This is a genomic window from Pseudomonas sp. BF-R-24 (genome assembly GCF_019947335.1).
In the GTDB taxonomy this organism is placed as follows: Bacteria; Pseudomonadota; Gammaproteobacteria; order Pseudomonadales; family Pseudomonadaceae; genus Aquipseudomonas; species Aquipseudomonas jessenii.
In genome coordinates, this window is the sequence record NZ_JAGYGG010000016.1 from 57672 (window position 1) to 113704 (window position 56033).

At 58.3% G+C, this 56033-nt stretch carries 52 protein-coding genes and 8 pseudogenes (2 of these 60 cut by a window edge); 36 read left to right on the forward strand and 24 right to left on the reverse strand.

Going from position 1 to position 56033, the window contains the following annotated elements; translation table 11 throughout:
• Positions 1–76 carry the beginning of a site-specific integrase gene (locus KGA98_RS14725; RefSeq protein WP_223502669.1) on the reverse strand. Its footprint begins 863 nt before the window's first position, so the window shows 76 of its 939 coding nt (coding positions 1–76); its start codon is at positions 74–76; the stop codon falls past the left edge of the window.
• 566 nt (positions 77–642) lie between these two features.
• On the opposite strand from KGA98_RS14725, the gene KGA98_RS14730 reads away from it, so the two are divergent.
• The gene (locus tag KGA98_RS14730; protein WP_057714663.1) at positions 643–1653 is read left to right on the forward strand and encodes a DNA-binding protein; all 1011 of its coding nucleotides are present in this window, start codon (positions 643–645) and stop codon (positions 1651–1653) included.
• Here KGA98_RS14730 and gorA read toward each other — a convergent pair.
• Positions 1650–3008 (reverse strand): glutathione-disulfide reductase, encoded by a 1359-nt coding sequence (gene gorA, locus KGA98_RS14735; protein ID WP_223502670.1) that lies wholly within the window; start codon positions 3006–3008, stop codon positions 1650–1652. The two genes, KGA98_RS14730 and gorA, sit on opposite strands and share 4 nt — an antisense overlap.
• A 130-nt stretch (positions 3009–3138) precedes the next feature.
• Positions 3139–3978, reverse strand: coding sequence for a UTP--glucose-1-phosphate uridylyltransferase GalU (galU, locus tag KGA98_RS14740; protein ID WP_007975949.1), 840 nt, complete (start codon positions 3976–3978; stop codon positions 3139–3141).
• A 288-nt stretch (positions 3979–4266) separates the two neighbouring features.
• Here galU and KGA98_RS14745 point away from each other — a divergent pair, with 288 nt between their 5' ends.
• Together KGA98_RS14745 and KGA98_RS14750 are read left to right on the forward strand one after the other, a co-directional pair.
• A complete protein-coding gene (locus KGA98_RS14745) occupies positions 4267–4455 on the forward strand; it encodes a hypothetical protein (protein WP_223502671.1) in 189 nt (62 codons plus the stop codon).
• 137 nt (positions 4456–4592) lie between these two features.
• A complete protein-coding gene (locus KGA98_RS14750) occupies positions 4593–4874 on the forward strand; it encodes a hypothetical protein (RefSeq protein ID WP_057714661.1) in 282 nt (93 codons plus the stop codon).
• 11 nt (positions 4875–4885) lie between these two features.
• Here KGA98_RS14750 and KGA98_RS14755 read toward each other — a convergent pair whose 3' ends face one another.
• Positions 4886–5116 (reverse strand): hypothetical protein, encoded by a 231-nt coding sequence (locus KGA98_RS14755; RefSeq protein WP_008053025.1) that lies wholly within the window; start codon positions 5114–5116, stop codon positions 4886–4888.
• Between the two features lie 72 nt (positions 5117–5188).
• Complete coding sequence (locus KGA98_RS14760) at positions 5189–5545, reverse strand: hypothetical protein (protein WP_057714660.1); 357 nt, start codon at positions 5543–5545, stop codon at positions 5189–5191.
• Between the two features lie 201 nt (positions 5546–5746).
• Here KGA98_RS14760 and KGA98_RS14765 point away from each other — a divergent pair, with 201 nt between their 5' ends.
• The 5 genes from KGA98_RS14765 (at position 5747) to ada (ending at position 8898) form a co-directional block, all read left to right on the forward strand.
• Positions 5747–6049, forward strand: coding sequence for a DUF1883 domain-containing protein (locus tag KGA98_RS14765; protein WP_007912251.1), 303 nt, complete (start codon positions 5747–5749; stop codon positions 6047–6049).
• A 37-nt stretch (positions 6050–6086) separates the two neighbouring features.
• On the forward strand, positions 6087–6254 hold the full coding sequence (locus tag KGA98_RS14770) for a hypothetical protein (protein ID WP_090455470.1): 168 nt from the start codon (positions 6087–6089) through the stop codon (positions 6252–6254).
• Between the two features lie 117 nt (positions 6255–6371).
• The gene (locus KGA98_RS14775; protein ID WP_102670439.1) at positions 6372–7076 is read left to right on the forward strand and encodes a 2OG-Fe(II) oxygenase; all 705 of its coding nucleotides are present in this window, start codon (positions 6372–6374) and stop codon (positions 7074–7076) included.
• Positions 7066–7746 (forward strand): DNA oxidative demethylase AlkB, encoded by a 681-nt coding sequence (gene alkB / locus KGA98_RS14780; RefSeq protein ID WP_223502672.1) that lies wholly within the window; start codon positions 7066–7068, stop codon positions 7744–7746. Before KGA98_RS14775 ends, alkB begins: the two co-directional genes overlap by 11 nt.
• Before the next feature lie 87 nt (positions 7747–7833).
• A complete protein-coding gene (gene ada / locus KGA98_RS14785) occupies positions 7834–8898 on the forward strand; it encodes a bifunctional DNA-binding transcriptional regulator/O6-methylguanine-DNA methyltransferase Ada (RefSeq protein WP_223502673.1) in 1065 nt (354 codons plus the stop codon).
• On the opposite strand, the gene KGA98_RS14790 is transcribed toward ada, so the two are convergent.
• Positions 8899–9882, reverse strand: coding sequence for an MDR family oxidoreductase (locus tag KGA98_RS14790; RefSeq protein WP_223502674.1), 984 nt, complete (start codon positions 9880–9882; stop codon positions 8899–8901). It lies immediately after the preceding gene.
• Positions 9883–10036: 154 nt separating this feature from the next.
• On the opposite strand from KGA98_RS14790, the gene KGA98_RS14795 reads away from it, so the two are divergent.
• From KGA98_RS14795 to KGA98_RS14825, 7 genes are all read left to right on the forward strand, one after another.
• Positions 10037–11104 carry an NAD(P)H-dependent flavin oxidoreductase gene (locus tag KGA98_RS14795; RefSeq protein WP_223502675.1) on the forward strand — a complete coding sequence of 356 codons (1068 nt, stop codon included), beginning with the start codon at positions 10037–10039 and terminating at the stop codon, positions 11102–11104.
• A gap of 122 nt (positions 11105–11226) precedes the next feature.
• Positions 11227–11994: a molybdate ABC transporter substrate-binding protein gene (gene modA / locus KGA98_RS14800; protein ID WP_150814103.1), complete on the forward strand. Its 768-nt coding sequence runs from the start codon at positions 11227–11229 to the stop codon at positions 11992–11994.
• On the forward strand, positions 11995–12675 hold the full coding sequence (modB, locus tag KGA98_RS14805) for a molybdate ABC transporter permease subunit (protein ID WP_057714653.1): 681 nt from the start codon (positions 11995–11997) through the stop codon (positions 12673–12675).
• A 3-nt stretch (positions 12676–12678) separates the two neighbouring features.
• Entirely contained in the window at positions 12679–13758 is a 1080-nt protein-coding gene (gene modC, locus KGA98_RS14810; RefSeq protein WP_223502676.1) for a molybdenum ABC transporter ATP-binding protein, read from the forward strand.
• 126 nt (positions 13759–13884) lie between these two features.
• The gene (locus tag KGA98_RS14815) at positions 13885–14106 is read left to right on the forward strand and encodes a hypothetical protein (RefSeq protein WP_223502677.1); all 222 of its coding nucleotides are present in this window, start codon (positions 13885–13887) and stop codon (positions 14104–14106) included.
• 131 nt (positions 14107–14237) lie between these two features.
• Complete coding sequence (locus KGA98_RS14820; RefSeq protein WP_057714650.1) at positions 14238–14468, forward strand: hypothetical protein; 231 nt, start codon at positions 14238–14240, stop codon at positions 14466–14468.
• Positions 14469–14674: 206 nt separating this feature from the next.
• On the forward strand, positions 14675–14959 hold the full coding sequence (locus tag KGA98_RS14825) for a hypothetical protein (RefSeq protein WP_223502678.1): 285 nt from the start codon (positions 14675–14677) through the stop codon (positions 14957–14959).
• A 25-nt stretch (positions 14960–14984) separates the two neighbouring features.
• On the opposite strand, the gene KGA98_RS14830 is transcribed toward KGA98_RS14825, so the two are convergent.
• On the reverse strand, positions 14985–15650 hold the full coding sequence (locus tag KGA98_RS14830; RefSeq protein WP_223502679.1) for a TetR/AcrR family transcriptional regulator: 666 nt from the start codon (positions 15648–15650) through the stop codon (positions 14985–14987).
• A gap of 177 nt (positions 15651–15827) precedes the next feature.
• Here KGA98_RS14830 and KGA98_RS14835 point away from each other — a divergent pair, with 177 nt between their 5' ends.
• The 3 genes from KGA98_RS14835 (at position 15828) to KGA98_RS14845 (ending at position 17566) form a co-directional block, all read left to right on the forward strand.
• Positions 15828–16670: an NAD(P)H-binding protein gene (locus KGA98_RS14835; protein ID WP_223502680.1), complete on the forward strand. Its 843-nt coding sequence runs from the start codon at positions 15828–15830 to the stop codon at positions 16668–16670.
• Between the two features lie 93 nt (positions 16671–16763).
• Positions 16764–16958 (forward strand): hypothetical protein, encoded by a 195-nt coding sequence (locus KGA98_RS14840; RefSeq protein WP_090455493.1) that lies wholly within the window; start codon positions 16764–16766, stop codon positions 16956–16958.
• Between the two features lie 425 nt (positions 16959–17383).
• Positions 17384–17566 (forward strand): hypothetical protein, encoded by a 183-nt coding sequence (locus KGA98_RS14845; protein ID WP_057714641.1) that lies wholly within the window; start codon positions 17384–17386, stop codon positions 17564–17566.
• Between the two features lie 270 nt (positions 17567–17836).
• On the opposite strand, the gene KGA98_RS14850 is transcribed toward KGA98_RS14845, so the two are convergent.
• The 3 genes from KGA98_RS14850 to KGA98_RS14860 all read right to left on the reverse strand — a co-directional run bounded on the left by KGA98_RS14850 (position 17837) and on the right by KGA98_RS14860 (position 23527).
• Positions 17837–18442 (reverse strand): hypothetical protein, encoded by a 606-nt coding sequence (locus tag KGA98_RS14850; protein ID WP_218498170.1) that lies wholly within the window; start codon positions 18440–18442, stop codon positions 17837–17839.
• A gap of 235 nt (positions 18443–18677) precedes the next feature.
• The gene (locus KGA98_RS14855; protein ID WP_223502707.1) at positions 18678–20225 is read right to left on the reverse strand and encodes a phospholipase D family protein; all 1548 of its coding nucleotides are present in this window, start codon (positions 20223–20225) and stop codon (positions 18678–18680) included.
• A 464-nt stretch (positions 20226–20689) separates the two neighbouring features.
• Positions 20690–23527 carry an AMP-binding protein gene (locus tag KGA98_RS14860; RefSeq protein WP_223502681.1) on the reverse strand — a complete coding sequence of 946 codons (2838 nt, stop codon included), beginning with the start codon at positions 23525–23527 and terminating at the stop codon, positions 20690–20692.
• 165 nt (positions 23528–23692) lie between these two features.
• On the opposite strand from KGA98_RS14860, the gene KGA98_RS14865 reads away from it, so the two are divergent.
• Positions 23693–24997, forward strand: a complete 1305-nt coding sequence (locus tag KGA98_RS14865) for an MFS transporter (protein WP_223502682.1) — start codon at positions 23693–23695, stop codon at positions 24995–24997.
• Positions 24998–25208: 211 nt separating this feature from the next.
• On the forward strand, positions 25209–26024 hold the full coding sequence (gene dapF, locus KGA98_RS14870) for a diaminopimelate epimerase (RefSeq protein ID WP_223502683.1): 816 nt from the start codon (positions 25209–25211) through the stop codon (positions 26022–26024).
• A gap of 157 nt (positions 26025–26181) precedes the next feature.
• Here dapF and KGA98_RS14875 read toward each other — a convergent pair whose 3' ends face one another.
• A complete protein-coding gene (locus KGA98_RS14875) occupies positions 26182–27156 on the reverse strand; it encodes a TerC family protein (protein WP_317848881.1) in 975 nt (324 codons plus the stop codon).
• 280 nt (positions 27157–27436) lie between these two features.
• On the opposite strand from KGA98_RS14875, the pseudogene KGA98_RS14880 reads away from it, so the two are divergent.
• The 3 genes and pseudogenes from KGA98_RS14880 to KGA98_RS14890 all read left to right on the forward strand — a co-directional run.
• Positions 27437–27643, forward strand: a pseudogene (locus KGA98_RS14880) (VOC family protein); the annotation flags it as partial.
• An 81-nt stretch (positions 27644–27724) separates the two neighbouring features.
• Entirely contained in the window at positions 27725–27886 is a 162-nt protein-coding gene (locus tag KGA98_RS14885; protein WP_223502684.1) for a hypothetical protein, read from the forward strand.
• A 93-nt stretch (positions 27887–27979) separates the two neighbouring features.
• A complete protein-coding gene (locus tag KGA98_RS14890) occupies positions 27980–28846 on the forward strand; it encodes a patatin-like phospholipase family protein (RefSeq protein WP_223502685.1) in 867 nt (288 codons plus the stop codon).
• 175 nt (positions 28847–29021) lie between these two features.
• Here KGA98_RS14890 and KGA98_RS14895 read toward each other — a convergent pair whose 3' ends face one another.
• Positions 29022–29978 (reverse strand): GlxA family transcriptional regulator, encoded by a 957-nt coding sequence (locus tag KGA98_RS14895; RefSeq protein WP_154859811.1) that lies wholly within the window; start codon positions 29976–29978, stop codon positions 29022–29024.
• Between the two features lie 115 nt (positions 29979–30093).
• Here KGA98_RS14895 and KGA98_RS14900 point away from each other — a divergent pair, with 115 nt between their 5' ends.
• Together KGA98_RS14900 and KGA98_RS14905 are read left to right on the forward strand one after the other, a co-directional pair.
• Positions 30094–31095, forward strand: coding sequence for an SLAC1 anion channel family protein (locus tag KGA98_RS14900; protein ID WP_223502686.1), 1002 nt, complete (start codon positions 30094–30096; stop codon positions 31093–31095).
• Between the two features lie 65 nt (positions 31096–31160).
• Entirely contained in the window at positions 31161–31487 is a 327-nt protein-coding gene (locus KGA98_RS14905; protein WP_154859809.1) for a DMT family transporter, read from the forward strand.
• A 197-nt stretch (positions 31488–31684) separates the two neighbouring features.
• Here the strand turns inward: KGA98_RS14905 and KGA98_RS14910 are convergent, their stop codons facing one another.
• Positions 31685–32515 (reverse strand): alpha/beta fold hydrolase, encoded by an 831-nt coding sequence (locus KGA98_RS14910; protein WP_090455529.1) that lies wholly within the window; start codon positions 32513–32515, stop codon positions 31685–31687.
• Positions 32516–32767: 252 nt separating this feature from the next.
• Between KGA98_RS14910 and KGA98_RS14915 the strand changes: the two genes are divergently transcribed.
• A complete protein-coding gene (locus tag KGA98_RS14915) occupies positions 32768–33217 on the forward strand; it encodes a MerR family transcriptional regulator (RefSeq protein WP_218498210.1) in 450 nt (149 codons plus the stop codon).
• 53 nt (positions 33218–33270) lie between these two features.
• Here the strand turns inward: KGA98_RS14915 and KGA98_RS14920 are convergent.
• Positions 33271–33393 (reverse strand): annotated as a pseudogene (locus KGA98_RS14920) (acetoacetate decarboxylase (ADC)); the annotation flags it as partial.
• 260 nt (positions 33394–33653) lie between these two features.
• On the opposite strand from KGA98_RS14920, the gene KGA98_RS14925 reads away from it, so the two are divergent.
• From KGA98_RS14925 to KGA98_RS14935, 3 genes are all read left to right on the forward strand, one after another.
• On the forward strand, positions 33654–37886 hold the full coding sequence (locus KGA98_RS14925; protein WP_223502687.1) for a DUF5801 repeats-in-toxin domain-containing protein: 4233 nt from the start codon (positions 33654–33656) through the stop codon (positions 37884–37886).
• Positions 37887–38690: 804 nt separating this feature from the next.
• Positions 38691–39068 (forward strand): hypothetical protein, encoded by a 378-nt coding sequence (locus KGA98_RS14930; protein ID WP_090455531.1) that lies wholly within the window; start codon positions 38691–38693, stop codon positions 39066–39068.
• Positions 39058–39339 (forward strand): hypothetical protein, encoded by a 282-nt coding sequence (locus KGA98_RS14935; RefSeq protein WP_223502688.1) that lies wholly within the window; start codon positions 39058–39060, stop codon positions 39337–39339. Before KGA98_RS14930 ends, KGA98_RS14935 begins: the two co-directional genes overlap by 11 nt.
• On the opposite strand, the gene KGA98_RS14940 is transcribed toward KGA98_RS14935, so the two are convergent.
• Complete coding sequence (locus tag KGA98_RS14940; protein WP_057714624.1) at positions 39332–39535, reverse strand: hypothetical protein; 204 nt, start codon at positions 39533–39535, stop codon at positions 39332–39334. The genes KGA98_RS14935 and KGA98_RS14940 overlap by 8 nt on opposite strands.
• Positions 39536–39997: 462 nt before the next feature.
• On the opposite strand from KGA98_RS14940, the pseudogene KGA98_RS14945 reads away from it, so the two are divergent.
• Positions 39998–40331, forward strand: a pseudogene (locus KGA98_RS14945) (tyrosine-type recombinase/integrase); the annotation flags it as partial.
• 1385 nt (positions 40332–41716) lie between these two features.
• Here the strand turns inward: KGA98_RS14945 and KGA98_RS14950 are convergent.
• Positions 41717–41906 (reverse strand): annotated as a pseudogene (locus tag KGA98_RS14950) (slipin family protein); the annotation flags it as partial.
• Between the two features lie 2 nt (positions 41907–41908).
• The gene (locus tag KGA98_RS14955; protein WP_223502689.1) at positions 41909–43285 is read right to left on the reverse strand and encodes an NfeD family protein; all 1377 of its coding nucleotides are present in this window, start codon (positions 43283–43285) and stop codon (positions 41909–41911) included.
• A gap of 51 nt (positions 43286–43336) precedes the next feature.
• Here KGA98_RS14955 and KGA98_RS14960 point away from each other — a divergent pair.
• A pseudogene (locus KGA98_RS14960) lies at positions 43337–43579 on the forward strand (SDR family oxidoreductase); the annotation flags it as partial.
• Positions 43580–43777: 198 nt separating this feature from the next.
• Here KGA98_RS14960 and KGA98_RS14965 read toward each other — a convergent pair.
• Positions 43778–44437, reverse strand: a complete 660-nt coding sequence (locus KGA98_RS14965) for a hypothetical protein (RefSeq protein WP_090456259.1) — start codon at positions 44435–44437, stop codon at positions 43778–43780.
• 364 nt (positions 44438–44801) lie between these two features.
• Here KGA98_RS14965 and KGA98_RS14970 point away from each other — a divergent pair.
• Positions 44802–44981, forward strand: a pseudogene (locus KGA98_RS14970) (nucleotidyltransferase family protein); the annotation flags it as partial.
• A 620-nt stretch (positions 44982–45601) separates the two neighbouring features.
• Here KGA98_RS14970 and KGA98_RS14975 read toward each other — a convergent pair.
• From KGA98_RS14975 to KGA98_RS14985, 3 genes and pseudogenes are all read right to left on the reverse strand, one after another.
• Positions 45602–46828, reverse strand: a complete 1227-nt coding sequence (locus KGA98_RS14975) for an MFS transporter (protein ID WP_411736666.1) — start codon at positions 46826–46828, stop codon at positions 45602–45604.
• 151 nt (positions 46829–46979) lie between these two features.
• On the reverse strand, positions 46980–47561 hold the full coding sequence (locus tag KGA98_RS14980) for a TetR/AcrR family transcriptional regulator (protein WP_223502690.1): 582 nt from the start codon (positions 47559–47561) through the stop codon (positions 46980–46982).
• A gap of 523 nt (positions 47562–48084) precedes the next feature.
• A pseudogene (locus KGA98_RS14985) lies at positions 48085–48522 on the reverse strand (NUDIX hydrolase).
• A gap of 415 nt (positions 48523–48937) precedes the next feature.
• Between KGA98_RS14985 and KGA98_RS14990 the strand changes: the two are divergent.
• Complete coding sequence (locus tag KGA98_RS14990) at positions 48938–49192, forward strand: hypothetical protein (protein WP_223502691.1); 255 nt, start codon at positions 48938–48940, stop codon at positions 49190–49192.
• Between the two features lie 90 nt (positions 49193–49282).
• Here the strand turns inward: KGA98_RS14990 and KGA98_RS14995 are convergent, their stop codons facing one another.
• On the reverse strand, positions 49283–49708 hold the full coding sequence (locus tag KGA98_RS14995; protein WP_223502692.1) for a YciI family protein: 426 nt from the start codon (positions 49706–49708) through the stop codon (positions 49283–49285).
• 146 nt (positions 49709–49854) lie between these two features.
• The gene (locus tag KGA98_RS15000; RefSeq protein ID WP_223502693.1) at positions 49855–50562 is read right to left on the reverse strand and encodes a TetR/AcrR family transcriptional regulator; all 708 of its coding nucleotides are present in this window, start codon (positions 50560–50562) and stop codon (positions 49855–49857) included.
• Between the two features lie 370 nt (positions 50563–50932).
• Between KGA98_RS15000 and KGA98_RS15005 the strand changes: the two genes are divergently transcribed.
• The 3 genes and pseudogenes from KGA98_RS15005 to KGA98_RS15015 all read left to right on the forward strand — a co-directional run bounded on the left by KGA98_RS15005 (position 50933) and on the right by KGA98_RS15015 (position 54954).
• A complete protein-coding gene (locus KGA98_RS15005) occupies positions 50933–52873 on the forward strand; it encodes a DUF1302 domain-containing protein (protein ID WP_223502694.1) in 1941 nt (646 codons plus the stop codon).
• Between the two features lie 61 nt (positions 52874–52934).
• Positions 52935–54302 carry a DUF1329 domain-containing protein gene (locus KGA98_RS15010; protein ID WP_223502695.1) on the forward strand — a complete coding sequence of 456 codons (1368 nt, stop codon included), beginning with the start codon at positions 52935–52937 and terminating at the stop codon, positions 54300–54302.
• 252 nt (positions 54303–54554) lie between these two features.
• Positions 54555–54954 (forward strand): annotated as a pseudogene (locus tag KGA98_RS15015) (hypothetical protein).
• 173 nt (positions 54955–55127) lie between these two features.
• Here the strand turns inward: KGA98_RS15015 and KGA98_RS15020 are convergent.
• Positions 55128–56033: the 3' end of an acyl-CoA synthetase gene (locus KGA98_RS15020; RefSeq protein WP_223502696.1), read on the reverse strand. 1014 nt of this gene lie beyond the right edge of the window; the window shows 906 of its 1920 coding nt (coding positions 1015–1920); its start codon lies off the right edge, out of view; the stop codon is at positions 55128–55130.

The following is a 56033-nucleotide window of genomic DNA, read 5'->3' on the forward strand; positions in this document are numbered from 1 at the left end:
GCTCGATGGCCGCCCGATAGCTGCGACGGGTGTTGTCGCGAGTCGCTGCTTGCAGATAGCGATCCATATCGCTCATAGGAAATGAACCTGTTTTAACCGACTGTAGGAGCGAGCTCGCTCGCGATGGTCGTCAACGATAACGCTGGCTGCCACGTGCCCCGCGGCGTTCTCGGGCTTTTCGCGAGCAAGCTCGCTCCCACAAGGGGCATCGGCCGCTGGCGCGAAAAACACAAAACGCTGTAGGAGCGAGCTCGCTCGCGATGATCGTCAACGATAACGCTGGCTGCCACGTGCCCCGCGGCGTTCTCGGTTTTTTCGCGAGCACGCTCGCTCCTACAAGGGGTATCGGCCGCTGGCGCGAAAAACACAAAACACTGTAGGAGCGAGCTCGCTCGCGATGGTCGTCAACGATAACGCTGGCTGGCAGGTGCCCCGGCGGCGTTCTCGGGTGTTTCGCGAGCAAGCTCGCTCCTACAGGGTTTGTGTACGGAAACAGCGCGAGGAATACCTCGAAACCGTGATCACACGGGGTAATACCAGTATATCCCGTGTTAGTTACATTCAGCATTTAACTTTTTTTATTGAATGGTACAATGTGGTTTTACGTGGTACGTACCACATCATCAAAACCCGGGAGATCTCATGGCACGCGGCGGTGTAAATAAAGCGGTGGTTCAAGCCGCTCGGTTGGCGATCCTCGCCCGCGGCGAAAACCCCAGCATCGATGCCGTACGCATCGAAATGGGCAATACCGGCTCGAAAACCACGATTCATCGCTACCTCAAGGAACTCGATGACCGGGTCGAACCTGTCGAGGCGCCAACAGAACCGATCGACGACGAACTGATGGCGCTAGTGGCGCGGCTCGCGCAAAGACTCAAGGAGCAGGCGCAAGAGCCCATCGACCAGGCGCGCGCGCAGTACGAAGAACAACGCAAGGCGCTGGAAAACCAGCTCGGCGAAGCGCAAGAGGACAATAGCGAACTGCACCAGCAATACGAGTTTCAAAGCCTGGCGCTGACTCAGGAATCCGAGGCCCTGCAAGAAACCCGAGCCATGCTGCAAACGGAGCAAACCCGCAACGCCGGGTTGAATCAGGCGCTGGCCGATTTCGAATTGCGCTTGAAAGACAAGGACGAGCAGATCCGCTCCCTTGAAGAAAAACACCTGCACACTCGCGACGCACTGGAGCACTACCGCAATGCGGTCAAGGAACAGCGCGAACAGGAAATGAGTCGCCACGAAGGTCAGGTGCAACAGATACAGATGGAACTGCGTCAGGCGCAACAAAGCGCACTGGTACGCCAGGATGAAATCACCCAGTTGCACCGCGACAACGAACGCTTGCTGACCGAAAACCGCGGCACGCTACGCGAACTGAGCCTGCTGCAAGAACAGCTCAAGCAAAGCAATACCCGTCAGGATCAGTTGCTGGAACAGGCCACCCGCGTCGACGGTGAGCGCACCCTCCTCCAGGAACGCCTGCGCGTCGCCCTGCTGGAAAGCCAGGCACTCAAGCAGAACGTCGACGAGCAGTCACAGCTCAACAGATCACTGGAAATGGATCTGGCCAAGACCCGGACGGATCTGGAAGAACGCGTACGTCTGGCCGCGACCCTTGCGGCAGCGGCAGACGCAGCGAAGGACGCTTAACCGGCGACCGGCGTACGCATGGTGACGAACTCTTCGGCGGCCGTCGGGTGCACCCCGATGGTTTCGTCGAAGTCGCGCTTGGTGGCGCCGGCCTTCAAGGCAATCGCCAGACCCTGGACGATTTCACCGGCTTCCGGGCCGACCATGTGGCAACCCAGGACCTTGTCGGTGTTGGCGTCCACCACCAGTTTCATCAGCGTGCGCTCCTGGCATTCGGTCAGGGTCAGCTTCATCGGCCGGAAGCGGCTTTCGAAGATCTGCACCTCGTGACCGGCTTCGCGAGCTTCTTCCTCGGTCAAACCGACGGTGCCGATGTTCGGCAGGCTGAACACCGCCGTCGGGATCATCTTGTAATCCACCGGACGATACTGCTCAGGCTTGAACAGGCGTCGCGCCACCGCCATGCCTTCAGCCAGGGCCACCGGCGTCAGCTGAACACGACCGATCACATCGCCCAGCGCCAGGATCGACGGCTCGGAAGTTTGATACAGCTCATCGACCTCGACAAAGCCTTTCCTGTCGAGTTTCACCCCGGTGTTTTCCAGCCCCAGATTGTCCAGCATCGGACGACGACCCGTGGCGTAGAACACGCAATCGGCTTCCAGCTGGCGACCATCCTTGAGCGTGACTTTCAGGCTGCCATCGGCCAGCTTGTCGATTCGCTCGATGTCCGCGTTGAACTGCAGGTCCATGCCGCGCTTGGTCAACTCTTCCTGCAAATGCTTGCGCACGGAACCATCGAAGCCGCGCAGGAACAGTTCGCCGCGATACAGCAGCGTGGTCTTGGCACCCAAGCCGTGGAAGATCCCGGCGAACTCGACCGCAATGTAGCCACCGCCCACCACCAGCACCCGCTTGGGCAGCTCCTTGAGGAAGAACGCCTGGTTGGAACTGATGGCATGCTCATGCCCCGGAATCTCCGGAATCTGCGGCCAGCCGCCGGTGGCGATCAGGATGCTCCTGGCGGTAAAACGCTCGCCATTGATCTCGACCTGATGCGGATCGACGATCTTCGCGTGACCCTCATGCAAGGTCACGCCGCTGTTGACCAGCAGGTTGCGATAAATGCCATTGAGGCGATTGATCTCGCGGTCCTTGTTGGCGATCAACGTCGGCCAGTCGAACTGCGCCTCATCCAGGCCCCAGCCAAAACCGGAAGCCTGCTCGAAGTCTTCGGCAAAGTGCGCACCGTAGACCAGCAACTTTTTCGGCACGCAGCCGACGTTCACACAGGTCCCGCCCAGGTAGCGGCTTTCGGCCACGGCCACTTTCGCACCGAACCCGGCGGCAAACCGCGCAGCCCGCACACCACCGGAACCGGCGCCAATCACATAAAGGTCAAAATCGTAGGCCATTTTCAATCTCCTCGGCAGGTGACCAGCATACCCGCAGACATTTGTTGGGCAAGCGCTGCAGTCGATATGGGGCCTGAAAATGAAAAAGCCACCCGAAGGTGGCTTTTCAATACAGTCAGGTCGAAAGCGATCAGTACGCCTTGCCCGTCTTGTAGAAGTTCTCGAAGCAGAAGTTGGTCGCGTCGATGTAGCCTTCGGCGCCACCGCAGTCGAAGCGCTTGCCCTTGAACTTGTAGGCAATCACGCAACCATCCTGCGCCTGTTTCATCAGGGCGTCAGTGATCTGGATCTCGCCGCCTTTGCCTGGCTCGGTTTGTTCGATCAGGCTGAAGATGTCCGGCGTCATGATGTAACGACCGATGATCGCCAGGTTCGACGGGGCATCTTCCGGCTTTGGCTTCTCGACCATGTTGCGCACCCGGTACAGGTCGTCACCGATCAGGTCGCCTGCAATCACACCGTATTTGCTGGTTTCTTGCGGGTCTACTTCCATGATCGCGACGATGGTGCAGCGATACTGCTTGTACAGCTTGACCATCTGCTTCAGTACGCCGTCACCTTCAAGGTTGACGCACAGGTCATCCGCCAACACCACGGCGAACGGCTCGTCACCGATCAGTGGGCGACCGGTCAGGATCGCGTGGCCCAGACCTTTCATTTCGGTCTGACGGGTGTAGGAGAACGAGCACTCATCCAGCAGGCGGCGGATGCCGACCAGGTATTTCTCCTTGTCGGTGCCCTTGATCTGGTTTTCCAGCTCGTAGCTGATGTCGAAATGGTCTTCCAGGGCGCGCTTGCCGCGACCGGTGACGATGGAGATCTCGTTCAAGCCGGCATCCAATGCCTCTTCGACGCCGTACTGGATCAGTGGCTTGTTTACCACCGGCAGCATTTCCTTGGGCATGGCTTTAGTCGCTGGCAGGAAGCGAGTACCGTAACCGGCTGCTGGGAACAAGCATTTCTTGATCATATAAGTCCTTGTAACGGCTGTGTGTACGAGTTTCGGCGCAGTCTAATCAGGCGGCGTGCACCTTACAATGCCCCGCGCTGGCTAACCGATGCCAACATAGAGAAATATTCTTGCCGATAGTTCCCTGCGCGGGTGTGCAGGTTACCGGGCAAACTCTTATGCATAGCAGAGATTCGCACAATTGCACGCTTTCTGCCGCAACTGACATCCCGCCATCCCCCCAATGGCACCTGCTGCGTGCGTTTGGCGGTATCATGGCGCGATTGAACCAGACAACGAGGCAAGTAGATGTCGGCAGTAAAAAGCGTCAACGGATTCCTGATCAATCAGGAGAAAGACGGCCAATGGTGGGTGGCCAGTGTCGCCGGTGAAAATATCGCCGGGCCTTTCCCTTCCGAAGCCCTGGCAACCGAAGTGGCCTCGGTGCTGGAACTTGAGCACCCGGAACCCAAGCGACGCGGCAAAGACAAGAGCTGATCGACGCCCGATGCGAAAAGCCCTGCCATGGCGCAGGGCTTTTTTATGAATACCGAAAAAGAAGTGGCCTTTGGCTATAACCTTTTGAATCCGGCGCTGTCTCAGCCTTAGCCCACCCCCCTGACGATGATCAAGCCATGAATAAAGTTTTGCCTTTGCTGACGGTATTGGCCCTGAGCGGCTGCGCAACGTCGGAACAAACCTACCTGGCCAACGGAGAGCAAGGTCTATCGATTGACTGCTCCGGGGAAGCCAACTCCTGGGCTGCCTGTTACGAAAAGGCCGATGCGTCCTGCGCGGGCACCGGCTACAAGATTGTCGGAACCGATGGCACCCCCTCGCTCAAGGAGAGCGAAAAGACCCTCGGCGCCGACGTCGGTAACTACAAGAGCCGCAACGTCGTGGTGATCTGCAGGTAACGCGCCGCGCCCTACATATGGATTTCGGCGAATTTGATTCCAAGCCCGCGCACGGTATCGATCAGATCATCAAGGCGGCTGAAGGACTCGACTTCATCATTGTCATCCACCAGGAAATAGCTGCGCCCGGCGCTTTTCTTGAAAAACACGATCCATTCCCCCAGCTCCGCCGGATTCTGAATCACATGGGTGGCAGAGATTAAACCCTCTGCATGCCGCTCCCGGACCTGCTCTCGCTTCATGTTCGACTCCAGAAATAACGATGCCGCCAAAGCAGGGCTTTGGCGGCATCGGTGCTGATGGTCGATAGTCTATCAGCCGGAAATGCACTCGTTGGCAGCCTTCTGTACATCCTTTGGCCGCACCGGGACATTGGACATGCTCTCGTGCAGCTTGATGCTGCTGCCGCCGGAGCGTTCTTCGATGTCAAACACGGCAGACGGCCCCACGGAAAACTTGAGCGGCACGATCACGCGCAAGCCATCCTTGTGCGACTGGATCTGCAAGGCGCCTCGGCTATCGGCCAGTTTTTCGCTCAGGCATTGCGCGTATTCATGGGGCTTCTTGCCAGAAATCACGTTCATCGTCGGCAAGGACTCGTTGATGTCCGAGACGTTCGCGCAACCACTGATCGTCAATGCCATCGGCAACAACCACAAACCCCACTTCATACCAAACCTCCATTAAAGCCCCTCGGACAGCGCAACTGCGATTTTTCTCCGAGACAAACTGCTTTATCGCTCATCAAATGTGAAATAAGCGTTTTTTATTGTCGAAGCGGTCGGATAATAAGGCGTTCGGGCTGATAAACTGCGCCTATCGCCCATGCTATCGTTTTGATTTTGTAGAAAAAGCCCTTCTGGAGGCGCCTCATGAAATTTATCCATCAGCGCGAGCACCTCAATGAAGACGACATCGTCGTCATTCAATGCTCCCAAATGTGCAACATCCGCTTGATGAACGACGCCAACTTCCGCAGCTTCAAGAATGGCGGTCGTCACACCTATCACGGCGGTGCATTCGACACGTTTCCAGCCCGCATCACAGCCCCGAGCACCGGTTTCTGGAACATCACGATCGACACCGTCAACCGCCGCGCTATCAGCGTGACGCGCAAACCCACCCTGACGCACTCGATCAAAATCATTCGCCGCTCCAGCACGAAACTGAGCTGATCAGCGAACCCGAAACACAAGACAGGCAGATACAACCGTGGCCCAAACGACCAAGTACGTCATCAAATACAAACTCAACGGTGAGCGCCGCTTCGAGTTTGCCCAGCTTGAAAACGGCACCCAGGAAGAAGCCAAGGCGGCGCTGGATGCCATTCATGGACAGGACGACGTCATCAGCGACATCAGCGTCAGCAAAGCGTTGTAACACGATCCGGAGCGACAATGGACGTCGGCTCCCGCTCGCAGTTCGACCGCAAGCAGCGGAGTGCCAGCTTTATTTTTGCCTTGCAGACTGACCACCTCCATAACAAGAGGCCCGGCAATGAGCGAGCAATATCTGGACAGGCTGGACTGGCCCCGGCTGGAGCAGCAACTTGATCAGGACGGCTGCGCCGTCATCCCGTCACTGCTGAGTCACAAGGCTTGCGGGCAGGTCAGCGCCTGGTACCCTCGCACCGAACTGTTTCGCTCCCACGTGGTGATGGCTCGCCACGGGTTCGGCCGAGGCGAGTACAAGTATTTCAACTACCCCTTACCGGAACTTGTGGCCCGCTTGCGCAGCGCGCTCTACCCACGACTGGTGCCCATCGCCAATCGCTGGCATGAACAGATGGGCTTGCCGGAGCGTTTTCCTGAAACCCTTCCAGCCTTCCTCGAACGTTGCCATGCCGCTGGTCAGAACCGTCCGACACCCTTGTTGCTGCAATATGGTCCGCAGGACTACAACTGTTTGCATCAGGATCTGTACGGTGAGCACGTTTTCCCGCTGCAAGTGGCGATCCTGCTGTCAGACCCGGATCAAGACTTCACCGGCGGCGAATTTGTCCTGACTGAACAGCGCCCGCGAATGCAGTCACGCCCGATGGTCATCGATCTGAAGAAAGGCGACGGGCTGATCTTTGCGGTCAACCAGCGTCCGGTCAAAGGCACTCGCGGTTACTACCGCGTTACCCTGCGTCACGGCGTGAGTCGCCTGCACAGCGGTAAACGGCATACCCTTGGAATCATCTTTCACGATGCGTCATGACCCCATGAATCCGCAGACTTTCGATCTGTTTGCCGATGCAGAACCCGAGCAACAGCCCAGGCGCGAGCAGATCGGCGAACAGTCCTACGTACTCAGAGGCTTCGCCCTGCCCTGGCTGGAGCGTTTGCTGCCTGCCCTGGAAGAAGTGCTGGCGGCCGCGCCGTTTCGGCAGATGGTCACACCCGGCGGTTTCACCATGTCGGTTGCCCTGAGCAGTTGTGGCCAATTCGGCTGGACCACTGACCTCAGCGGTTATCGGTACACCCGCCTCGATCCAGACACCGCAAAGCCCTGGCCAATAATGCCTGAGGTGTTTTTCCAACTGGCACAAGCGGCGGCGCAGGCAGCAGGGTTCACCGGTTTTGCGCCGGATTCCTGCCTGATCAACCGTTACATCCCCGGGGCAAAAATGTCATTGCATCAGGATAAGGACGAACATTCCTACGCCGCCCCCATCGTTTCAGTATCCCTGGGTTTGCCGGCGATATTCCTGTTCGGCGGTTTTGCACGCAGCGACAAAAGTCAGCGCGTTCCCCTGTTCCATGGCGACATCGTGGTCTGGGGTGGCGTGGATCGCCTGCGTTATCACGGCGTGTTGCCGATCAAGGACGGCCATCATCCGAAACTGGGCGAGCAACGCATCAACTTCACCTTCCGTACCGCCGGATAAAGCCTTCGAATTTGACCGCAAGCGCCGGAGTGTGTGGCAACTGCCCCACGGTTAATGTGCAGGCAACCCCTCAATGGACGTGACGCCATGACAACCCGATCGACCAAAATCGCCACTGAAAACGATCCGCGCTGGGCCGCCGTGGTTGCGCGCGATCCCAAGGCTGACGGGCAGTTTGTCTATGCCGTGAAGACCACAGGCATCTACTGCAACCCCAGCAGCCTCGCGCGCTTGCCCAAGCCACACAATGTCGAATTCTTCGATAGCGCCGAACAGGCCCGGGCCGCGGGTTATCGTCCGAGTAAACGCGCGACGAAGGATCAGAGCGAACTCGCCGCGCAACATGCCGCCACCGTGGCCGCCGCGTGCCGCCAGATCGAAAGCGCGCAAACGCTGCCCGCCCTGGGCGAATTGGCCGAGGCGGCGGGCCTGAGCAGCTTCCACTTCCATCGAGTGTTCAAAGCCGTCACCGGCCTGACGCCCAAGGGCTACGCCGATGCCCATCGTTCACGCAAGGTACGCGAGCGACTGGCGCACGGCGGCTCGGTGACCGATGCCCTGTATGACGCCGGCTTCAACTCCAACAGCCGGTTTTATGAAGCGGCAGACCAACTGCTGGGAATGAAACCCGGGGACTACCGCGCGGCCGGTCAAAACAACGACATTCGTTTTGCCGTCGGCCAGTGTTCGCTGGGCGCGATTCTGGTGGCGCAGAGTGAGCGTGGGGTTTGTGCGATCCTCCTGGGCGATGATCCGCACCAACTGGTCTGTGATCTGCAAGACAAATTCCGCCGCGCCAACCTGATCGGTGCCGATCATGAGTTCGAGCAATTGATTGCCCGGGTCGTCGGCTTTATCGAGGCGCCGGCCATTGGCCTTGATTTGCCGCTGGACGTGCGCGGCACGGCGTTTCAGGAGCGTGTCTGGCAAGCGCTGCGAGAGATTCCCGTGGGCAGCACTGCCAGCTACGCCGATGTCGCCCAGCGTATCGGTCAACCAAAAGCCGTTCGCGCCGTGGCCCAGGCCTGCGGCGCGAACAGCCTGGCCGTGGCGATCCCTTGCCATCGCGTGGTGCGCAGCGATGGCAATCTGTCGGGCTATCGCTGGGGTGTCGAGCGCAAACGTCAATTGCTGCAGCGCGAATCGCAGTGATCAGCGGTTCACATCCACCACCACGCGCCCGCGCAACTGCCCGGCAAGCAAGCGTGGCGCGGCTTCGATGGCTTCGCTCAAGCCTATTTCGTGACTGATCAGCGGCAACAGATTGAAGTCCAGATCCCGGGCCAGGCGATTCCAGGCTTCCACGCGCTTGGCTTTGGGCTGGGTCACGCTGTTGATGCCAGCCAGGGTCACGCCGCGCAAGATGAACGGCGCAACGGATGCGGGAAAGTCCATGCCCTGGGCCAGGCCGCAGGCCGCGACGGTGCCGTTGGCCTGGGTGCTGGCACACGCATTGGCCAGGGTGTGGCTGCCGACCGAGTCGATGACGGCCGCCCAGCGCTCCTTGGCCAACGGCTTGCCCGGCGCGGACAAGGTGGCGCGATCGATGATTTCGCTGGCGCCCAGTTGCTTCAGGTAGTCGTGCTCCGAGGTCCGTCCGGTGGACGCGACCACCCGGTAGCCGAGCCTGCTCAGCAAGGCGATGGCAAAACTGCCGACGCCACCGTTGGCGCCAGTCACCAGAATGTCGCCCTGCCCGGGCGTCACGCCGTTGTGCTCCAGTGCCAGGATGCACAGCATGGCCGTGTAGCCCGCCGTACCGATGGCCATCGCCTGGGCCGCGGTAAACGCCTTGGGCAGCGCTATCAGCCAGTCACCGTTCAGGCGAGCCTTCTGCGCCAATCCACCCCAATGCCCTTCACCCACGCCCCAGCCATTGAGCAGGACCTGGTCACCGACCTTGTAGTCCGGATGCCCGCTGACTTCGACGACACCGGCCAGGTCGATCCCCGGCACCATCGGGAATTTGCGCACCACCGGACTGCTGCCGGTAATCGCCAGGCCATCCTTGAAGTTCAGCGTGCTGTAGGCCACACGCACCGTGACATCGCCCTCGGGTAACTGATCGTCCTGGATCTCTTGCAGTGTGGCCCGGTAACCGCTGTCGTCTTTGTCGATCAAAATGCCTTTGAACATTACGGCCTCTCAATGGAATCAGTCTCTGGGTGGTGCAATTGAAATAACACATAAGCCTCACCTGCTGAAATGACGACTGGCCTTGCGCCAGTCGTTGCGTTACAAATCCTGTTCTACCGCCCCTACCCGGATTCAACGTCGGAGAACACAGCACATGAACCAATGGCCAGATACCCGCATTCTTGACCTGCTCGGGATCGAACTGCCGATCATTCAGGGGCCGATGGCCGGTGCCACAAACTCTTCCATGGTGATTGCAACCTGCAATGCCGGCGGCCTGGGCTCGATGCCAGCGGCGATGCTCAGCACGGATCAACTGCGCGAAGAGCTCAAAACCATCCGCCAACACACCCGGCGCCCGATCAACGTCAACTTCTTCTGTCATCAGCCACCGGCTCCGGATGAGCAACGCGCGCAGGACTGGAAAAACCTGCTGCAACCTTACTACCAGGAACTCGGCGCCGACTTCGATGCGCCGACGCCGGTGTCCAACCGGGCGCCGTTCGATAACGCGGCCTGCGAAGTGGTCGAAGCGTTTCGCCCTGAAGTGGTGAGTTTTCACTTTGGCCTGCCGGAAAAATCCCTGCTCGACCGGGTCAAGGCCACCGGCGCGAAGGTGCTGTCCTCGGCCACCACCGTCGCAGAAGCCGTGTGGCTGGAACAGCATGGTTGTGATGCAATCATTGCCATGGGCTACGAAGCCGGGGGCCATCGCGGAATGTTTCTCAGCGATGACCTGAGCAGTCAGGTGGGGACTTTCGCCCTGGTGCCCCAAGTCGTCGATGCGGTGAAGGTGCCGGTGATTGCCGCCGGCGGCATCGCTGACGCACGAGGCGTCGCCGCGGCCTTCATGCTCGGTGCTTCGGCGGTGCAGGTGGGTACGGCGTACCTGTTCACGCCAGAGGCCAAGGTCAGCCCTTCCCATCACAAAGCCTTGCGAACCGCCCGGGAAAGCGAGACGGCCGTCACCAACGTGTTCACCGGCCGCCCGGCCCGGGGCATCCTCAATCGGGTGATGCGTGAGCTGGGGCCCATGAGCGCCAAGGCCCCGGCCTTCCCCCTTGCCGGTGGCGCGCTGATGCCGTTGCGGGCCAAAGGTGAAGCGGACTTCAGCAACCTGTGGGCCGGGCAGGCCTTTACCCTCGGGGTCGAATTGACCACCGAGGCACTGACTAGAAAGCTGGCTGAAGAAGGATTAGCGAGACTGCTAGGTCGTCCCTGAGTATCACTCTCATTAAAATTGTATACAATTTTGCGGCAACACATTCCGTTTAAAGGCAATTCGCTATATATTTTTGTACATAACGATTAACCTGCCGCCATTGCCTTTAACGGAGCCGTTTCATGACCATTCGTGCCTCACGTTTTGCCCCGACCTGCCTGGCGAGCCTTCTCGCCGTATTCGCCTTCGGCTCAGCCCAGGCGGACGAAGTCCAGGTGGCCGTCGCCGCCAACTTCACCGCCCCCATCCAGGCCATCGCCGCTGATTTCGAAAAAGACACCGGGCATAAACTGGTCGCCTCCTTTGGCGCCACCGGCCAGTTCTACACCCAGATCAAAAACGGCGCGCCGTTCGAAGTGTTCCTCTCGGCAGACGACAGCACCCCGAAAAAGCTTGAAGCCGAAGGCGACTCCGTCAAGGGTTCGCGCTTCACCTACGCCGTCGGTACGCTGGCGCTGTGGTCGGCCAAGGAAGGCTACGTCGATGCCAAGGGCGATGTGCTGAAAAAGAACGAATACCAGCACCTGTCCATCGCCAACCCCAAAGCCGCGCCTTATGGCTTGGCGGCGACCCAGGTACTGGCCAGGGAAGGTTTGACCGACAAGGTCAAGGACAAGATCGTCGAAGGCCAGAACATCAGCCAGGCCTACCAGTTCGTCTCCACCGGCAACGCCGAGTTGGGTTTTGTCGCCCTGTCGCAGATCTACAAGGACGGCAAGATCACCAGCGGTTCGGCCTGGATCGTTCCCGCCAGCCTGCACGACCCGATCAAGCAGGACGCGGTGATTCTCAACAAGGGCAAGGACAACCCGGCCGCCAAGGCACTGGTTGACTACCTCAAGGGGCCGAAAGCGGCAGCTGTCATCAAGTCCTACGGTTACGAAATCTAAATGTCGCTATCGAGTGCCGATTTTTCCGCCATCTGGCTGACCCTGAAACTGGCGTCCCTGACGACCGTCATCCTGCTGATTGTCGGCACTCCGATTGCGTTATGGCTGTCGCGCACCCGCTCCTGGTTGCGCGGTCCGGTCGGGGCGATTGTCGCCCTGCCCCTGGTGCTGCCACCGACGGTGATTGGTTTCTATCTGTTGCTCGCCCTCGGCCCTCACGGGTACCTTGGCCAGCTCACCCAATCACTGGGCCTTGGCACCCTCACGTTCAGTTTTGCGGGGCTGGTCATCGGTTCGGTGCTGTATTCGATGCCGTTTGTGGTCCAGCCGCTGCAAAACGCTTTTTCCTCGATTGGCACGCGCCCGCTCGAAGTGGCCGCGACCTTGCGGGCCAATCCCTGGGATACCTTTTTCAGCGTGATATTGCCCCTGGCCCGCCCCGGTTTCATTACCGCGGCCATTCTCGGCTTTGCCCACACCGTCGGCGAGTTCGGCGTGGTGCTGATGATCGGCGGCAACATTCCCGAGAAGACCCGCGTGGTCTCGGTGCAGATCTACGATCACGTCGAAGCCATGGAGTATGCCCAGGCCCATTGGCTGGCCGGAGCAATGCTGGTGTTCTCGTTTGTCGTCCTGCTGGCGCTGTATTCCAGTCGTAAAACCAAAGCGGGCTGGAGCTGACCGATGATTCAAATGCGTCTGAAACTACGTTATTCGGGCTTCGCCCTGGACGTCGATCTGCAGGTGCCTGGCCGTGGCGTCACTGCGCTTTATGGCCACTCCGGCTCTGGCAAGACCACTTGCCTGCGCTGCATCGCCGGCCTGGAACGGGCCGATCAAGGCTTTGTCCAGGTCAACGATGAAATCTGGCAAGACAGCGACAACCGGATCTTCGTCGCGCCGCACAAGCGCGCGCTGGGCTACGTGTTCCAGGAAGCCAGCCTGTTTCCTCATCTGTCGGTGCTGGCCAACCTGGCATTCGGCCTCAAGCGCATCCCCAAGCCGCAACGCCGCGTCGACATGGCCCACGCCACCGAGTTGCTGGGCATCAGCCATTTGCTGGACCGGCACCCGCAACACCTTTCAGGCGGTGAGCGACAGCGCGTCGGCATCGCCCGCGCCTTGCTCACCAGCCCGAAACTGTTGTTGATGGACGAACCTCTGGCGGCGCTGGATGCCCAACGCAAAGGTGAAATCCTGCCCTACTTGCAACGCCTGCACGACGAACTCGACATCCCGGTGCTGTACGTCAGCCACTCCCAGGATGAAGTCGCGCGGCTGGCCGACCATATCGTGTTGCTCAGCAACGGCAGGGCACTGGCCAGCGGCCCGATCGGCCAGACCCTGGCACGCCTCGACTTGCCGCTGGCAATGGGGGATGACGCTGGTGTGGTGATCGAAGGTCGCGTCAGCGCTTATGACGCCGACTATCAATTGCTGAGCCTGCAATTGCCCGACACCACCCTCAACATCCGTGTTCCTCATACGCCACTGGATGCGGGCCAGGCACTGCGCTGCAAGGTCCAGGCGCGGGATGTGAGCCTGAGCCTGGACAATACCGGGCAAAGCAGCATTCTCAATCGCCTGCCGGTCACTGTGGTCAGCGAAATGAGCGCCGACAACGCCGCCCACGTGCTGATTCGCCTGGACGCCGCCGGCACGCCATTGCTTGCGCGGATCACGCGTTATTCCCGTGATCAACTGAACATCCACCCCGGCCAGCCACTGTGGGCACAAATCAAAGCGGTCGCGGTGCTGGCGTAAATCCGAAGGCACGACTGCACCGGGCAGAGGTCAGCGCCTGAATCGACGAATTGACCTGCCTATTTTTTGCACGATCACCAATGGCTTCTATAGTTGAACTGAACACGTATCCGCTGCGGAGACGCCATGGAAGACATTTTCGTCGTGAAGCGTTGCAAAAAGATCATCATCCATGGTCGCCGTGCGGGTGAATATGACCACCTGCCACCGGATGCCGCAGTCTGGTACCGCATCGCCGATACCCGCACCCAAGGCTTCATCGGAGATGGCTACGATATTGAAGAAGACGCTGTGCGTGTTTGCCATCAGTTGAACGCTCAATCACAAGTGACAGCCCGACAAAGTTGACGGCTCGTCACCATTTTTTTAACGGGTCTATACTGAGATTGTTGAAGGATCAGTAACCCTTTCGGCAGAAAGCTCGCCCCAGGCGGGCTTTTTGTTGCCACACCCAGGTTTCTTGAACGGAGGTGCCTCCCATGTCCGAAAAAGAGTCCATCACCACCCTGCTCACCTTGCTGGACTCCCGTCAGGCTCGCCTGGCCGCAGCCTGCAAGGAAATCGCCGACTGGGTCGATCATCAAGGCGGACACCCCACCGCCCTCAGAATTCGTGATCGCCTGAACGACATTGAGAAGGACACGCCGCTGATCCGGCACACGCTGTCGTCTCTCAAGCCTGTCGACCGGCCTCTGCCCCGGTTCAGATGATCCGTCACGGATTCGCGGTGCGGGAAAAGGCCCTATTCGGGCAGCATGATCGGTGACCGTACGTCTCCTCACCCTTGGCTGCTTGCCGGATTTCCATCCCTTCTCACAACCCGGCCTGGAACCGGGATTTTTTGTTGCGCAAAACCAATCGAACGTCCCCGCTCACGTGGAGTCAACCGCTCACACGTCACGAAGGAGACGTTCCAATGGTCACTCATTTCAAAGTCAGCGGGCACCTGGCCTGCGGTCACCACGGCAACAACCTCGTATCGACCCGCGAACTCAACCGGGTGAAATGCCGAAGCTGCCGAAACACCGACGCCTACAAAGAAGCCCGCAAGGCTGAGCGCAACGCTGCCCGCCGCGCAGCACGCAAAGCCAAAGCCGTGCACACCGCCAATGACTGGCGTTCAACCTGGACCGAGCGGCTGACCGCGATGGCCGGCCTGCAACGACTGCCCCGTGGCTTTGGCGGCCAACCCTTCGTTTAGGGAGCATGAAGTCGCCGTCAGGTTTTTACGGCAAGTCGATGTCCCTGCGCGCGGGCTCCATGATCTCGCGCAGGGACATGCGCTTGAACGCCTCGACCAGTGATCGCCCCTCAACGGGTGCACAAGTGACCGCCAACCGCATGGTCGCCTCACCCAGGTGCCAGATCAAAAACGCGGACTCCTCGACCTGTTGCTCGTCGCAGTCGGGATACACGCGTAGCATCGCCTGGGCCAGCAGGGCTCCGGCAACCCGGCTCTCCTCCAGTTCCAGCTGCAACAACTGCTTGTCGGCCTGCATGCCGGACCAGATGTCACGCATCACCGGTGTCGTCATCACGATCTCGTAATACAGATCGAGCAACTGCGAATAGGCGGCGCGCAAACCCCGGGCATCCTCGACAGCCTCCATTGCCTCGGCAATGCAACGACGGCTTTCAGCGTTATAGCGCTCAGCCAGCGTACGGATCACGGAACTCTTGTCAGGGAAATACTGATAAAGGGAACCGATCGAGATCTCGGAGCGCTCGGCGATTTCACTCATCTTGAGTTGATCGCTGCCCTTGTCCGCGATCAATTGAGTGGCCATGGCCAGAATCCGCTCCTGACGATCGCGGCTGCGCTGTTGCGTGGGATTGCGTCGAACCGCTTGTGCAGCAGGCTGTTCGAGGGTTTCAGAGGTTTTTTTGCGCACGAGTGAGTTCCCGATCAAAAACGTGACATGTACTCACCTTAGCATCGCCATTCCCTACGCCCAACAACAGATGCCGCACGTCGGGGAATTCGATCTGATGGGTTGACGGCGAAACATGAGCATCTATCATCTTTTAAACATGAGCATCACTCACATTAATCGATGGAGATGAACGCGATGAAAACGGCCCAACCCATCACGCTGGTCCTCGGCGCCACCGGCAAAACCGGACGTCGCATCACACAACGGCTCGAGGCTGCAGGCTTGCCCGTTCGCCGGGGTTCGCGCGATGCCAATCCACCCTTCGACTGGGAAGATCGATCGACCTGGGACGCCGAGATCGATGGCGTTCATTGCGTCTACATTTCCTTTCAACCGGACCTCGCCGTTCCAGGCGCCGTTGAAACCATCCAGGCGTTCACCGACCTGGCGGTGAAAAGCGGCGTCCGCAAACTGGTCTTGTTATCCGGGCGCGGCGAAGTTGAAGCGCAACAGGCCGAACGCGTCGTACAGGACAGCGGGATTGACTGGACGATTCTGCGGGCCAGTTGGTTCTGCCAGAATTTCAGCGAGGCACACTTTCTTGAACCCATTGTGCAAGGTGAGCTTGCACTCCCCGTCGGCCAGGTCGCCGAGCCCTTTGTCGATGCTGAAGACATCGCCGAATGTGCCGTCGCGGCACTGACCCAACCCGGACACACCAACCAGCTCTATGAACTGACCGGCCCTCGGGCGTTGACCTTTGCCCAGGCCGTGACCGAGATTGCTTGCGCCACCGGTCGCAAGATCGAATTCGTGGCCGTACCTCGGGACGCCTATCGACAGGCAATGGAACAGGAACAGCTTCCCCCGGCGTTGATCGACCTGGTGTTGTATCTCTTCACGACTGTGCTGGACGGACGCAACACACCCGTGGCCGATGGTGTACAGCGGGCGCTGGGACGGCCGGCGCGCGACTTTGGCGACTACGTACGGCGCACTGCCGCTACAGGCATCTGGGGCAATGGCAGTCCGACGTAAAGCAGTGGCGGGAACAGGCTTCGTCGACTAGGGTTTTTTGGCGTATCGAAGTGCGGCGCCTTTATTGGCAGGAGCCTGATCAAGGAGGAACCCATGTCACTCAATCGTAGTGCTGAACAAACCTACCGCCAGTGGTCGACCCCGATCCTGTTGGAACTCAAGGAGCGAGAACATCAGATGAACCCGTCAGACCGCCAGGCCCTGGAAAACGTACTGCTGGAAAGAAGGCTGATCGATACCGGCAACCCGGCCGGCAGCGATCGCCGCAAGGCAGACCCGACGTCCTGAAGCATCAGGCAACCACGATCAAGATTGAAACAATGAAGTAGAAACAAACAAGGGCTTGCATCCGCTTTCGCTTGCAAGCCCTTGGTTTAGAGAATGCCCAATCGAACGCAAACACGGTTCCAACGTCTGAATCCCCCCCGCCGCCGTAAATCCATTTTTGATAATTATTAATTTCCAAACACTCCCCTCTATCGGCTTTAAATGTGCCAGGAGGAGGGTTAGCCATGGCAGGGCCTGCAGGTGACGTTTTTGACGAAAGCTTCGACTGCCATCAAAACCGCATTTGCAGAGGCTGACTTTCCTGAGCAGATTTACTGTTTTGTCCCGCGTCGTCACCCAGGCCACGCAGACAAACATTCACACACCGCACTTCGGTTTTCCCCGGTTCGAGACCAGGCTAAACCACCACATGGAGGGATTCCAGGATGCTGATAAAAATCGAGAAGGCGAGCAAACCGGAAGGCTGGAATGTATGGATGAACGCGTGGTGCGTTGAGTTTCGCAGCTACGCAGAGGCCTTGGCGTTCGTGATCAGATTGGAAGGCCGGATCAATGCACCTCACCCCTTGCCTATCAGCACCGCCAGACTTCTTTTGGAACAGGCTTGACCTCGCGACGCCATCACCGAGAGGCTATCCACGACGTCATATCCGTATTTATTAATCTGTCTTTGATAATTATTGATTTCGCTCGCCCTCTCTCTCGACTTTAAATATGCGTCGAGGGGGCGTTGGCCAAGGTGAGGTTTACAGGTGACACCTTTAACGGACGCTTCGAATACAGCCAGTCTGCATTTGAGGAGGCCGACCTTCCTCACCATGTGTACTACCTTGCCCCGCATCTCCCCCAGGAGGTGCGGGGTTTTTTTCGTAAATGCGTTAAAACCACCCGCTACGTTCATCTTCCAACTCTTGGCGACACACTTTAAGTTGAGCGTTGTAAATCTCTGACTGCTTTTGCACTTTCTGGGCAACCTGCATCAGCCAAGGTTTACTGCGATAGGTATTGCGGCTAAAGCCCCCACGCCCCTCGTGATAGGCCAGGTACTGATTGTAGGTGTCCCATTTGGAGATTCCGAGCTGACGTTGGGTGCCAGTGGTGTACCAACCGATAAACATGATCGCGTCGTCAAAACTGTCACGCGAACCACCGTTGCCCGTATTGTCCTTGTACTCACCCCACACCGGGTCTTGAGCCTGCGCATAACCGTAGGCCGAACTGACTCGCCCCCAGGGGATCACCCACAGCAGGTAGTCACGAGGCGGCAATGCGTCCGCCACGTAACTGCTTTCCTGCTTCATGATCGCCATGGCCACATGCAGAGGCGTCCCATATTCACTCTGCATTTGCAGCGAGTCCTCATACCAGTCGGGATACTCACGGTAAATACTGCAGAGATTGCCTTGGTCTTTTGGCGGCGTAGTCGTGCACCCCGTTAAAAACAGCATCAACAAAGCCAACAGCAGAACCTGTCCTTGTTTCATTCATTACCCTCAAAAATAAGGGCATAAGGTACCCTCCGTTTGCTGCAAGGCGCCTGAGTCATGCAGGTGAAGACAAAAACGTCAGAAGACATCCAGCTTGATCGCGTCACCCTTATCGAGAGGCTTCTTTGTAAGTCCCTATTGCACGGCGGCCTGACGCAAGCCCTGCGCTCTGCGCTCCGATTTAATGCTCACACGCGGGCGTGAGGTCAGTGGGTGTACTCCGGGTTTCGATCTAGAGCATTTTCTCCAGGCCGATCTTGTCGCTGAGCCAGGCCTTGAAGCTGCGCCACTTGCCGCCGGGCTCCTTGCGCAAGGTATGCAGGCGGTCGTCGTCCTCGGTGAGCCAGACAATTTCGCCGTTTTCCAGTCGGGCCTGGTAACTCCGGGCCGGCGCCATGCCCTCAAGCGCCAGTTGGCGTACGTAGCCGGCCAGTTCGGGACTATCGACCAGCACCCCGACTTCAGTGTTCCAGAACACTGAACGCGGGTCGAAATTGTACGAGCCGACGAACACTTTCTGTCTGTCCAGGATCATGGCCTTGGTGTGCAGGCTGGAGTCAGAGCCACCACTGAAACCAAACGAGGAGCTACGACCGGGATCGTCCGGCTGGCGCCGCAGCTCATAGAGTTTCACGCCATGTTCGAGCAGAGTCTTGCGATACGGTGCATAGCCGCCATGCACCGCCGGCACATCGGTGGCCTCCAGTGAGTTGGTCAGCAGGCGAACATCAACGCCGGCATCGGCACGACCCAGGAGATAGTCCATGCCCGGCTTTTGCGGGACGAAATAGGCCGAGATCATGATCAGCTCGCTATTGACGCTATCGAGTTCAGGCCGCAGCTGTGTGGCCATCAATAGCGCGCGGGCCGGTTCGCCGCTGGCCAGGACCTTGCCTGGAGCGTCCCACATCGCCTTGCTATGGGCCCAGATCAGCTGCTTGCGCCAGGTCTCGAGTTGCGGTTGAGTCTGGTAGGTCATGAGATGGTTGTACAACGCCTTGCTCTCGATACGTGAGGTCTGGAGCGATTGCTCCAGGCGTTGGCGGCTTTCGAGCAAGTCTTGCGCTGTTGGCTTGTTGAGCTGGAAGTCACTGATCGACTGGCTCAAGGCGCTGTTCCAGTACTGATCGAAGCTGTGTCCCAATTGCTCGGCGACCGGGCCGATGCCCAGCAGGTCCATGTCGGTGAAGTTGAGATCGGGCCTGGCGTCGAAATATTCATCCCCCAGGTTGCGTCCGCCGACGATGGCTGCGCTGTTGTCGGCCAGCCACAGTTTGTTGTGCATGCGTCGGTGTTGTTGGGAAAGATCAAGCAGGCGGCCCATGGTTCGAGTGACCACGGTGCTGCGCCCCAGATGCAAAGGGTTGAAGACGCGGATATGGATGTTCGGGTGCACCGCCAGGGTAGCGATGACTTCTTCCTGGCCGTCGCTGGCAGTGTCATCGAGCAAGATGCGTACCCGTACGCCGCGATCTGCTGCCAGCAGCATTTCATGCACCAGCGCCCGAGTGCTGAAACCGTTATGCACGATGTAGTACTGCAGATCGACGGTTTTCTGCGCATTGCGGATCAACTCCGCGCGCGCCCGGAATGCTTCACTGCTGTTGGGCAGCAAGCGAAAACCCGAGCGCCCCTCATGCTCGGCGGCCTGAGCCTGGATCGAGCGCCCGAACGCCGAATCGCTGGCGGGTATCGCCTCGCTGAATTCGTGAGGCAAGCGCGTGGTGGCGCAGCCGACGAGCAGCAGCGCGAACAGCATGGCGCAGAGAAACCGGGACATGGGCAAGGACTGCTCCTCAACCACAACGGGTGTAGTTTTGAACTCGGCATCCAGCCAGTACTGGCTGCCGAGCACATGCAGCCCTCGATAGTCCGCACGACTTGTTCCAGTAAAGCCCGTTTCAAGCAGTGTGTCGAAATATTCCAGCAGGTGCGCCCAGAGCATGAAACCGCTCTGGGCCGGGTGCAGGCCCGCCCTCCGCTATAGCGCCTGGCTGGGTCGAGCAGTTTGGGTCAGCCGGTGTCGCTAACAACGTACGCGGTACCCTGGAAGCCATCGATAAGATTGAAGAATTCATCAAGATGACGCTTGTGGTGATGATGGCACCGGAGTGACTGAGTGGTTTCCGGCCCTTCGCGACAGGCAGCAGTCGGCCAAAAGCGGGCGCTCACAGCGGATTTAGATTTTGACGTGTGCCCACTCTATAAACGGCTCTGGAAAAACGACGGCAGCAAAGTAGTCGCCTAACCTGGGCGCTGGGCTCGTTCCGATTCATCCAGGTGCTCTAGCAGCACCGCTATCGTCGCATCCCGCAGCTTGATTGCCTCCATCCAGTCCGGCCCGTCTGCCAACAGCGGAGAACAGACGTTGACGTGGATTGCACCGTGGCGCGGGTACCACTGACCGTCGCGCAGCACCTTGCGCGTGCCGCAAATTGCGACCGGCAGCAGCGGCACGCCGGCACGCGCAGCTAGCACGAAGGCGCCCATGTGGAACGTTCGCAATCCTGGCTCGCGGGTGAAGGTTCCCTCGGGAAAGAACACCAGGGGCTGGCCAGCCTGCAGCGCCTCGGCCAGGGGTTCGGTGTCTGCGGCGCTGCGCTGCAGGTCGAAGCGTTCGACAAAGCGGGCGCCGAGCTTGCGCAGGAACCGGCCGGCGATCCACTGGTCAGCCAATTCGCGCTTGGCAACGAAGCTGAACTGCGGCGGTAGGGCCGCGCTGAGAATGACACCATCGAGGTAGCTGGCATGGTTTGCGGCCAGCACGCTCACCGAGGAGGAAGGCAGGCGCTCGAGTCCCGTGACACTGAACGGAACACCCGTCAGGCGCAGAAACAGCCGGGAGGCCGCACGGGTAAAGCTGCGACACCAACGCTGGCGCGGCAGGATTGCAACGACCAGCCAGGTCAGCGGTGTGACCAGCCAGAACAGCAGCCAGATGTAAGTGGCATACAACGCGGCGCGGCAGGTCTGCCAGCCGCGACCGAAATGCCCGCGCAAGGCCTGCAATACCAGGCGCAGCAGCTGGCGCCAAACGGCCAGGTGCGGCCGCCCCACTTCGCCGCGCTCATACAGTTCACGACTGGCAGCACGGCGAAGCTTTCCGCTGGAGGTTTTCAGTACGCTATGCGGTGGCGCCAGAACGATATCGTCGGGCGCCACACCGGTGAGGTCGAACACGATACGGTTGACCTCCTGCTGCAGCTGTTGCCGCGCAGCAGCGTCCTTCTCGTAGCTTTCCGCCAACACCACCAGGCGCTCGGTGCCGGTGGCCGGCTCCGGACTGCCGAACACCGCGATGCAGCCTTTGCGCAGCCCGGGCAGATTGCCGACCGCTGCTTCGACATCGTAGGGGTAGATGTTGCGCCCGGCACGGATGATCAAGTCCTTGGCGCGGCCGGTCAGGTAGACCTCGCCGCCGGCCATGTAGGCGAAGTCGAGCGAGTCGAACCAGCCATCGCGCAGCACCCGGCGGGTCTCTTCGGGGTTGCGGTAGTAGCCTGCCGAGGTAGACGGCCCGCGAAATTGCAGGTGCCCTTCGCTGCGTTCGGGCAGTTCGATTCCGCTGCCATCGACGATACGAATCTGATGGCCCGGCAGTGGTCGACCGCTGGAGACGAAGCGCAGCGCTGCGCTGGCATCCGCTTCGACGGGCAGTGCATTGCCACGGGCCTGGAACGCGTCGCGCTGTACCCGGTCGATCAGCGGTCCTCGGTCGAGGGGAGGAAAGGCCACGCCCAGTGTGGCCTCGGCCAACCCATAGACGGGCGCCAGCGCAGTGGGCGCCAAGCCGTAGCGAGCGAAGCGTTCGGCGAAGCGCTGCAAGGTCTGCGGGCTGACCGGTTCGGCACCGTTGAAGGCCAGGCGCCAACTGCTCAGGTCCAGGCCCTCGAGGTCGCCGTCAGCAAGTTTGTTCAGACACAGTTCGTAGGCAAAGTTGGGCGCCGCCGACAACGTGCCGCGGAAGCGGTCGATGGCCCATAGCCAACGCGCCGGCCGTGCCAGGAAAGCCAGCGGCGACATCAGCATCAGGCTGTAGCCGTAGTACAGGCTGCCCAGCCAGGCACCGATCAATCCCATGTCGTGGTACATGGGCAGCCAGCTGACGAACACGTCTTGCGGCCCCACCTTCAGAGCCCTCCCCATGGCGCGCAGATTGGCCAGCAGATTGGCGTGGCTGACCATCACGCCCTTGGGCTGGCCAGTACTGCCCGAGGTGTACTGCAGGAAGGCGATGTCATCCGGTTGCCGCGGCGGTGTGACACACTCGCCCCCCTCGCCTGTCAGTTCGGCCACGCTGGCAATGCGCGTCAGGCTCGGGACCTGCGGCTGGAGCAACCGGGCGAGCAGCTTCGCTTGCGTCACGGTAATCAGCACTTTGGCCTCGGCGTTGCGCAGAATGCCGGCCTGGCGGCGCAGATGATCCTCTATCTGCGACAGGCGCAGCGGTGGGTAGATGGGCACCGGCACACCACCGGCCAACAGAATGCCGAAAAAGCCCTGGAGAAAGTCGCGACCTGTGGGCAGCATCAGGGCCACGGTCTGACCGGCGTGCAAGCCACTGCGTTGCAGCCCTGCGGCAACGGCCAAGGCCCCCTGGTGCAAGGCGCCATAGCTGATATCTTCCTGCTGGTCACTTTCACCTAGCAGGCGCACGTGGAGATGCTGCGGCTGCTGGCGCACATGCCAGTCCAGTACCTCGATCAAGGTCCGCGCGGCGTCTGGCGTCTGCCCCGTTGCTATCAGGGTCTCGCTGGAGTTGCTGGAGGGCAACGGACGTACGGCCTCGGCGCCATGCCTGCTGTGCAGCACGCGCAGTATGTCGGTGGGGGTGTCTGCCGAGGCGAACAGGTTTTCTGGCAAGCGCACACCGAATTCGTGCTCGATACGTGACCAGAGCTCGACTCGAGCCAGGCTGTCTACGCCCAGATCCCGATCCAGCACGCTGTGCAAGGTGACTTGCAAACCTTCTGCCGCTTGCGGACGCAGCTCGACCACGGTGCGCCGGACAATTTCGAGCAATTTTTCCGCGTCCCCATCGCAACGGGGAACGGCACGGGTTTCTGGAGGCGGACGAGGCATCGGCAGCCCCTCATGACAGAACACTCTGTGTGTGTAGATCCTTGCCAACTGCCATTATGCGCCTACGGAGGCGACTGGGAATGCCATCATCAGCTGCAGCGCTCGCAGGATGGGTGAGCCGGGGCTAGGCTTCTGAAGAACGCAGCCCCTGCAGAGAGATCTGCCATGCCAGCCAGCCTTGCCCCCGGAGTGACACGCCGAGAAATCTGGGCCTGGGCGATGTTCGATTTCGCCAACTCCGGCTACACGACCGTGGTGATCACCGCCGTGTTCAACGCCTACTTCGTCGCCGTGGTCGCCAAGGGCGAAGCCTGGGGTACGCTGGCCTGGACCAGCGCCATATCCCTCTCTTACGCCCTGATCATCCTGACCGCTCCGCTGATCGGTGCCTACGCCGACGCGTTCGCCTGCAAGAAACGCCTGCTGCTGTTCAGCACGATCGGTTGCGTCACCTTTACCGCTGGACTGGCGTTGGCCGGGCCGGGGGAGCTCGGCGTTGCGATTCTGTTCATCGTGCTATCCAACTACTGCTTCGGCAGCGGCGAGAACCTGATTGCCGCCTTCCTGCCCCAGCTCGCCCGTTCGGATGCTTTAGGCAAGGTGTCCGGCTGGGGCTGGGGGTTTGGCTATATAGGCGGCCTGGTCAGCCTGGGCGCCTGCCTGGCCTTCGTCAGCTGGGCCCAGGCGCAAGGCCAGACAGCGGCGCAGTTCGTGCCGGTGTGCATGCTGATCACTGCGGTCTTGTTCGCGTTGGCCAGCGTACCGACCTTCCTGTTCTTGCGTGAACGCAGCCTGCCGCAGACAGGGAGCAGCGACAGGCCTATCCCGCAAGCGGTGCTGGCGCGCTTCGCGCAGACACTGCGCGAAGCCGACCGCTATCGTGACCTGCTGCGCTTCCTTGCCTGCACCGTCTGCTACCAGGCCGGTATCTCGGCGGTGATCACCCTGGCTGCCATCTATGCCAATCAGGTCATGGGCTTCAGTACCCAGGACACGCTGTTGCTGATCTTCGTGGTGAATATCACGGCCTCCATCGGTGCCGTGCTGTTCGGTTGGCTGCAGGATCGCCTCGGCCATCGCACCACGCTGGCGCTGACCCTGCTGGGCTGGCTCGGCATGGTCGGCCTGGTCTGGGTCGCGCGCGGCCCCGGGCTGTTCTGGCTGGCGGCCAACCTCGCCGGTCTGTGCATGGGCGCCAGCCAATCGGCCGGACGTGCGATAGTCGGTCTGCTCGCGCCGCCGACGCGGCTGGCGGAGTTCTTCGGCCTCTGGGGGCTAGCCGTCAAACTGTCGGCAATCCTCGGCCCCATGACTTACGGCCTGAGCAGTTGGCTGTCCGGAGGCGATCACCGCCTGGCGATGCTGATTACCGGCAGCTATTTCGTTGTCGGCTTGCTGATCCTGGCCGGCGTCAACCTGGAGCGCGGGCGGCAGGTAGCTGTCAGCCATACCGAGAGTCTCGAAAAGTGAAAGGGACTCCCTGCATCGGGTCGGTCTTCGCCTGTCGAAACTGACCTAATTCGGCCAAAAGCTGCCGGTGACGAATCAAACACAACGATGTGTCCAGTCTGCCAAACACGTTCGCCTCATGAGTTTTCACGTAGCTTGCAAAAGTCATGCGAATAGGGATAGATCGCTTTAAAACGTCAACTCATCACATGTCTTGCTGCCAGGTCTATTTATGCCGCTCAGCTTTCATAAAATGCACGCCAATGGCGATGATTTCGTTATCGTCGACTCGCGAAAATCACCGAATCCAATCACCAGCAATATGGCTCGTCTAATGGGAGATCGGAACCGAGGAATCGGCTTCAATCAACTCGCGGTGGTGTTTGATTGCGATGATGCAGATGCGCGTTTGATGTTCTGGAATGCAGATGGCTCAACGCTGGACGCTTGTGGCAGCGCAACGCGCGGGGCCGCTGATATGCTGATGCGTGAATCCAATATGACTTCGGCAGCACTGCGAACCAACCGTGGCCTGCTGACTTGCGAACGAACTTCAACCGGCGCCATTTCTGTAAACATGGGAAAGCCACTTTTGGGCTGGTCGGATGTTCCTCTGGCTTTGGAAATGGACACTTTAGTGATGCCACTTGCCGGTCACCCAACAGCTTGCAGCATGGGAAATCCGCACTGCACCTATTTTGTGGATGATCTGACAGCCGTTGAGATTGCGACGATTGGACCGGGAGTTGAAACCAGCCCCTTGTTTCCCCTCAGGACGAACGTGCATTTCGTCCAGATCATTGACCGAAAGCACATCCGGTTGCGAATTTGGGAGCGCGGGGGTGGTATCCCGCTGGGTTCAGGCTCCTGCTCTTGTGGCGCCGCGGTTAACGGAATTCGTCGTGGCTTGTTAGACAATTGCGTTGAGGTCGAATGTGACGGCGGAGTTGTAACGGTTCAATGGGATGGTGTGGGATCAGTTTTTCTCACCGGGCCGGTAGAGACGACTTTTTCAGGAACAATCGCGGATGCTTTGTTGAAAGCTTGATTTTCAGGTAGGCCGCTATTGGCCGACTTTTGCCTGTCGCCACCGTCTGCTTTGGGTTGTGGATTCAACCGGTCGATGACTACGCCGATCAGTCGACCATCACTGTCGCACTCAGCTAGCGTCGGTGCCGCCATCGCCCGTTCTTGTCTCAAATTCATCATTGTTCTCCCGTAACCCGTGTTTTGCTCTTCGTCAAAGTCAGGCTCAACAGTACCGAAATCAAGATGATGCCGCCGACCGTGGTCAGCGACCATTGGATCGGCATGTGCCACCACGGCGCGACCAGCATCTTGCCGCCGATGAACACCAGTACGATGGCCAGACCATATTTGAGCAAGTGGAAACGGTAGGCCATGTCGGCAAGCAGAAAATACAGTGCGCGCATGCCCATGATGGCGAAGATGTTGGAGGTGAACACGATGAAGGGGTCGGTGGTGACGGCGAAGATAGCCGGGATGCTGTCGACCGCGAACACCAGGTCGCTGGCCTCGATCAGTACCAGCACCGGGAACATCGGTGTCGCCCAGCGCAGGCCGTTCTGGCGCACGAAGAAGTGCTCGCCGTGAAAACCGTCGGTGATGCGAAGATGGCTACGCAGCCAGCGCAGCAAAGGGTTCTTTTCGAGCTCTGGCTGCTGGTTGGCGAAGATCAGCATCTTGAAGCCGGTGATGAGGAGGAAAGCGCCAAAGACATAGAGCAGCCAGGCAAACTCCTGCACCAGCCAGACACCGGCGAAAATCATACCGGCGCGCATGATGATGGCGCCGAGCACGCCATAGAGCAGGACGCGGCGCTGCAACTCTGGCGGCACGGCGAAATAGCCGAAGATCATCACGAAAACGAACATGTTGTCGATCGACAGCGACTGCTCGATCAGGTAGCCCGTCAGGAATTCGAGCGTTGTACGCTGGGCCACTTCGGCGCCGAACATGCTGCGCAGATACCACCAGAGCAGGACGGAAAAGACCAACGCCAAACTGGCCCAGGCGATGACCCAGGCCAGCGCTTCGCGTACTGAAACACGATGCGCCTTGCGCCCGCCGAAGACGAAAAGATCCAGCGCCAGCATGGCGAGGACGAACCCGATAAAGGCGGCCCACATCCAAGATTGGCCGACGCTAATGGTGGTCATTTAACTATCCAAGGTTGGCCGATACTCATATAGCGCCGCACGATCACCCGCCCCAATTCGGGCGGCGCAGTGACTTAAGCGGTAGGCCAGGCGCTTGCTGAAGTAATCTCGAAACCGCGGCATTGGATGGCCATCTGCATGGCTGTCTCCGCATGAAGCAAATGGGCTGGAAGAGGTCATGCTAACGGGCATGTAGCATCAGTAAAAATCGTTTATTCGTTGCGAATTGTTCGTTTTTTACGAAGTGTTGATTCAGATGCTCGGCTACCGGCAATTGCATAACCTACAAATTGATGTTGAGACTGTCGCACCCGTCATCCAAAAACTTGATCAGGTTGGATTTCCTCTCTATCGAGAATGCAAAGACACCTGGTATCGGGCGGACAATGTAGAAGTAGGCCAGCGCGAATTCATCGTCCTGGATCCCGACGGTTATCCCCTAAGGTTGGTAGAGCGGTTGGGTGAGAGACAGGCTTGCGAAACCTGAATCTGAGCCAAGCCGACCGTCAGCTTCACGCCCTGAGGAACTCAGTCAACCAAAATCGAGGAGCTTCAGGAGCAACTGGACTTGGCAAAGACGCTGATGACCCGTCTGCTGGCGGCGAGTTTTGCGTCGACCGGCAAACTTTCCGCGCCCCTTACAAACTGGGGGCTAAATGAGATCGACGTTGTCGAACGGGAGATGGCCTGCTATTTGAATTCTACCAATGAGGCAAGCGCCGCTTCATAGGTCGCGCACTGAATGCATATGGCGGGCTGCCGGAAGTCATGCCGCCCCGCCAGCTACACTCATTCGATACATTTCCGCACAGAGACTTCCGCCATGACGACCAAAACCGCAATCGTATTCGCTGGCGGTGGCAGTTTGGGGGCGGTGCAGGTGGGAATGTTGCGGGCCCTGGTCGAAGCCAATGTTCGATTTGACATGGTGATTGGTGCTTCGGTAGGCGCTATCAACGGTGCCTACTTTGCCGCAAGACCCGATTCCGATGGCGTCGAGGCGCTCGCCGGATTCTGGCGCGGGCTGAGTAAAACTGACATCTTCCCCCTCTCTTGGTTCGATACCTGTAGAGGATTGATCAAACGGCGTGGCTATCTGTTGCAACCGTCGGCCTTGAATCGGCTGCTGGGTCAGGCACTGCCCATTCACCGCATTGAGGATGCGGTGCTGCCCCTGTACATCGTCACCACCAACCTGCTCAGTGGTGCCGAGACGGTCCTGTCCAGTGGCGAACTCGAGCAGGCGTTACTGGCCAGCGCTGCCATTCCGCTGGTGTTCCCCTGCGTACAAATCGCCGATCAGTTTCTGGTTGATGGCGGCGTGGCAAGCAATACACCTATTTCGACTGCCGTAGCCTTGGGAGCCACCAACGTCGTGGTAATCCCCACCGGAGTGAGTTGCGACCTGACGCAACCTCCCCGAGGACTGGTCGCCTTGGCCCTGCACACCGTCAATCTGATGAGCATGCGTCAGCTGGTGAGCGACATCGAACACTTCCGCACTGTCACCAGTCTGCACATCGTCCCGCCCTTGTGCCCGGTGGATGTCTCGGTTTTCAACTTTGACCAGACCGAGTCTTTGCTGCAGCGTGCCTATGAGCAGACCCTTCGGTGGCTGGAACGTGGGGGGCTCGAACGCACCAAGGTCCCTGGTGCCCTTTCCATCCATTCGCATGCCCATGAGCATTGAGTGATGTGAATTACCAAAACAGCGAACCTTCAGGCCGCAGCACCCAGCGATGCCTGCGTTTCAAAATCAACCCAAATCAGCTCGCCCTACCCGCCCTAAATGCCGCCATCCTGGAGTTCACGCTTCGGGTTGCCCATGATGTGGCGGCAACATTTAGCGATGAGGCCCCTCTACATTACACCGATGAAAAACGCTTTCGATAATCACTGGGACCAACCCCGAGACGCCGCATGAATGCCCTCCTGAACCCGTCCGTATTGGCATAACCTACTGTATCGGCCAGGCGCTTGAGTGATACGTCCGAGTCTTCGATTAACCGTCTGGCCGCATCGATGCGCGCCAGTTCGACAAATTCGGCCGGGGTTGAACCGGCTTCGGCCTTGAAGGTACGGGCGAAGTTGCGCTCGCTCATACCGGCGCGGGCGGCCAGGATGGGTACGCTCAAGTCGGCCTTCAGGTGTTCCACAACATAATCCTGCACGTCACGGATCACGCTGCGTTCGGCGGTTTGTGCCGCCAGTTGCGCGCTGAACTGCGATTGTCCGCCGGGCCGCTTGAAGAACATCACCATTTCACGGGCAACGCTGAGCGCCAGTTCTCTGCCGTGGTCTTCTTCGACCAGCGCCAAAGCTAGGTCCATGCCCGCCGTTACCCCTGCCGAGGTGTAGATGTTGCCATCCTTGATAAAGATGCTGTCCGGGTCGACATGGGTTTGCGGGTGTTCCCTGGCCAGCTTTGCGCTGGCGTTCCAGTGAGTGGTGACACGGCGTCCGTCAAGTAGCCCGGCGGCGGCCAGCAAAAAAGCACCGCTACAGACGGAGCCGATACGACGTACGGATTTCGCCTGCCGGCGTAGCCATTCCTGCAATGCAGGGTCCAGGGCAATTTCATCGATGTGTGGACTGCCAGCGACAAGCAAGGTGTCAATCTTGCCTTTATACGTTTCAAAGGTGTCGTCGATGGCAAGCTTCAAACCACTTGAGCTTTTGATCATCCCTTTGCCGGTGCCGATCACTTCAACCCGATAGGCGCGTGGGTTGCCCAGTTGCCTGGCTGCTTCGGCGAAGACATCGGCAGGTCCGACAACGTCCAGCAGTTGCACGCGGGGGAAGGCCAGGAGGGTTATGCGCATGATGTCTGTCCTCGTCGAATCATTGGCTGAATACGTCGCTTAATGACTATTTCAGCCAAGGTCTGTTTGGCTGAAAATAGCCCCAACAGCAAATTCAGTCAAACGGGAGACTGCCATGAACACTGCATATACCCCCACGGTCGCTGCCGCTCAATCGGTGCAAACCAGCAATACGTCCATCAAAAACCTGCCTATCAATCTGTTCGGCTCGGTCATGGGCCTGGCCGGTCTGGGACTGGCTTGGCGCTTGAGTGGTCAGTATTACGGCGTCGGCGGAGTGTTGGGTGAAGCGATTGGCGCCCTGGCCGGCCTGGTATTCGTGCTGCTGACCTTGGGTTACCTGGGCAAATGGGTGAAACATCCAGAAGCGGTAAGGGCCGAGTTCAACCATCCGATCGCCAGCAACTTTTTCGGCACCGTCACCATTGCACTGTTGCTGCTTTCGGCAGTCGCCGCGCCCCACAACGAATTGCTCGGACGGGCTCTCTGGATACTGGGCAGCGCACTGACGGTGTTGCTCGCAGGCCTCGTGGTTTTTCGCCTGTTGTCGGGCAATCAGGATTCGTTGAATGCCGTACCTGCCTGGTTGATTCCGGGTGTTGCCACCCTCGATATCGCGGTAACCGGTGCGCATATGCCCATGGCCTGGGTTGCTGAGTTCAACCTGTTTGCCCTCGCCGTGGGTGCGGTGCTGGCGCTGGTTTTCTTCACCCGGATCTTTTCGCGGCTGGTGCATGAGACAACGCTGGCCAAAGGCATGGTGCCTTCGCTGATGGTCCTTATTGCCCCCTTTGAAGTCGGTTTCCTGGCGTACACCAACGTGTTCGGCGAGATCGACCGGTTTGCCAGCGTATTGTTCTACTTCGGCCTGTTTCTGTTCGTGGTGCTCGGCTTCAAAGTGTTCCGTCGCGATGTGCCCTTTGCCCCTTCGTGGTGGGCAATCAGCTTTCCCATCGCGGCCCTGAGCAATGCCGCGCTGAAATATGCACATGCCCAGGACAACACCGTGCTGATGGTAATCGCTGCTGTAATTCTGCTGTTTCTCACCGTGGCACTGACCGTGTTGTTGGTGAAAACCCTGATCAGCCTGTTCAGCGGCAAACTGTTGGCCAACTGACCTTTTACCTCCCTTTGGCGAGCCTTGACCGGCTCGCTTTTTTTTGCCCATACAGGTTTCATCGAATGACTTACAACGCATCGTGGTTACTGCTGATCGTTGCCGGATTCCTGGAGATTTTCTTTGCGGTCGGCTTGAAATCTGCCAATGGCCTTGAAAGGCCCTGGCTGCTGGTCGGCACGGTCGTAGTATTGGCCGGCAGTTTGAGCCTGTTGACGATGGCTTTGCGGGTGCTGCCTGTAGGAACCGCCTATGCGGTCTGGACCGGCATCGGCGCTGCCGGCACAGCCGTCGTTGGAATGTATTGGATGGGTGATGCGGTATCGTTCTGGAAACTTGTCTGGATCGGCATGATCCTGCTGAGCGTCGCCGGACTACGCTGGGCAGCCTAAACAGGGCAAATACCTTAATTAATTGATTAACAGCCCCATTTTTTAGTCCAGTGAGGAACAGGAAACATAGACGAAGGGAGTCGCAAGCGGACACTCGGTCAGCTCAGTTTTTTTAGCCACATAGTCGAATCTTCAACGCATCGATTTTTTGGCTTCGAAGAAACTGGGGGGCAGTTTTTTACCCCCCCCCCAGTTGCCTAACCTCGCAGGAAAGCGAGCAAATCGGCGTTGATTGTATCGGCGTTCGTCGTAGGCATTCCGTGCGGGAAGCCCGAGTAGGTTTTCAGCGTGCTGTTTTGCAACAGTTTGGCTGACAAGAGCCCCGAGTTTTCATAAGGCACGATCTGGTCATCATCACCATGCATCACCAGCACGGGGATCGTGATGCTCTTTAGATCCTCGGTAAAGTCGGTCTGGGAAAAGGCCACGATCCCGTCATAATGAGCCTTTGCACAGCCCATCATGCCTTGTCGCCACCAGTTCCGGATGATGCCCTCAGACGGTTTTGCACCAGGGCGGTTATAACCGTAGAAAGGTCCGGCTGGAACGTCATGGTAGAACTGTGCGCGGTTGGCCTTCAGCTGTGCCTGCAAGTCATCGAAAACCGACTTTGGCAAGCCGCCTGGATTGCTCGGTGTCTGAACCATCAAGGGTGGCACGGCGCTGATTATGGCGGCCTTCGACACTCGGTCTTCGCCGTGGCGCGCAATGTAATGGATGACTTCACCACCGCCGGTGGAGTGCCCCACATGAACTGCGCCTTGTACCCCAAGATGGTTGACCACGGCCGCGACGTCATCAGCATAGTGATCCATGTCGTGCCCGTCCCAGACCTGACTGGATCGCCCGTGACCACGCCGGTCGTGTGCAATGACCCGGTAGCCGTTCGCCAGGAAAAAGAGCATCTGCGCATCCCAGTCGTCCGCACTGAGTGGCCATCCGTGATGAAAAAAGATCACTTGGGCATCGCGTGGCCCCCAGTCTTTGTAAAAGATCTCAACACCGTCCTGCGTAGTGACATAACCCATGTTCGCATCTCCCGAATGAAATGGAGGGTATGACCAATCGTGTTCTGATCGTGCCCCTTGTTGAACCTTGCCCTTGTTCAATAACGTGCAGCCCATCCAATAGGCAGTTCAGAGGGAATGGTCCTGGTCTGGTTTTCGCCTACCCCAGAATTCCATGGCGATTTGGCAACGCATTACATCTGCGCCGCTTGGTCGCCAAATAACTTTAGGTTTAAAGTCAACTTTAAGGTCAATGGTTTTCCGGAGTGGAATATGAGAATAGGCGAACTGGCGAAAATCAGCGGACTGGCGCCTTCACGGATCCGCTTTTACGAAGCGAGCGGCCTGATCACATCTGTCGGGCGCAAAGCCAATGGGTATCGGGACTATGCACCTGATACGGAGTGGGTTTTGGAGATCATCACGGGCGCCCAGGCGGCGGGGTTTTCACTGGAAGAAATCCGACAATTACTGCCGATGAATGCGAACGGTTGGCGGCATGAAGAGTTGCTCAGTGGACTCAAGCGCAAGGTTGAGGAAATCGAAGTCCTGCAGCAACGGCTGGCCCTCAATAAAGCGCAACTTCTTCTGGTTATCGAGGGCGTTGAAAGCAAGCCTGAAGGCATGGGTTGCGTGGACAACACGCAGTTGTTATTGCATCGTCTACGCGAGGAAGGCGTGGCGGCAGCACCACGCGGCCGTGATATTGCGTCGTCCAAGTAAAACGTCACCTGTCAGGCTTGTGAGGTCTGACAGGTTTTTGCCGGATCGTTGAATCAGTGCGCGTTAGCCAGTGCTGCTAACGGCTTCGGCGCGTAGAGCGCACTTTGGAACGCGGGCACGTATTCGTACTTCATCATTTTCCCCAGCTTCAAGGAGCGGATGTAGTTCGACAGGCTGGTTCAGCCTCAGTTCGACGCGCTGGAGGTTAAAGCCCCGGCAACCTTGAACACCCGCACCATGCCCTCATTCACAAGCGGAATATTCGACTCCGTTCCTTCGCGTCATCCCGTCTCCCCTTCCCAGTAGTCTGAATCTCCTGCCCCGCCTGGGAGTATCGGCCGATGTATATCGCCCGGCGTTTATCCATAGTTGTGGCATGTACCAAAAAAAGGTCCGCGGTCCGGCCTTGGTGACTGCAATTGCTTTGGAGAAAGTCATGGCTACTCAGAAAAAAAACTCATCGTCAACGAACGATCAGATCGCTCTATTCACCCAGCCCCTCACCACTGACCTCAACGAGTCATTGGTGACAACGTCGGTTACAGCCAGCGCTTTGGGCGTCGTGGCCACCGGCGAAGACGTGACCCTGGATGAAACGGCCGGATTGCAGAACGCCACTGCCACGCCAACCCCTGCGGGGGACGCTGACGACAACGACATCCTGGTGGCGTCCCTGCCCACGACCTTCGCTAACCGTTTGGCCGGACTGGGGGCAGGCACCGCCACGGGTGCGGCCTTGAGCGGCTATACCGGTGCCGCGGGCAACACCGGCAGCGATGCATTCACCGTCACCGCCGCGCCCGGAGGAACCATTACCGATATCAGCTTCACCGACAGTTCAGGCGCACCGCTCAATGGCCTGGACAGCGGACTCGATACCCTCGATGGCACCAGCATCCTTCTCTATACCGATACGAACGACAACAACATCGTCGTGGGCCGAGCCGGGGGCCCGGCCGGAGCGATCGTGTTCGCTGCCTACATTGAAGAAACCGGATCGCCGGTCACGGGCGGCAAGATCTGGACCGTGGAGTACCAACCGCTCAAGCATCCCGATATGACGAACGCCGATGATTCGCTCAATCTGCTGAATAAGGTTTTCATCGGAGCCAGTGAAGATCTGGTGTTCAGCCTGGCCAATGCGCCCTCCGGTCAGAACCTGTTCCTGATGTTCACGAAGGCGAACCCGAACGTTGTCGATGACGGCGGTGTGTTGCGAATCACGGATCCCACCATCATTGCCACCGGCAAGGACCCCGCAGACCAGTCAAGCGGCGTCAACATAAACACTGGCGACACGATCAATACCAGCCAGGCGGGTGGCCCGACCACCTTCGGCACCAACAATCAGATGATTGTGGAGCAAGAGGGCATCCGCTTTTCGTTCGTCACAGGTGCCAGGCAGAATGTGACCATTCCCAACCTGGATCAGAACGAAGCCGACCTTGAATCCAACGTCGACTTTACCGACGTCTACAACACGAAGTCGGCCAATTTCGACGTCGTGCAATTGCAAAGCGGCAAGAGCGCTATCGTAAAAATCAGCGCATTCAGCACCGCGGCTGAACCTGGCGTGAATTTCATCAATGGATACGCAGGCGATACGTCGGTGGCCATCACCAATGTTCGCGTGATCAACAATAGCACCGGGCTGGTGATCGAGAATTCAGACGGATCGGTGAATGATCCGGCCATTACCATCAGCTTTGCTGCAGGGGTCGCAACCCTCACCGGCATTAAAGCCGGCTACCAGATTGAATACACCACTACGGCGGATCACAACCGCGTGCTTATCGAGAACGGTGCGGCCGTCACTGCCAAGGGCAATGACCACGCCGACTTTGATATCGGTGGTTTCACGCTGGTCAAAGCCTCTGTTACGACCACCGAAATCGGCTCCAAGATGATCTTCGACGACGACGGGCCGAGCATCAGCACCACCGGCACGGAGCCGACGCTGACGGTGGACGAGACGGTACTGGCGACCAACGACACCCAGAGCTTTGCCGCCAACTTCACCTCGGCGTTTGGCGCCGATGGTGCCGGCACCCTGACCTATGCGCTGGGCGTGGTGGCCGGAGCTTCCGGGTTGACCGACACGGCCACGGGCGAGGCGGTGAACCTGTCGCTCAACGGTGCAGTGGTCGAAGGCCGCACGGCCCTCGGCAACCTACTGGTGTTCACGGTCAGCGTGGCCGCCAATGGCAGCGTCACGCTGGACCAGATCCGGGCCGTGGTGCATCCCGACCCAACCAATCCGGATGACTCGACGAGTTTGACCTCGGACAACCTGGTGACGCTGACGGCGACCACGACCGACGGGGACGGCGACAGCGCCCAGGCGACGCTGAACATCGGGCAGAACCTGGTGTTCAAGGACGACGGGCCGAGCATCAACACCACCGGCACGGAGCCGACGCTGACGGTGGACGAAACGGTGCTGGCGACCAACGATACCCAGAACTTTGCCGCCAACTTCAATTCGGCGTTTGGCGCCGATGGCGCCGGCACCCTGACCTATGCGCTGGACGTGGTGGCCGGAGCTTCCGGGTTGACCGACACGGAGACAGGCGAGGCGGTGAACCTGTCGCTCAACGGCACCGTGGTCGAAGGCCGCACGGCCACCACCAGCCTGCTGGTGTTCACGGTCAGCGTGGCTGCCAACGGTGATGTCACCCTCGACCAGCTCCGCACCGTGGTGCATGCCAACACCACCAATCCCGATGACTCGACGAGTTTGACCTCGGACAACCTGGTGACGCTGACCGCGACCATTACCGACAAGGAGGGCGACAGCGCCCAGGCGACGCTGAACATCGGGCAGAACCTGGTGTTCAAGGACGACGGGCCAAGCATCAGTACCACCGGCGCGGAACCGACGCTGACAGTGGACGAGACGGTACTGGCGACCAATGATACCCAGAGCTTTGCCGCCAACTTCACCTCGGCGTTTGGCGCCGATGGGGCTGGCACCCTGAGCTATGCGCTGGGCGTGGTGGCCGGAGCCTCCGGATTGACGGACACGGCCTCGAACCAGGCGGTGAACCTGTCGCTCAATGGCACCGTGGTCGAAGGCCGCACGGCCACGAGTAATCTGCTGGTGTTCACGGTCAGCGTCGCCGCCAATGGCAGTGTCACGCTGGACCAGCTCCGCGCCGTGGTGCATTCCGACCCAAGCAATCCCGATGATTCGAAGTCGTTGACCTCGGACAACCTGGTGACGCTGACGGCGATCAAGACCGACGGGGACGGCGACAGCGCCCAGGCGACGCTGAACATCGGGCAGAACCTGGTGTTCAAGGACGACGGGCCGGCACTCAGTTTCGGCAACCTGATCGGGACCGGTAGCGTCCTTGCGCAATCCGGGTTCTGGAGTATGGCGACGGGAGCCGACGGGCTGGGGGCGGCCGGTCTGGATATCTCGTTGGTCAATAACCAGTTCACTCTCGTCAGGCCGGACAACACGACCACGACCGGGACCGGCACACTCAGCGAGCTGGCGCTGTCACCGGATGCCAATGGCGCGTACCAGTTCGCGGGAACCTTGACCGGTGATTTCGACAACAACGCCGCAACGGCGAATACCACCGTCGACTACACGTTGACCGCCTATGCCGATGGTCGCTATGCACTGGATCTGGTGCAAGGCTTCCGTTCGACGATCGTGCTCAGCAGTGCCGACGGCTCGCTCGCTGCCGGTGGCCCGGACCCGGTGCGCACATTGTTGATTCCTCAGACGAGTAACCCGGCTATTCCTTCGGCATCCGAGGAGATTGTGTTCTTTTCCGCGAAGGCACTGGCGTCGACCGCGGACATCCTGACCGGCATCGGGCTCGGAGCACCCGACCCCACCGAAGCCGCGCTACAGACCAACCCTCTGCCGTCGTACATCGACCCGAGGGCCATGAACGTCAGCACGGCCGGCATCGGCGTCGCCAACAACGTGCTCCAGGGCGATAACCTGGCGGCAATCAGCGCCGCCGATGAAAGTTTCGTCATCAACCCAGAGAGCCTGCTGACGGCAATGAAGGTCTTCATCGACAACTCCGTGGCGGGTTACAACACCGCAACCGAGGACCTGTACTACCGGATCTACTACGCGGATGGCACGTTTTCGGACCGCATCGAGGTGAACACCCTGACGCCGGAGGCTGGCGGGCAGGTGTCCTTCCTCGTCGAGAAGGCGGGTACGACACTGATCGACGCGGTTCAGCTGACGATGGGCCGGGGCGATATCAAGATCCCGGTGATCCAGTTCATTCAGGAGAGCGAGAGTCTGGCCAGCGATGTCCAGCTGGCGTTCAGCGCGACGCTGACGGACAAGGACGGGGACTCGGCGACGAGTACCTTTGACGCCAACCTGTTCGCCAACGAACCGGACAACGCACCCTTCGACTTCACGCTGGTTGGCACGATCGGTGAGCAGGATGCGTTCAACATCGATCTGTCAGTCAATGAGAACCTGTACCAGGTCAGCGGCTTCGATGCGGGCCCGGGCGTGCGGGACAGGCTGGTGCTCAACGGCGACCCGAACGCCGTTGTCCAATCGATCAACAACACCGGTGCCGACAGCATCGTGACGGTTGCCGAGACGGGCGGACAAACAACGACCATCACCTTGGTCGGGGTTGATGTTCTGAATACCGACGTCTTTTTTGGCAGTGCTTGAAGCTTTGCGCGTGAACGGATGCGAGGGTGGCCTAGGAAACCACCCTCGCATTCTTTTTGCAGTCCAATTCGAGATCCCCATGATCGCAGCCGCTGTGAACTGGCGAGCAGCACAAGGCTTAAAGAACGCCGCTGCGTGCATATTGGGGTCCGTTTGTGTGTTTGCACGCAAAAACAGCAGATGGACCTCTGCCTGCACCCTCCCCCTGGGTGCTTCAGGCTTTTCATGTTGACCCATCGAGCTGCAGGCTTTTTCCGCCCCACATTCGCGTACACAACCCCCAACCTGGGCCTGTTTTAGCCGGGTGCAGGTATGCAGAAAAAACGACACATTCAGACCGCAGGCGTGGCTGGGGACGACGGCGCGCGCCTGGTCAAAAATCCCTCCTCCGCCCCAAGTACGCCAAGGCGCGGCTGGTGCAAGAAACGAATGCCTGGCCGGGGAGATCAGAGCCGAGGAAGCGCCGCAGTGGGTGGCCGAGGTGAACAACGAACGGGCATGGATCATGCTTGAGTATGGGAGACAGTTCAGGGGTTGATCGGGATCCGCTGCAAGCCTTGCCGGTGATCCATGGGCTTTGACTACATTCAAGGAGCGGTGCAAAACGCTGAAGCGCAGGCCGCAGCAAAAAGGTAACCCGCGCGTTACGAGTAACGGGGGCTATGTTCAATTGCCCGGTACGGACAAGGCGCTGCTGGTTGAAAACTGCGCCGCTGATGGCAACGAAGCCCCCAACCGCTGGTGCACCAGTGCATACATTTTGCGGCTTAAGAGTGAACACGCTAATCAGAAAGGAAGTTCGGCATGCTGTTTTTCAAACCCGAGCGACAACTAGCGCTTGAACTAGACCTCGAGGGACTCTCGCTCCGTCTCAAACCCCTCAGTACCACCATCAAGCTGATGACGTCTCACAGGCTGCGGAAGTATCAACGGGCCCTGGAAAACGACATAGGCGGACTACCTGGGTTTATGGCGTTGTCGGTTGAGGGAAAAGTCAATTACATGATTCCCATCATTTCGCAAATGAACGAAGCCAGAGATCAGCAGAATGAAGTCGATTTCATAGCGGCCTACCTGACCGTCATGCTGCTGGAAAGCATCAGCTGCGGCTATCATTCGACAATGAACTTGGTCTTTAGTGGGATGGAAAAGATCGCCGCGTTCCGGTGGGATGAGTCATAAAAAAACCATCCAACAAGAAACTCTGGAAGCGCTTATCAACAACCACGTGCTGGGCGAGCGCCACGACTTCGAGGAGTGGCAGGAGACGGTGTCCACGCTCCTCATCAATCTGGCCAAAGCACCTGCCGATCAGTCTGCCCGCTTCGCCAACATGTCGCGACCTGAAATCGTAGTTTCTGAAAAGTGGTCGCGAAAGCTAGTAGGGTTCGCCAAGACCGGTGTCGAAATCTGGCGGTCTAGCTACTGCGCTGGCGCAGTCTCCACTACTTGACTTGATCATATGCATCATTCATCACTTTAATGGCGTTTAACACATGCGGATGTTCAGCCCAGCGGTATGCAGCATTTCCAAGTAAGCCGGCTGTCGCGTTGTCCATCAGGCTTTTTACATCAAGCCCGCTGGCGACGGCCGCTCCAATAATTGCTACAAGCGCTTGTTCCAGTGCAATTTCGCGATCACTAACCACTGCATCTCCTTAAACCGACCCCATGCCGGCCTGAAAGATTAATCGCTCACCCACAACCAAATTGCCACTACCCCCTGTCGCATCCGGTCACGGAGTACGGCGCTTGAACCACCCTAACCCTTTTCGCGTGCTTTCCACAATCAATCGATGCTTTGTAGTCTCGATACGCGTAATCGCAGGCACTTGGCCCGACCGAGAATGGATCAACAAGCATTGTTGGGCGCGCTCGGTGTGATAGATCTGTTTTGCTACCGTCATCTCCTCAATCAACTGCCGATTGGCTGAGTAGTAGCCACAGTTCGGACATCATCAAAATTGGTCATCGGAAAAGCTTTCTCGGCGCTCTCGCGACATACGAGACAGGACGAACTGCCACCCACTCACCCACTTTCTGCCGCCAAGCGTGGTATGGAGACGCTCAGGAACATCCAGGCCAACGGGTGACCGACACTCGATGATGGAATTGAAATCACTGGTGAGCTGAAGATTTTGATTGATCGGATCATGTCCCGAAAGTCAGAACATAAAGTCCGCTCTACGCGGCTGATCGTTACGAGGATGCACACCAATGTAAGTGGCGATGTTACGAGGAAGATTTGACTTGGCCAGGGAAGCACACGGGGTAGCAAAGTCCGAGTTCCAGATGCGCGACCTGCGCGCTAAAGCCGGCACGGACAAGGCAGAATCAAGCGGTGACATTTTGCAGGCCAGAGATCAACTTGGGCATACAAACGTTGTAATGACCGAGCAGTACAACCGCAACAGGAAAGGGAAAAAAGTCTCACCAACCAAGTGAATTGCGGACCAATCCAATAATTGCGGACCAGAAACGAACAAGGGCTTGCCCAGCTTTCGCTCGCAAACCCTTGATTTATATGGTGCCGAAGCCGGAATAGAACCCCTGCCTGAACGCCGCACGAATAAAGGGTTCTGTTGGTTTGGATGATTTGCTTGCCCCCAAATCTGCCCCCCAAAAAAAATTATGCCCATGTCTCACGCAGCTTGATCGCAAGGGGTGTCGTTTCTTCAAACGACACCCCTATTAATTAATCTGACTCTACCGGCATGCAATTTTCAGCCGCGCTTTCGGTTTGCGCGTTCTCTATTCAGCAGACGCAAAGTTGCGTTAATTATCTCTGGCTCACCACAACGACTTTTGTCACCCGGAGAGTAGTTTCGACTGATCTTCGCCCTCTCCTATTGGTGCCATCATTCCGCTAGTCGTGCCCTTTTTATGCAGTCGTGCCCATGCCCAAGGCTGGGCACAACTGAGGGCACAAGGGCACGACTGAGGAAAAAGGTGCTTCCAGGCGTGCCGTTCATGTCAGCTAGAGTTTGTCCAGGTGCGCGCACTGCCTCCGTTTAAAACGGAGGCAAGCGCAGTGATCCGGCACAGGTTGTCCTGATTTCAAATCGGAGCGCGTTGGACGATATCGTGCAAACCGCGCTAGCAAATCGAACAGGTGCGCACCGTGCGATTGTCTGTCATCCAATGTGTGACTGATTTTAAAAAACGGGGGAACGGGGGGGAACAGTAGGAGTAACCAATGTTTTCGGGTCCTTTGGCGGGAGAACCTGTACCCCAGTGCTTTTTGGGGCACAGAGACTGCCCGATCGACGAAGTAGCCACTTGAGTTAACTGCCCTGAAAGCCCATGCCCGCCTGCCTCTCCGCCGATTTAACCGGCCAGCTCGAGAGATCAACCAGTTAACCGAGTAATTTAGTCGGTTACCTCCTTAGTTAACCGCCCTGAAAGCCACGGCCCGCTTGCCTCTCAGGCGAATAGAAGGATCGCCGAGTTAACCACCGAAAATGCTTAGTTAACCGGGCTACAAGCCACGGCCCGTAAGGCTTTCAGCCCAGTTAACCAACCGAGTTAACCAGTTAACTAACTTTGGCGGGGTGCCGCTAACGAATTTGCGCGAGTCTTCGCACCCGTATTCCTCGGAAATCGCCAGGGTCCCCGGCGTGTTTTGGGAGCGCTGTTGTCAGGAAATACCTCAGGGCTCCCTTGGCGCCGCAGGGTGCGAGGAAGGCATTATCCAGCGTCCGTGACTGGCCGATTTCTGCCTGTCACGATGGGCAGAAATCGACCCATTGCGGACGCTCAAGCAATAGGGCACGGACTTACTTTTTTCACTTTCCCTCCATGTCTGGCTAGTTGTCGCTCCCCCGGCCAGCCACGCGAACCATCTGTTGCCCCATCGGAATCAGCAGAATCAATCCCGACCCCTTGACCTGCCAGAAGCACCCGAATTGGCGAGTTGGTACACACTACCTCGCGTTCGTAGTCGCGCAGAATCCGGAAGGCCGAGACCACCAACACGTGGAACAGCGCTATCAGCGCGCCAAAACCCAATTCGCCAAACATGATTAATCTTCTAGCGGTGGAGTTTCATCCTGCACAGTGACGTCCAGCAGCACGCCCTTGCGCGCCACCACCCGGACCTGTTGGCCCAGGCGCAGGGGCGAGTTGCTCCGCACTTGCCATTTTTCGCCCTGCAGTTGCACCCAGCCACTCATCGGCAGGCCCGGCAGCAGCCCCGTCACCGTGGCCAGGCTGCCGACCAGACCCGCATCGCCGCTGACCAGGGCGCGGCGTCGGGCCTTAAGCGCCATGCCGACCAGCGTCATCAGCAACAGGGCACTAGTCAGTGCCATGCCGATGATCAGCGTCAACGGAATGCCGAAGCCCGGCACATCGGTGTCCATCAAAATCACTGCGCCGACTACAAAGGCAACCACCCCACCGAAGCCGATTACACCGAAACTCGGTAGAAACGCCTCGGCGATCATGAAGGCCAGCCCCAGCAGAATGAGCCCGACCCCGGCGTAATTCACCGGCAACAGTTGCAGGGCATACAGCCCCAGCAACAGACAGATGCCACCGAGTACCCCACCGACGCCCGACCCCGGGTTCATGAATTCGAACATCAGGCCATAGACCCCGATCATGATCAGCAGCAAGGCCACACTGGGGTTGGTGATCACCGCCAGCAGTTGCGTGCGCCAATCAGGCGCATGGTCGATGAGAGTAGCCCCGGCGGTGCTCAGTTTCAGCGTTTGACCGGCGACATTCAGGCTCTTGCCGTCCAGTTGCTTGAGCAGGTCCGCCACGTCATTGGCCACATAATCGACCACCTTGAGTCTGAGTGCTTCGTCGGCAGACAGGCTGGCCGATTCGCGTACCGCTTGTTCGGCCCAGTCGGCATTGCGTCCGCGCAATTGCGCAAGGCCACGGATGTAAGCCGCCGCATCGTTGATCTGTTTGCGAGTCAGGGTGTCCAGCGGCTCGGGCGGGGAGTTTTTGTCGGTGGTAGGTGGGCGCGGCGGTTCGGGCGCGGTTCCGGGCAGGCCGCCGATCTGCACCGGCGAAGCGGCGCCCAGGTTGGTGCCCGGGGTCATGGCGGCAATGTGGCTGGCATACAGGATATAGGTGCCGGCGCTGGCCGCGCGTGCGCCACTGGGGGCGACGAAACTGGCCACTGGCAGGGGGCTGGCCAGAATCGCCTTGATGATCAAGCGCATCGAAGTGTCCAGCCCACCGGGAGTGTCGAGGTTGATGACCACCAACTGTGCGCCCTCGGTCACCGCACGCGTCAGGCCGCGCACCACGTAGTCGGCATTGGCTGGACCAATGGCATCGTTGACGGTCAGGACCACGACACTGCCCGCAGCCTTCGCCGAACCCGTCGGCAATCCGACCAGTATCATCAGCAAAAGCAGGCGGCACCACCAGTGACTGTTCACGGCCCCTCCCAGTTGCCGGTTCGGCAGCCTGCAACTTTCACTTAAAGCGTAGTTGAGTCAGCCAGGGTTTCACCGGGATGAGTGGAGACGGAGGCATCAGTCGCCTTTGTAGAGGAGATTGCGAGGCAGAACGGCACCGATTATGAGGGTGGCCGCCAAATCGTAATGGGCTCACTGGGATGCATCCCGATCGGACGACCCGCTAAACCAAGGGAAGTAGCCGATCTCATCACATTCCTCGTCTCGCCGCTTGCAAGCTCCATTACTGGTACTGAATACGTCATCGATGGCGGATACTCCGTCTGGTGCAAGGATAGCAATACGGGGTCAGGTCTTGCCTTTTGCTTAATAGCGATGGCAAAAGACAAGACCTGACCCTGAGGTTTCACAGACTTTCTGCACTGATCCGCCGTGCCTAGGAATGCGGCGAACCCGGCCGCTCTACTCGGCCTGGCCCGCTTGCAACTTGCGACCCCGCAGCGGCATCGCCCGTCATTCTGCGGCAAAGCAGTACAGCAGCCCCGCCCCGCCCGAGCCGGCCAGGGCTTCGCTGCTGCAGCCACGCGAGGGGTGCGAGGAGTTCCACGAGCGTGCCGCCGCATCGTCACGCAGTCCTATTCGGTCATGATGACCGACCTGGGCCGTCCCTTCGCCGCTGCTGGTCCAGTTGCTGCAGGTATGGTCATCGCTACCGGCGAACGCAGTTCCGTCCGCCTGCGAGCCGGTGAGGATGTCGTGCATGTTCGGCGTGTCGCCGCGCCCCTTAACCAGCGCCCCGTGTTCGTCCAGGGCCATTTCCTTGGTCAGTTGGTTGTCGCCGTGCAGTTGCGCGACGTCGCGGGCGATGACGACCCCCTTGGCGTTTTGCCAAGGGCCCTGGCCGATGCGATCACGGGCATTGACCGCCCCCGCACTGCCGACGGCACTGGTGCTGAGGTAAGCACGCCAGGTGTGCTGGCCCGCCCCGACGGCGGAGGCCAGCGTCTGGCAGTGCCTATCGGCGCCGCTCAGACCACCTAGATCGGCGCCCTTGCCCATGCCGAGGCTAGTGACAAAGAAGGTCATGTCCGTTTGCTGGGCCTGACTGGCGAAACTGCAGGCTATTGCCAACAGGGCAGTCGGTAAGGTGAGAGTGAAAGTCGTGATGTGCATGTGCAGTCCTCCTGCGGGAAAACGGCCTCCAAGATGGAATGTGACCGAGAAATTGAGCCTAGACGACGCCGGTTACCGACACACAGCCGCGGTTCAACCTTCCGTCCTCATGTATTGCTTGAGTGCGCGGCTCGCAGTTTGGCGAGCCGGCGTTGGACGCAGGATGCGGTAAGGCTCAATCCACTTGGGGCGCTCTAGGGGCTTCGACACTTTTTCGACACGGCCCCGGGGAGCCAGAAAGCAAAAACCCCCGATCTCTTTCGAAATCAGGGGTTTTCGTATTTCTCAAAGCAATGCGGGGTCAGGTCTTGCCTTTTGCATAATAGCGATCGCAAAAGACAAGACCTGACCCTGAGGTTTCAAGGTAGCTGTACGGCTTGGAGTAGAGGGTGTGGTCGAGGTCGCGGCACCACTCGGCCTAGACGATCTCTTTAACCTTGTCGTCCGACCTACGGTGAAGTTCCGAGCAGATAAACGGCAGGTCTATCTGAACCGCCTGCGCTCAAAAAACTGGCTCGCAACCTGGCCGGATCTGAAGGTTCTCCCGATAGGCCGAAGCGTTTCAGCTTCGAAGTTTCATGCCCGTTTCGGATCGTTAGCCGCCATTCCCGAACGTCCGCTTGTGGCCGATTGTTGTCGGTCGAGATGTAGCTTTTCGTCGTGTGCAGCGGAGGTTTGGCCCTCAGATGGAATTGGCACGCAACAATAGGCGCTTTTAAATCCTCACCTATGGTTGTTTTCTGAAAGCCCTTGTAGCCATTGTTTTGCAAGGGCTCCAGAGGATTACCAGAATTTCCGGTTCTAACACCCGTCTACCAGAGCCGTGACTAAACTAGCCCAGTATCTAACGGCCCAAACGGTAATCGATCAGTCTGGCCGTCCCGTTAATGGCTGATTTCGCCATCGAGGGCAGCCAATCGGCGATACACCAACCTAGGCCATTCACCCATCGACAAGGCTGGCCAGAGTCGTTGCGATGAACAGGACCGCAAACCCATAGGGTGCGGGGCTTGCGGTGATCGACTAAACAACAACCAACCACCGAAAAAAGGTCATATATACCGAAGACGCGGGGCCCGAATTACCCCCTAGGCCCACCCTCTCGGGAGGACCCGTTGAAATTTCCCAGCGTGCCGGCGCTCTCCTATCGAGCCATTGAACACACTATTGCGTGATGGCTCGATGACCAGGCTTGAAACCATTGGCCCTGGCTTGCCAAACAACGGATAGACCGAGCAACGCCAATATCAGTAGTGTTGGGGGGAAAGAGTTCGGCCCTACATGTTCCAGTAACAAGCCACCAGCGATGCCACCTCCGGCTACTGCCAGATTGAAAATGGTGACAAGCATCGATTGCGCGACATCGGCGCCATCACCCGCAGTATCGGCAATGGCCGTCTGTAATAGCGTGGGAGCGCCACCGAACGTCAGCCCCCAGATCGCAATGCTGAGGAGCACAATGCTAGGGGAGCTGCTTGCCATTCCCATCACCAACATCGCCAGCGCGAAAACTGCCAGACTTACTAGCGTCAGCACACGCAACCCTCGATCCACCCACATTCCTGTGACCCCGATGCCGACGATAGAGGCAATACCGAAGAGCATAAGGACGAGGTCTATCCGCTGGCCAAGCCCCACGGAGACCAAGAACGATGCAATGTAGGTGTACAGGATGTTGTGCGCGAGCATCCAAACGAAGATCACAGCCAATATCGAACGCAGGCCCGGGGTTAGAAAAATACTCAGGAGCGACTGGCGCTGACGTTCGGTTTGTCCTGGGTAGTCAGGCACACCAAATCGCACCCAAATGAACAGTAGTAACGAGAGTGCTGACATAATCCAAAACACGCCACGCCAATCAAACAGAGTCCCCAGCCAAGTGCCGAGGGGCACGCCGAGACACAAGGCCACGGGTTGACCGATGCCGACAATCGCCAGGGCTCTCCCTTGAAGACCATGGGGCACCATGCGTCGTGCATAACCGGCCAATAGTCCCCACATCACGCCCGCCGCCATTCCGGCGATAAATCGTGCGACCAAGGTCAACGCATAGTGAGAGGACAATGCCGTCACGGTGTTGAACACCAGCAACCCGGCAATCGCCAGCAGAAATAGGGGCTTCCTATGCCATTTCCGCGTCGCCGCAACGACTGGAATCGCCGCCAGAACCGAACCCAACGCATAGAGCGTAATCAGCTGACCCGCCATGGCCTGTGAGACGCCAAGATCTTGTCCAATCAGGGGTAGCAGACCGGCTGGCATCGTTTCCGTCATGATGGTAATGAAGCCCGCCATCGTAAATGCCAACAGTTTCCAAAGGGGCAGTCTTTGCATAGAAGACGTTTCATCAAGACCCGGTGCTATCAATCCATTGTTACCGTGCGTGCTCATTGTTGTATCCCTGAGAAAGAGTTCATGTCCTATTCCTAATCAATCGTCCGAGGTTGCTTTGATCTTTCTGGAATGATCATTCCAGTACTAGGCAAAAAAAATCTGACCTCTGCCAGATTTTCACTCGAAGTATTCCAACATCCCGTCTTGGTTACAAAGCGTCCATCGTGATATCGACCACGTCCAGCAAGCGTTGTCGACGGTTCTGGTGAGCACTGCCTTTACTCAATACTCGCAGGCCCTGAATCGTGTTCACGATAAAGCGTGCGAGCGCGCGAGGTTTCTTGTGCGCAAGAATTTCCCCAGTTTTCTGGCCACGAGTGAGTGCTTGCTCTAAAGCTTTCTCCAGACGCAGGAAGTTGAGAGAGACCAACTCGGCAATGGATTTGTCTTGGCCAGCCATTTCAAGTGAGGCATTGGCGGCAAGGCAGCCACGTGGCCCGGTATCGCTGAGCTCATCATTCACAATCCTCAGCAGCAGTTGCTGGATCAACGCTTTGACGGAGCCTGATTCCTGAAGCAACGTTATGTTCGAGGCAGTCAGATCGTGATAACGGCGTAATGCATGCTCGTACAAGCCATGCTTGTTCTCAAAGGCGTTGTACAGGCTGCTTCGAGATAATCCTGTACCGTCGACCAGGTCCTGTATCGAGGTGGCGGAATAGCCGAGCTGCCAAAAAACCTGCATAGCTGCATCGACGATTTCATCCTGCTCAAATTCTTTGGTGCGCATTGGAGCAGCCTTTCTGGAATGACCATTCCAGAAAAATACTGACTTCTTTCGCGCTCGTCAAGGATGGACACAACTGAGGACACGAGGGCATGACTGGGAGACTGGACTGGCTCTGAGAAGAGATGCATCGAAGCCCTGTCGGGGTGCAGGAAATGCACCCCGTTTTCCGAGGCCCTCGGGATTACACGCTTTGTCGCTTTGAATCCTCTTATAAGATTAATTTCGGTTTTCGGCTCGCGGCCTGACACGGCACTGCTTTCGGCGCTTTTGGTCTTGTCGGGCATCTTGCTCCTGTCTTGTTCTGCAATCGGCTTTTTCCACGGGTTTATTCCTCGACTGTGGTTGATTCTTGGAGGGACTTGCAGGCCTTTTGTTTTGCGGCTTCCAGCGCTTTACCTGAATTTTCGTTTCTACCGTCCTTCAACCCACGAATCAGGGTAAAACCCTTGCCGTCTGAAGCCATCCCAAAGCTGCAGGTGACGACAGGCAGCAATCGGCCAGAAGCGGTCGTTCGGCAGTTGAATCAAGGATGCTTGTCCATCAAGTGTCCACGCGCTTCTAAGACCTCGCACAAAAAGACCAGCGCTCGACGAAAAACTGGGTGGCAATCGTCATAAGGTAAATGGTCGAGCGAAGCCCAGAAAAAATCGAAGAGGTGACCATGGTCATCGAGCGTCTGATATGACCATTGTTCAGGTAATAGTCCACCCGCCTGGCACAGTTGAAACGATCAGATCTGGCCGTGATGACCGGAATCCCAACATCCTAGATCGTCTTCGATTGTGGCGGCGCTTATACCAGACTCTTCCGCCAGTTCACGCAGGGCTGCTCGACCCGGTGTTTCCCCCTTTTCAATAGTTCCCTTCACCAGTTGCACCTCAGCCTGAGGATGACGGAACAAAAGGATCCTGGGGAGCCGCGCGGAAGACAGAACTACTGAGCAGGCCTTGTCGGGAAGCATGGCGATTTCCTTATCGGTAATGAAGGCTCGCCATCATACGCTTTCAGCCATTCCGTAACTGGTGTGGGCTGGATCCTGACTGGCACTGTGAACGGCAGCTATGGGTTGTGGATTGCTGTCTGTTGCCACCGTCAGCTGCGGGTCGATTGCAATTTTTCTCGGTAGGGAGCAATCGGCCAGGAAACAGGAAAGGCCCCCCTCTCCCGAGCTACCGACGATTGGCTGGTCGGTAGTTGCCTGGGCATGTGCAGACTCCCCGCCTCCGTGACAGGCAATCCAGGCCACGGCGATCCGAACAGCCAGGCCTTCGCGCCTCACCTCGCCCAACTGGATGCGAGCAAGCATGTCGGGGCCTCGTTCGGTTGCAGTCATCACTTTTTCTCCAGACAAAAAAATCCCGCACCAGGCGGGACTCATGGCTAAGCTGTACGCTCTACGCATGGAGGCATTTATGAAGTACACAACAGTTTTACTGGCTGTCGCTTTGCTCGGTGGCTGCTCTTCGTACAATGAGCGCGGCACCGGCGAAGGCGGGAGAGAAATAACCAACAAGGGCTACACCGTCCGCTGTGACGCTACACCCGCCAATCAGCCAGGCTGCTACACGCCGCCGCCATCGTGGGTCTGGTGGCCATCAGACAGCATCAAATTCAAGTTGGGCGCGAACTGACACGCCCCTTCGCAACTCAGGATGACGCTGAATTGACGGCTATCGGCCAGTAGCGGACGGTGGGCCGTGACCTCCGGTGTCAGATTCTCATCACAAATCAGCCATCTCGTACAGCGGCCGGATTTCGATCTCGCTCGGTCCCGGCATGGGATTGGGGCAGCGGACCGCCTCGTCCATGTCCTTGACTTCCCAGAGCCAAAAGCCGGCGACCAGCTCGCTGGTTTCGGCGAAAGGTCCGTCGATGACCATACGGCCGGGGCCATCGAACGCAATACGCTTGCCCTGCGAGGAGGGCTTGAGGCCGTCGGCGACGAGCAAGCTGCCGGCATTGACCAGCTCCTCGTTATATCTGCCCATCACCTCGAACATCTCGGTCGTGGGGAGAATGCCCTTCTCGCTATCGTCGGTAGCCTTTACGAACACAATCACACGCATCGTCTGCCTTTGAGCCGGCCTCATCGGCCTGGCATCGGAACGACGAATGGGGTTCCGGAAATCGATATCGTACTGCAACATTTTTTCGACGGTTGAGGCGCAGGCGCCAATGGCCGCTTCAAGGTCATCGCGATGGCGCGATGACCGAGATTGGCGCTAAGCGGTTAAGCGCATGACACCTCGGCGTGAAGAACATCACGTCGACGGTCTGTCAGGTTTGACCATAATCATCCGAGTGTCTTGCTGACGCAGATCCCATTCAAGAGAATGTCCAGCAACTGCTGGATTCGCTCATCCAGGGGCATTTCAGCGGCCTCACCGAGGCTCTCCGGATAGAGCCTCAGGATCAGATTGGCACCCAACAGATGAGAGTTGAGCATGATGGTAATCATCACGCTGGCATACCTGTCGGGCAGTTGTTTTATCTGGTTGGCGTCGATGCATTCTTGCAGGATCGAGTCGAGGAAGATGTGGAAAGGCTTGACGAAGCGATCAACCATCCACTCAAGCCGCGCGCTAGGCTGAGCCACCTCTGCATACACCAGCGCCTGTGCTGTCGGGTCGCGGTGGTGAATGGCGATAAACGCTGCGAGCACTCCCTTGAGTCGTGTCAGTGGATCTTCGTTCTGCAAAATGAGTGTGCGGACTTTCTCCCACTCCGCAGTACTGATCGCATAAGTGTTTTCGATGACCGCGCGCCACAACCCCTCCTTGTTGCCGAAGTGATAATTCAACAGCGGTTGTTTGACGCCGGCGCGTTCAGAGATGGTCAGTACAGATGCACCGGCAAAACCTTTCTGGCTGAACTCGATTTTGGCGGCATCAATCAGTCGGCCTTTACCGTCGGATTCGGCGGGAGACAAGGCCTGCGATTGTGCACTGGAGGAGAGATTGTCAATGATCGAAAGAATTGTTTCTAAAGAGAGCTTCTGCATTACTGATCTCGATGAGTCGAACCTGTGACGGATGTTTCGTGCGAAGGGCCCTATTGTGCACCTGGATAATCGCCACAGGCACCTTCCTTTCAGACCCCTACCCGCGATGTTCATGGGATGCAGCTGATCGCGTTCTCATTTTTTAGGTGTTGACCTTTATACTTATATAAATATAAGTTGTCTCAGCATTATCTTCAAGTGCTTTTGAACCCTGTGCCCAGGCCTTCGAAAGGACTCGCTCCAACGCCTGTCACTGGAAAACGTAGTCATGCCCGGCTGGTACGTGCCCCCAGCCAGGGTTAGCGATAGACCCGACAAACCAGCTCGGTGGTGAGCATCAATAACAATAATTCGTCAATGGAGTCGCTCAATGGAAATCAAACTCACAAAACCGATCATGAGGCGTCGTACACCGATTCCCGCCGGTGTCACACTGTTCGGCTTTCTGCCAATGCTCATGGCGACCCAGGCTCAGGCCCTGGAGTTCAGCTTCGCGGATGACGAGGTCGCCGGTTCGCTGAACAACACCGCGTCCTACGGTCAGTTGTGGCGCCTGAGGAGTCAGGACAGCGATAACGACAACATCAACCGCAACGATGGCAATCGCAATTTCGATCCAGGCCTGGTGTCCCAGGTGTTCAAGCTGACTTCTGAGCTGACCCTGCAGTACCGCAACTACGGCGGATTCATGCGCGGTACCGGGCTGTATGACACCCAGATCATGAATCACAACAGTGATTACTACAGCAACAACAACCCGTCGCAGCCCAGCCAGTCCTACCCCCACGACAGTCATTTTGGTAGCGACGCCCAGGATATTTCCGGGCGCAATGCCAAGCTGCTCGACGCTTACCTGTGGGCCGACCTGGAAGTGGCCAACATGCCGCTCAACATCAAGGTCGGCAAACAGGCCTTCAACTGGGGCGAGGCAATGTTTGCGCGCGATGGCATCAATGCCTCGAACCCGGTCGATGCAGCGGCCCTGCGCTTGCCGGGTGCCGAGATCAAGGAGGTCCTGATCCCGACCCAGGCACTGGGTTTCAGCATCGGCGTGACCGAAGGCCTGTCGGTTGACGGTTACTACCAGTGGGACTGGACCGAAACGATCCAGAGTCCGGTCGGTACTTTCTACTCGACCGATGACCTGTTTTCCCCGGGTGGCCATTTCGCCTACAACAATTTTTCCGGAACACCGCTGGCGGGTGCCGTGCCCCTCTACGGACAACTGCAAAACACCCCGGGGGCGTTGCAGCGCCTTGGGCTGGATGGCAATACGTTCATTTATCCGGGAAACATCGCAGGAACCACCGAAATTGCCGAGTCGGGTGCCATAGGGCGGGATGCGTCGGCACGTGATAGCGGACAGTGGGGGCTGAATGCCAAGTATGTGGTCGAGAACCTGAACGCTACCGAGTTTGGGGTGTATTTCATCAACTACCACACCAAAGAGCCCAATCTGGAAGCCAACTTTGGCGGTTACCAGGCCAAGGCTTTCGCTTTGGACCCTGCATTTCTGGGGCTCACTACCGTCGATGTTCTGCACTCGGTAACGGCCCGGCGTAAGTACGTGGAAGACGTACGCGTGTACGGCTTCAGCTTCAGCACTACGGTGGGTGAAAGCTCATTTTTTGGCGAGCTTGCGTACCGCCCGAACATGCCGATCGCCATCTCGACTTCAGACGACATGCTGGCTGACCTGACCCTGCAAGCGGCTCTGGTCCAGGGCTCGAACCCTGGCATTGCCTATGGCGGCAAGGGTGTTATTGCGGGCCAGAACATCGGGCTGAACGACACGATAAAAAACTACAAGCGCGTCAAGATGTTCAATTACTCGATCGGCAACATCCAGAACTGGGGACCGGCGCTTGGCTTTGACGCCTTGTTTACCGCCGGGGAAATTGCGGGTGTGTCCTATCGGGGCGACAGCCTGCAATACACAGCATTCGACGGCAGCAATCGCTATTTTTCGGGTGCGCAGAACGCTGAGTATCTGGACGTGAACAACGGCCGCGACAATCAGATCAACCGCAACGCCTACAGCTACACGCTGGTTGCCAAAGGCACCTGGAACGATGTGTTTGCGGGCGTCAACCTGTCCCCCAATGTTGCCTGGAAGCATGACTTCGAAGGCAACTCACACCAGGCCGGAAGCTACATCGAGGGCACCAAGGCCTGCACTGTCGGCCTGAATGCCAGTTACCAGAACACCCTGGAAGCAGGCATTGCCTACACCAGCTTTTTTGGTGCGGGTAACGATAACGCCTTGCGCGATCGCGACAACATCGGCGTCAACCTCAAGTACTCCTTCTAACCCTCGATGCTGCCTAGTCGAGCCTGGGGGCCCGACTTAACTTTTCATATGGAGCACAATCATGCCAATCAAGTATTCGCTGTTATCGGCGGCGGTCGCCCTGTCCCTTGCCGGTCACGCTTTCGCCGCGGTGTCCCCTCAGGAAACCCAGAAGCTGGGCACTTCACTGACCCCGCTAGGAGCTGAAAAATCTACCAATGCGGCCGGCACGATACCCGCGTGGACCGGTGGCCTCACTTCCGCACCAGCAGGCTCCAATTTCAAACCTGGTGACCATCATCCGGATCCGTTCCCCGAGGACAAGGTCCAGTTCACCATCGACAAATCGAACATGGAACAGTACCGGGCCAACCTGACACCCGGGGCCATTGCATTGATGACGGCTTACCCGGACACCTTCAAGATTCCGGTGTACGTTACCCGACGCTCAGGGGCCGTACCGCAGTGGGTATATGAAAACACCCGGAAGAACGCCACCACCGCCGAACTGGTCGATGGTGGCAACGGGTTCAAGCATGCCATTGGGGGCGTCCCGTTCCCGATTCCGGGCAGTGGCGTGGAAGCTATCTGGAACCATATTGTTCGTTACCGCGGCACCTATACCGTGCGTACCGGTGTCGAGGTCGCGGTACAGAGCAATGGCAGCTACGTCCCAATTCGCGCCAAGACACAAGCATTGTTCAAGTACTACTTTCCGGGAGCGACCTTTGAGAGCATCGCCAACCGGATTTTCTTCTTCCTTCATCAGGTCAAGACGCCCGCTCGGCTTGCGGGAGAGGCCTTGCTTGTGCACGAAACCCTCGACCAGGTTGCCGAGCCGCGCCAGGCGTGGATCTACAGCTCGGGTCAGCGCCGTGTAAGCCGCGCGCCGAATGTCGCCTTCGATTCGCCGATCATCGAGGCGGATGGCCTGCGTACGGCGGATGACTCCGACATGTACAACGGATCGCCCAGCCGATACGACTGGAAGTTGCTGGGCAAGAAAGAAATGTACATTCCCTACAATAACTACCGACTCACGGCCAAAGGCGTAAAGTACGATGACGTGCTCAAGCCTGGCCATCTAAATCCGGAGCTGACGCGCTGGGAGTTGCATCGCGTCTGGGTGGTAGAGGCCAATCTGAAGCCAGGGTCACGACATATCTACTCCAAGCGCGTGTTCTTCCTGGATGAGGACAGTTGGCAGGCCGCCGAAGTGAATCAATATGATGGTCGTGGCGAGTTGTGGCGCGTTTCGCTGGCTTACCTGAAGAACTACTACGATCTTCCAGCCACCTGGAGTGCACTGGACGTGTACCACGACCTGCAGTCCCGTCGGTATAACGTGCAGAACCTCGACAGCGAAGAAGAAACCAGTTTGCAATTCAACTTGCCGGTTCCCGAGGACAGCGAGTTCTCACCCGCCACCCTTCGCCGTGGCGGCAGGTAAGTCACTGGCCTTTACGCTCTCTACCGCTTTGCAAAGGTAATGAGTTGACCGGGCTGTGCTGCCGCGATCCTCACGATACCCGCCCCGATGGCGGGTATCGTGTTTATGGGGAGAGACGACAGATTTCTCGTAAGTGACTGCCAAACACATCTGCCTCTCACGTTTTCACACCGCTTGAAAATGCTATGCGAAAGGGGTCAGATCGCCTTTATACGTCAAACCAGCCTATGTCTCGTCGCCAGGGGTCTATCAATGCCACTGAGCTTTCATAAAATGCACGCCAATGGCGATGACTTCGTTATCGTGGACTCGCGAAACTCGTCCAATCCAATCACAAGTAACATGGCTCGGCGAATGGGTGATCGGAACCGAGGAGTCGGATTCAATCAACTCGCGGCGGTGCTCGATTGCGCTGATGCAGATACGCATTTGGGAACTCTGGCGGGGTACTCCGCTCGGCTCAGGTTCCTGCTCTTGTGGCGCTGTGGTTAACGGAATTCGTCTTGGCTTGCTAGACAATTGCGTTGAGGTTGAATGTGATGGCGGAACCGTAACGGTTCAATGGGATGGCGCAGGACCTGTCTTTCTCATCGGACCAGTAGAGGCGACTTTCTCGGGAACAATCACCGATAGCAAGTTACACGCTCTATAGATGCTGGAAATTTCTCGCATGTTCGCCAGCTCGACTTTGGCTGAAGTCTTAAACAACCGCTGCCAAGTCGGCGAACTGGCAATTCATCGGCGTGGATCACACCGTGTCCGGTGTCGTCAGTGGTCAGGTCGACCGCAAGCGCTTGGTCAAGTGGCGTGCAATTTCACACCATCTCATGCAGGGTAGCTGCCGCTTTTGAAGGTGTACTTTGCAAGTCGTTGACGCAGTGCTTCAGCATCACCACTGTGCGGGCTCCACTGGACAAGGAACGCCCCGCCCTCCCCCGCAAGGACATCCAGCGTCGCAAGCGTTACACCACTGGCAATGGCTTCGTCACGGACAACCCACTCGATTTCCCGGCGCACCAGTTCCGGCTTGAACAGTTTCCCGACAGCCGTCACCGGCAGTGCTTCCACGACACGCACGGCCTTGGGCAACGCCGGACGTTCAGAAATGTTGTCGCTGAGATAATTGAGCAATTCGCCGGCGCTGACCTGCTCCCCTTGCCGCAGTTGCACATACATGACGGGAACTTCCCCCGCGTAGGCATCGGGGCGACCGACAGCCGCGGCGATGGCAACCGAAGGGTGACGGGCCATGACCTCTTCGATGCCTTTCGGGTCGATATTGTGTCCGCCACGTATGATCAACTCCTTGCTTCGCCCGGTCAGCCAGAAGTATCCGTCCTCATCCAGCGTTCCAAGGTCTCCGGTGATCAGCCATCGAACGTGCTGTCCGTCGTCATCGGCAAACTCGACCCAGACATCGCGCTCGTCAGCCGGGTTCAGGTAGCCCTTGAACAGATTCGGCCCACAAATGACCAGACTGCCAGCCTCGCCAGGCAACGCCTCGCGGACAAAAGTGGACTTGTCGCGCAGGATTACAATTTTCATGGCTTGCCAGGGTAACCGAAGGCCAATCGACCCCAGCCGGGAGACTCCACCCGCCGGATTCAGGCTCGAGACACAGCCACCCTCCGTCATGCCGTAGCCTTCAAGAAAAGGGACTCCGGTATTCGCCGTGAATCGGTTGAACAGCTCCACCGGCATCGGTGCCGCACCACAAATCGCATACTGCAG

Excerpts from the sequence above, each read along its gene's own strand:
- KGA98_RS14730 (WP_057714663.1), top strand. The coding sequence starts at position 643 with ATGGCACGCGGCGGTGTAAATAAAGCGGTGGTTCAAGCCGCTCGGTTG.
- gorA (WP_223502670.1), bottom strand. The coding sequence starts at position 3,008 with ATGGCCTACGATTTTGACCTTTATGTGATTGGCGCCGGTTCCGGTGGT.
- galU (WP_007975949.1), bottom strand. The coding sequence starts at position 3,978 with ATGATCAAGAAATGCTTGTTCCCAGCAGCCGGTTACGGTACTCGCTTC.
- KGA98_RS14745 (WP_223502671.1), top strand. The coding sequence starts at position 4,267 with ATGTCGGCAGTAAAAAGCGTCAACGGATTCCTGATCAATCAGGAGAAA.
- KGA98_RS14750 (WP_057714661.1), top strand. The coding sequence starts at position 4,593 with ATGAATAAAGTTTTGCCTTTGCTGACGGTATTGGCCCTGAGCGGCTGC.
- KGA98_RS14755 (WP_008053025.1), bottom strand. The coding sequence starts at position 5,116 with ATGAAGCGAGAGCAGGTCCGGGAGCGGCATGCAGAGGGTTTAATCTCT.
- KGA98_RS14760 (WP_057714660.1), bottom strand. The coding sequence starts at position 5,545 with ATGAAGTGGGGTTTGTGGTTGTTGCCGATGGCATTGACGATCAGTGGT.
- KGA98_RS14765 (WP_007912251.1), top strand. The coding sequence starts at position 5,747 with ATGAAATTTATCCATCAGCGCGAGCACCTCAATGAAGACGACATCGTC.
- KGA98_RS14775 (WP_102670439.1), top strand. The coding sequence starts at position 6,372 with ATGAGCGAGCAATATCTGGACAGGCTGGACTGGCCCCGGCTGGAGCAG.
- alkB (WP_223502672.1), top strand. The coding sequence starts at position 7,066 with ATGCGTCATGACCCCATGAATCCGCAGACTTTCGATCTGTTTGCCGAT.
- ada (WP_223502673.1), top strand. The coding sequence starts at position 7,834 with ATGACAACCCGATCGACCAAAATCGCCACTGAAAACGATCCGCGCTGG.
- KGA98_RS14790 (WP_223502674.1), bottom strand. The coding sequence starts at position 9,882 with ATGTTCAAAGGCATTTTGATCGACAAAGACGACAGCGGTTACCGGGCC.
- KGA98_RS14795 (WP_223502675.1), top strand. The coding sequence starts at position 10,037 with ATGAACCAATGGCCAGATACCCGCATTCTTGACCTGCTCGGGATCGAA.
- modA (WP_150814103.1), top strand. The coding sequence starts at position 11,227 with ATGACCATTCGTGCCTCACGTTTTGCCCCGACCTGCCTGGCGAGCCTT.
- modB (WP_057714653.1), top strand. The coding sequence starts at position 11,995 with ATGTCGCTATCGAGTGCCGATTTTTCCGCCATCTGGCTGACCCTGAAA.
- modC (WP_223502676.1), top strand. The coding sequence starts at position 12,679 with ATGATTCAAATGCGTCTGAAACTACGTTATTCGGGCTTCGCCCTGGAC.
- KGA98_RS14815 (WP_223502677.1), top strand. The coding sequence starts at position 13,885 with ATGGAAGACATTTTCGTCGTGAAGCGTTGCAAAAAGATCATCATCCAT.
- KGA98_RS14820 (WP_057714650.1), top strand. The coding sequence starts at position 14,238 with ATGTCCGAAAAAGAGTCCATCACCACCCTGCTCACCTTGCTGGACTCC.
- KGA98_RS14825 (WP_223502678.1), top strand. The coding sequence starts at position 14,675 with ATGGTCACTCATTTCAAAGTCAGCGGGCACCTGGCCTGCGGTCACCAC.
- KGA98_RS14835 (WP_223502680.1), top strand. The coding sequence starts at position 15,828 with ATGAAAACGGCCCAACCCATCACGCTGGTCCTCGGCGCCACCGGCAAA.
- KGA98_RS14840 (WP_090455493.1), top strand. The coding sequence starts at position 16,764 with ATGTCACTCAATCGTAGTGCTGAACAAACCTACCGCCAGTGGTCGACC.
- KGA98_RS14845 (WP_057714641.1), top strand. The coding sequence starts at position 17,384 with ATGCTGATAAAAATCGAGAAGGCGAGCAAACCGGAAGGCTGGAATGTA.
- KGA98_RS14850 (WP_218498170.1), bottom strand. The coding sequence starts at position 18,442 with ATGAAACAAGGACAGGTTCTGCTGTTGGCTTTGTTGATGCTGTTTTTA.
- KGA98_RS14855 (WP_223502707.1), bottom strand. The coding sequence starts at position 20,225 with ATGTCCCGGTTTCTCTGCGCCATGCTGTTCGCGCTGCTGCTCGTCGGC.
- KGA98_RS14860 (WP_223502681.1), bottom strand. The coding sequence starts at position 23,527 with ATGCCTCGTCCGCCTCCAGAAACCCGTGCCGTTCCCCGTTGCGATGGG.
- KGA98_RS14865 (WP_223502682.1), top strand. The coding sequence starts at position 23,693 with ATGCCAGCCAGCCTTGCCCCCGGAGTGACACGCCGAGAAATCTGGGCC.
- dapF (WP_223502683.1), top strand. The coding sequence starts at position 25,209 with ATGCCGCTCAGCTTTCATAAAATGCACGCCAATGGCGATGATTTCGTT.
- KGA98_RS14875 (WP_317848881.1), bottom strand. The coding sequence starts at position 27,156 with ATGACCACCATTAGCGTCGGCCAATCTTGGATGTGGGCCGCCTTTATC.
- KGA98_RS14890 (WP_223502685.1), top strand. The coding sequence starts at position 27,980 with ATGACGACCAAAACCGCAATCGTATTCGCTGGCGGTGGCAGTTTGGGG.
- KGA98_RS14895 (WP_154859811.1), bottom strand. The coding sequence starts at position 29,978 with ATGCGCATAACCCTCCTGGCCTTCCCCCGCGTGCAACTGCTGGACGTT.
- KGA98_RS14900 (WP_223502686.1), top strand. The coding sequence starts at position 30,094 with ATGAACACTGCATATACCCCCACGGTCGCTGCCGCTCAATCGGTGCAA.
- KGA98_RS14905 (WP_154859809.1), top strand. The coding sequence starts at position 31,161 with ATGACTTACAACGCATCGTGGTTACTGCTGATCGTTGCCGGATTCCTG.
- KGA98_RS14910 (WP_090455529.1), bottom strand. The coding sequence starts at position 32,515 with ATGGGTTATGTCACTACGCAGGACGGTGTTGAGATCTTTTACAAAGAC.
- KGA98_RS14915 (WP_218498210.1), top strand. The coding sequence starts at position 32,768 with ATGAGAATAGGCGAACTGGCGAAAATCAGCGGACTGGCGCCTTCACGG.
- KGA98_RS14925 (WP_223502687.1), top strand. The coding sequence starts at position 33,654 with ATGGCTACTCAGAAAAAAAACTCATCGTCAACGAACGATCAGATCGCT.
- KGA98_RS14930 (WP_090455531.1), top strand. The coding sequence starts at position 38,691 with ATGCTGTTTTTCAAACCCGAGCGACAACTAGCGCTTGAACTAGACCTC.
- KGA98_RS14935 (WP_223502688.1), top strand. The coding sequence starts at position 39,058 with ATGAGTCATAAAAAAACCATCCAACAAGAAACTCTGGAAGCGCTTATC.
- KGA98_RS14965 (WP_090456259.1), bottom strand. The coding sequence starts at position 44,437 with ATGCACATCACGACTTTCACTCTCACCTTACCGACTGCCCTGTTGGCA.
- KGA98_RS14975 (WP_411736666.1), bottom strand. The coding sequence starts at position 46,828 with ATGAGCACGCACGGTAACAATGGATTGATAGCACCGGGTCTTGATGAA.
- KGA98_RS14980 (WP_223502690.1), bottom strand. The coding sequence starts at position 47,561 with ATGCGCACCAAAGAATTTGAGCAGGATGAAATCGTCGATGCAGCTATG.
- KGA98_RS14990 (WP_223502691.1), top strand. The coding sequence starts at position 48,938 with ATGGCTAAGCTGTACGCTCTACGCATGGAGGCATTTATGAAGTACACA.
- KGA98_RS14995 (WP_223502692.1), bottom strand. The coding sequence starts at position 49,708 with ATGTTGCAGTACGATATCGATTTCCGGAACCCCATTCGTCGTTCCGAT.
- KGA98_RS15000 (WP_223502693.1), bottom strand. The coding sequence starts at position 50,562 with ATGCAGAAGCTCTCTTTAGAAACAATTCTTTCGATCATTGACAATCTC.
- KGA98_RS15005 (WP_223502694.1), top strand. The coding sequence starts at position 50,933 with ATGGAAATCAAACTCACAAAACCGATCATGAGGCGTCGTACACCGATT.
- KGA98_RS15010 (WP_223502695.1), top strand. The coding sequence starts at position 52,935 with ATGCCAATCAAGTATTCGCTGTTATCGGCGGCGGTCGCCCTGTCCCTT.